A 57,671-nucleotide genomic window follows, 5' to 3' on the forward strand; every position below is an offset into this window, starting at 1 on the left:
AGCCGCCGAAGAAGCCCCGGCCCCCGAACTGGTCTGGGAGCTGCCGCCTGAACTCGAACCGATTTCCGCCGTCGCCAGCGAAACCAGCCAACCGCTGCCTGCTGATGTGTGGCGCCTCGATGCCGTCACGCCTGAACCGTCAAAACCCGCCGAACCCCGTGGTCCGAACCTCATCGAGCGCGGCATCAGTGCTGCGCGTAACTGGCTGTTCGGCGGCAACACCGTGCTGCGCGTTGGTGTGGTCTTGTTGTTCTTCGGTCTGGCGTTTCTGCTGCGCTACGCCACCGAAGGCATGGTCGTGCCGATTGAAGTGCGTTACGCCGGAGTTGCGGCGGCGGCTCTGGGTTTGCTCGCGCTCGGCTGGTGGCTGCGGCGGCGCAACAGCAGTTACGCGTTGATGCTGCAAGGCACCGGGATTGCGGTGCTGTACCTCACGGTGTTTGCGGCAATGCGTCTGCATCCGTTGCTCGATCCGTCTGCCGCGCTGGGCTTGTTGGTCGCGGTGACGGTGTTCTCGGCGATTCTGGCGATCACTCAAGACTCGCTGGCGTTGGCCGCCGTCGCCGCATTGGGCGGATTCGCCGCGCCGATCCTGACCTCGACCGGCGCTGGCAACCACGTCGCACTGTTCAGTTATTTCGCGCTGCTCAACGCCGGTATTCTTGCCATCGCCTGGTTCAAGGCCTGGCGTTTGCTCAACCTGATCGGCTTCGTCGGCACCTTCGGCATCGGTTTCGCCTGGGGCCTGCGTTCGTATACGCCAGAGTTGTTGTGGAGCACTGAACCGTTCCTGATTCTGTTCTTCCTGATGTACCTCGCCATCGGTCTGTTGTTCGCTCGGCGCAAATTGCTCGATATGCCAGATGCGCCGGCGGAGGACGATCGCGAGGCTTTGCTGCACTGGTCGGCGCGCAAAGGCGATTATGTCGATGGGACGATGCTATTCGGCCCGCCGATCATTGGCTTTGGTTTGCAGTTTGCGCTGGTACAGCATCTGGAGTTTGCCGCGGCGTTCAGTGCGCTGGCGTTGGGCATGATCTATATGGCGCTGGCCAAGGTATTGATGGGCGGTCGTGCGGTACTGTTGGGTGAAACCTGTCTGGCGCTTGGGGTGATTTTTGCCAGCCTGGCGATCCCGCTGGGGCTGGATGCGCGCTGGACCTCGGCGGCATGGGCGGTGGAAGGCGCGGGGATTTTCTGGCTCGGTCTGCGTCAGTATCGACCGTTCGCCCGGGCCTTTGCCTTGCTCCTGCAACTGGGTTCCGCGTTAGCCTTCCTCAGTCAGTTGCGGGTGGGCGAAACCAGTCTGCTCGACGGTGCGCCGCTGGGCGCTTTGATGCTCGGGATTGCCTTGCTGTTCAGCTTCTATCAATTGCGCAAGGCCTCGCCGCAACAGGCATCACTTTGGGAGCGTCAAGGCTTGCCGGTGTTGGCGTGCCTGGGCCTGACATTCCTCTATCTGCTGGCGCCGCTGTTCTTCTTCGTTCAGGCCACGGCCATCAGTTGGGCGCTGGCCGGTCTGGTGACGTTGTTTGTCGGTCTGCGGATTCAATCGCGCACCTTCCTGTTCACCGCGTTTGCCGTGCAGTTGCTCGGCGGTGCGTTGTTCCTGTTGCGTCTGCAAGGCGCGGGCGAGGATTCGGCAGCGGTGTTCAGCGCCGGCTGGAGTGGCTTGCTCAGTGCTTCGCTGATCGGCCTGGCGTTGATCGCCGGCATGCTGTTGGCGGCCCGTGATGAAATGGTGCGCGGTGATGTACGTCTGCTGCGCGGATTGTCGGTGGTGCTGTTGGCCGGTCTGGTGCTGATCAATCTGGCGGTGCTGTTTGTCCTGCCATGGCAGACCGCGAGCGCGGTGTGGGCGGCCAGTGGTTTGCTGATTATCTGGCTGAGCCTGTACCTCAAGCAGCGAGTGAGTTTTGTTTTCGGTTTGTTGTTGCAAGTGATCGGTGGCGCGGCGTTTTTGCTGGCCGGTCCGGAGTTGCTCGGGCCACTGTCCAGCGAAGGTTTGAAACCGCTGGCCCATGGCGGATTCTGGACGCCGCTGGTACTGGGGCTGGCGGCGATGATCGGTGCCTGGCGCCTGCAACTGGGCAATCACGCCTCGGCATTCGATGCGTTGAGTTTGCAGCGCTTGTCCGAAGTATTGCTGGTGTGGGGCGCGGGTTGGTGGGCGCTGGCGTGGGTTAGCGAGGTGCTGCGTTTTGCTGCCCCGAATCTGCAAGGCGCGTTGCTGCTGTTGGTTGCAGCCGTCAGCGTGTCGTTGTGGACGCTGTTGTCGCTGCGGTTGAAATGGCCGGCGCTGGGCTTGCTCTGCACCTTGCTGATTCCGGCGGCGGGTCTGGTGTTGCTCGCTGCCTGGTATCCGCGTTATCACCCAGCGGCCGATTTCGGTTGGCTGGCGTGGACGGCAGTATTCGCCGTGCATTTCTTCAGCCTGCGTCGCTTGGCACCGATGCTGCCGGCGCGCGCCTTGAGCACGGCGCATGTACTGGGCTGTTGGTTGCTGATTGGCGTGCTGGCGCTGGAATTGCGTTACGGGCTACTGCTGTTGTCCGAGCAATACAACGCCTGGCGTTGGCTGGGTTGGGCGATTCTGCCAAGCGTTTACCTGCTGCTGGCAGCAGCACCGCGCAGCTGGCCGTGGCCGGTCGCAGCGTTTGCCCGCGAGTATCGCTTGTACGCCGCCGCGCCGCTGGCGGTGCTGATGCTCGCGTGGTTTTGGTTGGCGAATGGCGTCAGCGATGGCAACGCCGAACCGTTGCCGTATGTGCCGTTGCTGAACCCGCTGGAGCTGGGTCTGTTGTTTGCTTTGTTCGGCGTCTATGTCTGGTCGCGCAGCGCGGTTTCGCAGCTGTCGATTCGCCAGGACTACGCCGATTACGCGACGCAACTGGTCGCCGGGGTTTCGCTGTTCGCCTTCTGCACCGCGTTGGTCACCCGCGCGGCGCACCATTGGGCCGGGATCCCGTTCGAGCTGGATACGCTACTCGCCTCAATGCTGGTGCAGGCCGGATTGTCCATCGTCTGGACGTTGATGGCGCTGGGCCTGATGATCGGCGGCCATCTGCGCCATCGTCGCGAAGTGTGGCTGATCGGCGCGGCGCTGATTGCGCTGGTGGTGGCCAAATTGATTTTTGTCGAATTGAGCAACCGAGGCGGCCTCGCCCGGATCGTCTCGTTTATCGGCGTTGGCGTGTTGCTGTTGGTGGTCGGCTACTTCGCGCCACTGCCGCCTAAACGCGTCGAAGCTGAACCGGCGGCGGACAAACCGGCCCCGGACACCGAAGGAGTTTCATCTTGAGTCGCATGCGAAATCTGGGTTGGTTGGCGCTGGGCGTGGTGATGGCCGCTGGCGCTCAGGAAAAGCCGGCGGACTTCGCCACGCAGGTGCCGCTGTCGGTGAGCGGCAACGGCCCGTGGTATCGCCTCGAATTACCGTTGAGCGTGCAATTGCAGGCGCGCCAGACCGACCTCAGTGATCTGCGTGTGTTCAACGCCGCGGGCGAACCTCAGGCTTACGCCTTGGCGCGCGAGTCGGCGCAGACCCGCGACGACGGTCAGTTGCATGAGGTGAAATGGTTTCCGCTGTACAACGCCGCCGACGCCAGCGAACGCGCGCCGAATGTGCGCGTGCAATCGACCACCAGCGGCACGCTGGTCGAAGTGCAGCCGTCCAGTCAGTTGGAGGCGGGTGAAGAAGTGCTGCGCGGCTGGCTGCTGGATGCCAGCGCGATCAAGGCGCCCTTGCAGCAATTGATCCTCGACTGGACCAGCGAGCGCGACGGCTTCCAGCGCTTCAGCATCGAAGCCAGCGACGACCTGCAACATTGGCAAGCGTGGGGCGAAGGGCAGGTGGCACGGCTGACCTTTTCCGATGAGCGCATCGAGCAGCACGAGGTGACGCTGCCGGGGCAGTCGGCGCGCTATGTGCGGCTGTTGTGGGAGTCGCCGAATTCGGCGCCGATCCTGACTGCGGCCCAATTGAAAAGCAGTGATCCGCGCAACGTTCCGCTGCCGTTGGTCTGGTCGCAGGCATTGGCCGGCAGCAGCACCAAGGCCGGGGAATACACCTGGCAGCTGCCGATGGGGTTGAATGTCGAGCGCGTGCAGGTCGAGCTGAAACAGCCGAACAGCCTGGCGCCAGTGACGCTGGCAGGGCGCCGTGAAAGCAGTTTGCCGTGGCAGACGCTGAGCAGCGGTTTGCTCTATCGCCTGACCCAGAATAATCAGGACGTGCAGCAGAACGAATTGCAGCTGTACGGACAGACCGTGCAGCAACTGAAGCTGACGGTGGATGAGCGCGGCGGTGGACTGGGCGAGCAGGCGCCAAGCGTGAAGTACGCGGTGCGGGCGACGCAGGTGATTTTCCTCGCACGCGGGGAGGGGCCTTACAGCCTTGCGCTGGGCAATCCGAGTGTGAAGACGGCGAATCTGCCGTTGGCGACGCTGATTCCGGATTTCAAACCGGAGAAACTGGCGGCGTTGGGTAAGGCTGCGGTTCATGGAGAGGTGGTGGCTACGCAGACTTCCACGGCGACCACGGCGGCGGTGGCTGAGACCAATTGGAAGAAGATTGGCTTGTGGGCGGTGTTGTTGTTGAGTGTGGTGTTCCTCGGGGCGATGGCGGCGAATCTGTTGCGCAAGCCGCCGACCAACACCTGAGAATGGCTGGCGCTGCGCGCCATTCGCGAGCAGGCTCGCTCCCACAGTGGATCTTCAATGGACGCCAATTCAACGGTCACCCCGATTCCCTGTGCGAGCCTGCTCGCGAAAGTGGCGTGTCAGCCAATACATATTCCGAACTGATCAATTAACCCCCAGCCACACCCGTCCGATTTCCAACTACGCTAAACCCGCTACCTGAACTCTCCACCGACAATCACGTCTCATGCAGGCAATTACACCCCAACGCACGTTACCGGGCGTCTTCGCTCGCTACGTTTTCAGACTCCCTGTAAACTGCGCGGGTTTTTAGCCCCCCATTCCACCGGAGCCGTCCATGTCCCGCGTTACCCTGAGTCGCTATTTGATTGAGCAGACCCGCAGCAATAACACTCCTGCCGATCTGCGTTTCCTGATCGAAGTGGTCGCGCGTGCTTGCAAAGAAATCAGCCACGCCGTGTCCAAAGGCGCCCTGGGTGGTGTTCTGGGCAGCATGGGCACCGAAAACGTCCAAGGCGAAGTGCAGAAGAAGCTCGACGTGATCTCCAACGAAATCCTGCTCGAAGCCAACGAATGGGGCGGTCACCTGGCCGGCATGGCGTCCGAAGAAATGGACAATGCCTACCAGATCCCGGGCAAATACCCGAAAGGCGCCTACCTGCTGGTATTCGACCCACTGGACGGTTCGTCGAACATCGACATCAACGCCCCGGTCGGTACCATCTTCTCGGTACTGCGTTGCCCGAACGAATACCTGAGCCAGAATGAGCCGCTGAACGAGAAAGCGTTCCTGCAGCCAGGCACCCAACAGGTTGCCGCCGGTTACGCGATCTACGGCCCGCAGACCATGCTGGTACTGACCCTGGGCGACGGCGTCAAAGGCTTCACCCTCGACCGCGAAATGGGCAGCTTCGTGCTGACCCACGAAGACATCACCATTCCTGAATCGACCCAGGAATTCGCCATCAACATGTCCAACCAGCGTCACTGGGAAGCCCCGGTACAACGCTACGTGGGCGAGTTGCTGGCCGGTGAAGAAGGTCCGCTGAAAAAGAACTACAACATGCGCTGGGTCGCGGCGATGGTTGCCGACGTACACCGCATCCTGACCCGTGGCGGTCTGTTCATGTACCCGCGCGACAGCCGTGAGCCTTCCAAGCCAGGCAAACTGCGTCTGATGTACGAAGCCAACCCGATGTCGTTCCTGGTGGAACAAGCGGGCGGCGCGTCCACCGACGGTCACCAGCGCATTCTCGACATTCAGCCGGAAGGCCTGCACCAGCGCGTAGCGGTGTTCCTCGGTTCGAAAGAAGAAGTCGCACGCGCTACGGCCTACCACAAGGAATAAACCATGATCGCGCCCTGGCAGCCGTTGCTCGATTGGTGGTTCGGACATGCCGAATCCCCCGACGAGATAGCGGCTGACAAGGGGAAGTTGTGGTTCGGTAAGCGAGACAGCCAAGACCTCGAAGCGCGTGAGCGTTTCGGGGTCTTTGTCGATCAGGCCCTGGCTGGCGAATTGACCGAGTGGACGCAACGTCCCGAAGGTTGGCTGGCGCTGGTGTTACTGCTTGATCAACTGCCGCGAATGATCTTTCGCGACACCCCAAAAGCGTTTTCCGGTGATCTGCGCGCGCAGAAACTCGTCGCGCAAGGTATTGCGGCGGATTTTGATCGGCAGTTGAAGCCGATCCAGCGTGTGTTCATTTATCTGGTGTTTGAGCACTGCGAGAATCTTGCGGTGCAGAATGAGGCGGTTTCCAGATTTATTGAGTTGGTGGCTGAACAGCCGGAAGCGCAGCGGGCGGTGTTTGCCGATAATCTGGATTATGCCGAACGGCATCAGAAAGTGATCGCGCGGTTTGGCCGGTTTCCGCATCGCAATGCGGTGTTGGGGCGGGAGTCAACGGCTGAAGAGTTGGTCTTTCTTTCTGGGCCGGGTTCACGGTTTTAAGAGCTTTCCCTCACCCTAGCCCTCCCGAAACGTCGGACCGCCCGTAGGGAGAGGGGACTGACCGAGGTGGTTGGGCTTGATACATCGACCTGCAAATTTCGAGTCGAACTCAGGTCTGGAAAATCCCCCGATCGCCTCCCTTTCCCCCTCGCCCCCCTGGGGGCGGTCCGACGTTTCGGGAGGGCTGGGGTGAGGGGGTAAAGCCCTTGATCTTCAGATCCTGAAACTACCCACCAACTGCTTCAACCGCGCCGCCTGCTGCTCCAGATCCGAGCACGCGCGCAACGTCGCCTGCAAGTTCTCCACACCTTCCTGATTCAGCGTGTTGATCTCGTTGATATCGACATTGATCGACTCGACCACCGCCGTCTGCTCTTCAGTCGCCGTTGCTACCGACTGGTTCATCCCGTCGATCTCGCCGATACGCTGAGTCACGCTGCCCAAGCGCTCACCGGCCTGGTTGGCGATGCCGACGCTGCTTTCACTCTCACGCTGGCTCTCGGTCATGATGCTGACTGCCTGCCGCGCGCCGACTTGCAGCTCTTCGATCATCTTCTGCACTTGCTGCGCCGAATCCTGGGTGCGGTGCGCGAGGTTACGCACTTCATCCGCCACCACCGCGAAACCACGCCCGGCTTCACCGGCCCGCGCCGCTTCGATCGCGGCGTTGAGCGCGAGCAGGTTGGTCTGCTGGGAAATACTGGTGATCACTTCGAGAATCTGGCCGATGTTCACCGTGTTGCTGTTCAGGGTTTCGATGTTGCCGCACGAATCGCTGATCTTCGCCGACAGCTGCTGCATGGCCTGGATGGTTTTATCCACAACCTGTTGACCATCGACCGCGAGGCTGCGCGCATCGCTCGAATGCTGTGAGGCGAGCGCAGCGTTCTGGGCGATTTCCTGCGCGGCGGCGCCGAGTTGGTTGATCGCCGCGGCCACGCTGTTGGTGCGCGAGGCTTGCTGGTCGGAGTTGTACATGGACGAGTTCGAGGCCGCGACCACGCGCAGGGCGACTTCGTTGACCTGGCCGGTGGCCGAGGACACTTCGCGGATCGAGGTGTGGATACGCTCGACGAACCGGTTGAACGAGGTGCCCAGTGCGCCGAACTCGTCGTTGCCGTGGATCACCAGACGTTTGGTCAGGTCGCCTTCACCTTCGGCGATGTCGTGCATCGCGCGGCCCATGGTCAGCAACGGCTGCATCAGCACGCGGATGAGCATGCCGAGCAGGGCGATGATGATCACCACGGCAATGATCATGGCGATCAGCGCCGAGGTGCGGAATTCGCTGAGCATCGAGAATGCGGTGTCTTTGTCCAGCACCAGCGCCACGTACCAATCGGCCGACGGCACGCCGTTGACGCGGGTGAAGGAGATCAACTGAGTCTTGCCATCGAACTCGACTTCTTTCAGGCCGGCGCTGACTTTCGGCGCGCCATTCGGGTAGGCCTCGGCGAGAGTCTTGAGCACCAGTTTGCTGTCCGGGTGAATCAGGATCTTGCCCTCGCTGCTGACGATGAACGCGTGGCCATGGCCGCCGAAGTTCAGCGAGTTGATGATCGCGCTGACACTGGTCAGGTCGATGTCGGCACCGGCGACGCCGAGCATCTGCCCTTGGCGCTGTACTGGCGTGGCAACGGTGATCACCAGTTTGCCCGAGGACGCGGCGATGTACGGTTCGGTGACGATGGTCTGCTGCGCGCTGTTCGCCGCTTTGTACCAGCCGCGTGCGCGTGGATCGTAATCCGGCGCGCGATTGCCGGCCGGCACCGAGAACATCACGCCGTCAGCACCGCCGAAGTAGCTGAGCTGGAAATTGCCGGTGTAGGCGGGCAGGTCGATGATGCGTTTCAGGCTGGCGGGAGCGTTACCGTCGACGGCGACTTGCTGCGACAGCGATTGCAGCAGTTGGATGCGGCTTTCCAGCCAGGTCTGGATATTGCTGGTGGTCAGGCTGCCCAGTTCCTGCATCGACGCTTCGGTGCTGCTGCCTAAGGCTTCGCGCTGTCGATAGTCGTTGAAGAAAATGAAACAGGCGAACGCAACGGCCACCACGAGGGCGGCAGCCAACAAGATCTTGTGGCTGAATTTCATGTTTCTGGTCATCGAATGAGCTACCGCGAAGGGGCTGGTCAAGAAAGGGCGGCAATTTGCCACACTTGGGAGCTTTGCGCTGCTTTTATGTCGACTGCGTCGCGCCAAAGATTAGGCGTCTTTGGCGAAATGCGACGAAATGCTCAATAGCGTTACAAAGTGGCTGATTTATCGGCAAATGCCAGACGAGTGGGCTAATAAATAGCCATTCCCCCACGGAACCAGATGAGGGTTTTCTCTTCTAAGCTTCTGGTTGGCACCATGCCATCCCCCCTCGTTCCAGGAGTTACACCATGTCGCTGCGATCTATCGCCCTTCTGACGTTTTGCGTGCTGCTGGCCGCATGCAGCAAGGTCAATCAGGAAAACTATTCGAAGCTCTCGGCCGGTATGGCCAAGGCCGAAGTCGAGACTCTGCTCGGCAAGCCCACCGATTGCTCGGGCGCGCTCGGCATGTCCAGTTGCACCTGGGGCGACAAGAACAGCTTTATCAGCGTGCAGTACGCCGGTGACAAAGTGCTGATGTTTTCCGGCCAAGGCCTGAAGTAAACCGGGGCTTCGCGCCCACGGAGAAGAAAAATGAAGCGGTTATTGCTGATCCTTTTTGCCGGCCTGGTACTGGCCGGCTGCGCCAGTTCCGGCGTCGACCCGTTGGCGCCGAAAACCGTCAACAGCGTCAATCTCAAGCGCTATCAGGGCACCTGGTACGAACTGGCTCGCTTGCCGATGTACTTCCAGCGCCATTGCGCGCAATCCGAAGCCCATTACACCCTCAAGCCTGACGGTAATGTCGCGGTGCTCAATCGCTGCCTGACGCCGGACTGGCAGTGGGAAGAGGCCAAGGGCACGGCTTATCCACAGGTGCCGGGCAAGACTGACAAGCTTTGGGTGGAATTCGACACCTGGTTCTCGCGCCTGATTCCGGGCGTGGCGAAAGGCGAATACTGGGTGTTGTACGTCAGCGATGACTACAAGACCGCCATCGTCGGCGATCCGAGCCGCAAGTACATGTGGTTGTTGTCGCGCACGCCGACCGTCAACGGTGTGGTGCGTGAAGAACTGCTGAGCAAGGCGCGTCAGCAAGGCTATGACACCACGCGACTGATCTGGCGCGCCTCGGATCGGCAGATGGCCAAGACCTCGAATTAAGAGCGAAAAGATCGCAGCCTCCGGCAGCTCCTACATGGGAAAGTGTTCACCCTGTAGGAGTCGCCGAAGGCTGCGATCTTTTGCTTTTCTAGCCGAGGAGGTCGCGCAGAACCTGGGTGAAGGCACGAGCACTATCCTCTTCCCCTGCATGCCGACCATCACGCACCACCCACTGACCATTGACCAGCACATCGCGCACCTGACGATCGCCACCGGCAAACAACCAGCGATTCAAAATCCCGTCGCCACTGGCCGTTGCCAGATACGGATCGCTGCCATCGAGCACAATCCAGTCCGCCCGCTTGCCCACTTCCAACGCACCAATCGGCTGCCCCAATGCCTGCGCGCCACCGTCCAGCGCCGCGTCATACAACGTACGCCCGACCATCGGTTGATCCGCACCATACAAACGGTTACGCCGCTGATCACGCAGGCGCTGGCCGTATTCCAGCCAACGCAATTCCTCCACCACACTGAGCGACACATGGCTGTCGGAACCGATGCCCATACGTCCGCCCTGGGCGAGGAAATCCACCGCCGGGAAAATCCCGTCGCCCAGGTTCGCTTCGGTGGTCAGGCACAGCCCGGCGATGGCGCGACTTTTTGCCATCAGCGTGACTTCTTCCGGGTTGGCATGAGTGGCGTGCACCAGGCACCAGCGCTGATCGACTTGGGTATTTTCGTACAGCCATTGCAGCGGACGACGACCGCTCCAGCTCAGGCAGTCGTCGACTTCTTTCTGCTGTTCGGCGATGTGAATATGCACGGGGCATTGTTTGTCGCTGGCCGCCAAGACTTCGCTGATCTGCTGCGGGGTCACCGCACGCAACGAATGGAAGCACAGACCCAACGACTGCGCTTTTTGCTGCGCCAGTAACGGCTGCAAACGCGATTGCAGGTTCAGGTAATTTTCGGTGCTGTTGATAAAGCGACGCTGGCCGTCATTCGGTGTCTGGCCGCCAAAACCGGAGTGGCTGTAGAGCACTGGCAGCAGGGTCAGACCGATGCCGCTTTCGCTTGCGGCTTGACTGATGCGCAAGGCCAACTCTGCCGGATCGGCATAAGGCTGACCATTGCTGTCATGGTGTACGTAATGAAATTCAGCGACGGAGGTATAACCGGCCTTGAGCATTTCGATGTACAGCTGACGGGCAATCACGCCGAGTTGATCCGGGCTGATTTTTCCGACGAGGCGATACATCAGATCGCGCCAGGTCCAGAAACTGTCGTTGGGGTTGCCGGCCACTTCGGCCAGACCCGCCATCGCTCGCTGGAAGGCGTGGGAGTGCAAATTAGGCATGCCCGGCAACAGCGGGCCGCTCAGCCGTTCGGCGCCATCTGCGGTGGAATCGGCCTGAATTTGGGTCAGCAAGCCCTCGGCGCTGACCTCAAGACGTACATTGTTGGCCCATCCGTTAGGCAGCAGCGCGCGTTCGGCAAAGAAGGCGGACATGGTTCAGCACCCCATCGTGTGTTATTTGTATATACATATACAGACGTTTGCCTGCCCGGTAAACTCCGGCAAGCTAGCAACTTTCATCCAATGAACAGGGATCAACCGTGCCGACTCCGCCTCCAGTCTCCCCGTTGGCCGCGAACATGGGCGACAGTCCGGCGCCCTTGTACGCCCGCGTCAAACAGATGATCACCCAGCAGATCGACAGCGGAAACTGGCCGCCGCACTACCGCGTGCCGTCCGAAAGCGAGCTGGTCAATCAACTCGGTTTCAGCCGCATGACCATTAACCGCGCCCTGCGTGAAATGACCGCCGACGGTCTGCTGGTGCGCATGCAAGGCGTTGGTACGTTTGTCGCCGAACCGAAGAGCCAGTCTGCGCTTTTCGAAGTGCATAACATCGCCGATGAAATCGCTTCCCGTGGTCATCGCCACACCTGCCAGGTCATCACCCTCGAAGAAGAGGCCGCCGGTTCCGAGCGCGCGCTGGCGCTGGATATGCGCGAAGGGCAGAAGGTCTTTCATTCGTTGATCGTGCATTACGAAAACGATATTCCGGTGCAAATCGAAGACCGCTTCGTCAACGCACTGGTCGCGCCGGAATACCTCAAGCAGGACTTCACCCTGCAAACGCCTTACGCCTATCTCAACCAGGTGGCGCCGCTGACTGAAGGCGAGCATGTGGTCGAAGCGATCCTTGCCGAGTCTTCTGAATGCAAGTTGTTGCAGATTGAAAAAGGCGAGCCGTGCTTGTTGATTCGTCGCCGCACGTGGTCGGGGCGTCAGCCGGTGACCGCTGCTCGTCTGATCCATCCCGGTTCTCGTCATCGTCTGGAAGGACGCTTTCACAAATGAATGGTTTGAAGGTTTTACGCGCTGAAGGCTACCCGCGCATGCCGTGGAAAAACGGCGGTGGCAGCACTGAGGAAATCACTCGTGATGCGGGTGCCGGTCTGGACGGTTTCGGCTGGCGTCTGTCGATTGCCGACATCGCCGAGTCGGGCGGTTTTTCGACCTTCGCTGGCTATCAGCGGGTGATCACCGTGTTGCAGGGGGACGGCATGACCCTGTGCGTCGATGGCGACGATACGCGGCCGCTGTTACCGCTCGACCCTTTCGCCTTCAGCGGGGAAAGCCAGGTGTCCTGCACACTGCTCGGTGGCGCGATTCGCGACTTCAATCTGATCTACGCGCCACAGCGTTACAGCGCGCGGTTGCAGTGGCTGGGCGGTGAGCAGCGGTTTTTCAGTTCGGCGGGGACGATATTGGTGTTCAGTGTCAGTGAGCTGTTGGACGTTCAGGTCGGTGACACTGCATCGCAGCTCGGTCGCCATGATTGCCTGCAATTGGACGGTAACGCCGGGTTGGTCGAAGTCTCCGTCAATGCGGGTTGCTGCGTCATTGAACTGACTGCACGCTGATTCCGAAATCTTAAAAGATCGCAGCCTTCGGCAGCTCCTACAGGGTGTACATCAAACCCAATGTAGGAGCTGCCGAAGGCTGCGATCTTTTGCTTTTGGGGTGTTCCCAACCCGCGCACCAACTTGTTACCGAACGCCCCAGCGTGGCGCAAAATCACGCTCTCGTAACAATCCCCCAACTCCCCAGAATACTCCCGCAAAAAATTTCATCCACGCCAGAACCCTCGATTCAGGCGCCCTCCAGCCCTGTCCGCAATTTTTCTTGAACGACCCTCCAACAAGTTGGCCGCTTGATTGCATATGCTTGTATGTACAAGTAAAGACGTATGCGTATGAGTCGCTCGAGACTCTCCGCGGCGTCCACTGATTCGCTTGTCGCGCATCGAAGCGCACAGGCTGCTTGCCCACTGCCAGGGTTGGTTTGAATTGATCGCTGAGGAGTCTTTTTCGTGACTGACAATAAGCCTACAAAGTTTCGCAACGTTGAGATCCGCGCTGCCCGCGGCAACAAGCTGACCGCCAAGAGCTGGCTGACCGAAGCGCCGCTGCGCATGCTGATGAACAACCTCGACCCGGAAGTCGCCGAGAACCCGAAAGAGCTGGTGGTTTACGGTGGTATCGGTCGCGCCGCGCGTAACTGGGAGTGCTACGACAAGATCGTCGAGAGCCTGACCAACCTGAATGACGACGAGACCCTGCTGGTGCAATCCGGCAAGCCGGTCGGCGTGTTCAAGACTCACAGCAATGCCCCGCGTGTACTGATCGCCAACTCCAACCTCGTACCGCACTGGGCGAGCTGGGAACACTTCAACGAACTCGACGCCAAAGGCCTGGCCATGTACGGCCAGATGACCGCCGGCAGCTGGATCTACATCGGCAGCCAAGGCATCGTGCAAGGCACCTACGAAACCTTCGTTGAGGCCGGTCGCCAACACTACAACGACAACCTCACCGGCAAGTGGGTCCTCACCGCTGGCCTCGGTGGCATGGGCGGCGCACAACCTCTGGCGGCAACTTTGGCCGGTGCGTGCTCGCTGAACATCGAATGCCAGCAGGTCAGCATCGATTTCCGTCTGAAAAGCCGTTACGTCGACGAGCAAGCCAAAGACCTCGACGACGCCCTGGCGCGCATCGATAAATACACCAAAGAAGGCAAGGCGATCTCCATCGCCCTGCTGGGTAACGCCGCAGAAATCCTCCCGGAACTGGTCAAGCGTGGCGTGCGCCCGGACATGGTCACCGACCAGACCAGCGCCCACGACCCGCTCAACGGCTACCTGCCGGCGGGCTGGACCTGGGACGAGTACCGCGCTCGCGCCAAGACCGAACCGGCTGCTGTAATCAAAGCCGCTAAACAGTCGATGGCCGTACACGTCAAAGCCATGCTGGAATTCCAGAAGCAAGGCATCCCGACCTTCGACTACGGCAACAACATCCGTCAGATGGCGCAGGAAGAAGGCGTCGAAAACGCGTTCGATTTTCCGGGCTTCGTACCGGCTTACATCCGTCCGCTGTTCTGCCGTGGCATCGGCCCGTTCCGTTGGGCGGCGCTGTCGGGCGATCCGCAAGACATCTACAAAACCGACGCCAAGGTCAAAGAGCTGATCCCGGACGACGCGCACCTGCACAACTGGCTGGACATGGCCCGTGAGCGCATCAGCTTCCAGGGGCTGCCGGCACGTATCTGCTGGGTCGGCCTGGGCCTGCGCGCCAAGCTCGGTCTGGCGTTCAACGAGATGGTCCGCAGCGGCGAGCTGTCGGCGCCAATCGTGATCGGTCGCGACCACCTCGACTCCGGCTCGGTCGCCAGCCCGAACCGCGAAACCGAATCGATGCAGGACGGTTCCGACGCCGTGTCCGACTGGCCGCTGCTCAACGCTCTGTTGAACACCGCGAGCGGCGCGACTTGGGTTTCCCTGCACCACGGCGGCGGCGTCGGCATGGGCTTCTCGCAGCACTCGGGCATGGTGATTGTTTGCGACGGTACGGACGAAGCGGCCGAGCGCATTGCGCGCGTGCTGCACAACGACCCGGCTACCGGTGTCATGCGTCACGCCGATGCCGGTTACCAGATCGCCATCGACTGCGCCAAGGAACAGGGCCTGAACCTGCCGATGATTACCGGCAAATAAATGCAAAACCCCTGTAGGAGATGCCGCAGGCTGCGATCTTTTGATGTTGGTTTTTCAAGATCAAAAGATCGCAGCCTGCGGCAGCTCCTACAGAGAATCTAACAATCCACAGAGGTTGAATCATGGCTGTCAACACCGATCGTGCAGGCAACAAACCGTTGATCGAAAGGCGTTCGATCGACTACATCCCGGAAGCGGAAAGACACGGTCGTCTGTTTAGCCAGTTCACCTTGTGGATGGGGGCCAACCTGCAAATCACCGCGATTGTCACCGGGGCCTTGGCCGTGGTGCTCGGCGGTGATGTGTTCTGGTCGTTGATCGGTCTGTTGATCGGTCAATTGCTGGGCGGCGGGGTGATGGCGCTGCATGCCGCGCAAGGGCCGAAACTTGGCTTGCCGCAGATGATCTCCAGCCGTGTGCAGTTTGGCGTTTACGGCGCGGCGATCCCGATCGTGCTGGTGTGCCTGATGTACCTGGGCTTCACCGCGACGGGCACCGTGCTTTCCGGTCAGGCGCTGGGGCAGTTGTTTAACGTCAGTGACAGCGTCGGCATCCTGATTTTTGCCAGCGTCATCGTGCTGGTCACGGTGCTTGGTTACCGGGTGATCCACTGGATCGGCCGTGTTGCCAGCGTGATTGGCGTGATCGCTTTCGTCTTCCTGTTCTGGCGTTTGATGAGCCAAACCGATGTCGGCGCACTTCTGCAAATCCGTCATTTCAGCTGGAGCAGCTTCCTCCTCGCGGTGTCGCTCGCGGCCTCCTGGCAGATCGCTTTCGGCCCTTACGTGGCTGACTATTCCCGTTACCTGCCGAGCAATACCTCGGCGGTCAAAACCTTCTTCGCCGCCGGTGCGGGGTCAGTGGTCGGCGCGCAAGTGGCGATGATCCTCGGCGTCTTTGCTGCGGCTTCTGCCAACGGCCAATTCGCCGGCCATGAAGTTGCCTACATCGTCGGCCTGGGCGGCACCGGTGCCACCGCTGCTCTGCTGTACTTCAGCATTGCGTTCGGCAAGGTGACCATCTCGACGCTGAACTCCTACGGCAGCTTCATGTGCATCGCGACCATCATCAGTGGTTTCAAAGGCCATCTGACGGTTACCCGGATGCAGCGTCTGGTTTTTGTGCTGGTGATCGTCGGTGCGGCGACCCTGATTGCACTGCTTGGTCAGCACTCGTTCCTCGGTGCGTTCAAGTCTTTCATCCTGTTCCTGCTCGCCTTCTTCACACCCTGGAGCGCGATCAACCTGGTGGATTACTACTGCATCACCCGCGAGCGTTATGACGTGCCGGCACTGGCCGATCCGAACGGACGCTACGGGCGCTGGAACGTGCTCGGCATCAGCGTCTATGTGTTCGGTGTGCTGGTGCAGTTGCCGTTCATCTCCACCAAGTTCTATACCGGTCCGTTGGTGGCTGCCCTCGGTGATGTGGATATCTCCTGGATCATCGGCCTCGTGCTGCCGGCCGCCGTCTACTACGTGTGCGCGAAAAAATGGCACAGCGCGGTACCCGATCAACTGATTCTGCCGGTCGAGCAGAACAGCGTTGTACAACCTAAAACAAGCGGGGCCGGTCGCGCTGCGGCGCAGGCCTGATTTGGACGTGGACAGGGCTGGATGCCTCTTGACTGCCGTAAGCCAATTCATGATTAGGAGCGTCACAACAATGAAATCGAACAAGACCCTGCTGACCACATTGCTGTCCATGGGCCTGTTGGCCAGTGCCGGTGCGACGCAAGCCGCCGGCTGGTGCGAATCGGGCAAACCGGTGAAATTCGCCGGGCTGAACTGGGAAAGCGGCATGCTGCTGACCGACGTGCTGCAAGTGGTGCTGGAGAAAGGTTACGACTGCAAGACCGACAGCCTGCCGGGCAACTCCATCACCATGGAAAACGCCCTGAGCAGCAACGATATTCAAGTGTTCGCCGAAGAATGGGTCGGCCGCAGCGAGGTCTGGAACAAGGCCGAGAAGGCCGGCAAGGTCGTCGGTGTCGGCGCTCCGGTAGTGGGCGCAGTGGAAGGCTGGTACGTGCCGCGCTATGTGATCGAAGGCGACGCCAAGCGCAAGCTTGAGCCGAAAGCTCCAGACCTGAAAAACATCGCTGACCTGGGCAAATACGCCGCCGTGTTCAAGGACGCTGAAGAGCCGTCCAAGGGCCGTTTCTACAACTGCCCGGCCGGCTGGACCTGCGAACTCGACAACAGCGAAATGCTGAAAAGCTACGGCCTCGAAAGCAGCTACACCAACTTCCGTCCGGGCACTGGCCCGGCGCTGGATGCGGCGGTGCTGTCGAGCTACAAGCGTGGCGAGCCGATCCTGTTCTACTACTGGTCGCCAACCCCGCTGATGGGCCAGGTGGATCTGGTCAAACTCGAAGAAAAACCGGGCGTAGACAAGACCGTGAGCATCAAGGTCGGTCTGTCGAAAACCTTCCATGACGAGGCCCCGGAACTGGTCGCCGTGCTGGAAAAGGTCAACCTGCCGATCGATCTGCTGAACCAGAACCTGGGCCGCATGGCCAAGGAACGTATCGAGTCGCCAAAACTGGCGAAAATCTTCCTCAAGGAACATCCTGAGGTCTGGCATGCGTGGGTGAGTGAAGACGCAGCCAGGAAAATCGACGCGGCGCTGTAGGTCGATACCTCCCGGTCAACCGTGAGGCTGGCCGGGGGATATGCCGTAAACGCTTGATTGAGATTTCTGATTGAGAGCCGCTTATGTTTCCCGAAAGCTTTACCTTTTCCATCGCCGACTGGGTCAACGGTTGGGTCGATTCGCTGGTCACCAACTACGGTGATGTGTTCCGCCACATCTCCGACACCCTGCTCTGGGCCATCGTCAACCTCGAAGGCCTGCTGCGTGCGGCGCCGTGGTGGTTGATGCTGGCCATCGTTGGTGTGGTTGCCTGGCATGCCACGCGCAAAGTCGTGACCACGGCAGTCATCGTCGGTCTGCTGTTCCTCGTCGGCGCCGTTGGCTTGTGGGACAAGCTTATGCAGACGCTGGCGCTGATGATGGTCGCGACGATCATTTCGGTGCTGATCGGCATTCCGCTGGGGATTCTCTCGGCGCGCAGCAATCGCCTGCGTTCGGTGCTGATGCCGCTGCTCGACATCATGCAGACCATGCCGAGTTTCGTGTACTTGATCCCGGTGTTGATGCTGTTCGGTCTGGGCAAGGTGCCGGCGATTTTCGCCACGGTGATCTACGCCGCACCGCCGCTGATTCGCCTGACCGATCTGGGTATTCGCCAGGTCGACGGCGAAGTGATGGAAGCGATCAACGCGTTCGGCGCCAACCGCTGGCAGCAACTGTTCGGCGTGCAACTGCCGCTGGCCCTGCCGAGCATCATGGCCGGGATCAACCAGACCACCATGATGGCCCTGTCGATGGTGGTGATCGCCTCGATGATCGGTGCCCGTGGCCTGGGTGAAGATGTGCTGGTGGGGATTCAGACCCTCAACGTCGGGCGCGGCCTCGAAGCCGGTCTGGCGATCGTGATTCTCGCAGTGGTCATCGACCGCATTACTCAGGCGTACGGTCGGCCACGGCATGAGGTGAGCAAATGAACAATGCAACCGTGAGCAAGATCGAAGTCAAAAACGTCTTCAAGATTTTCGGCAACCGCGCCAAGGATGCACTGGCCATGGTCGGTCAGGGCAAGACCAAGGATCAGGTGCTGAGCGAAACCGGTTGCGTGGTCGGCGTCAACGACCTGTCGCTGAGCATCGGCACCGGCGAGATCTTCGTGATCATGGGCCTGTCGGGCTCCGGCAAGTCGACGCTGGTGCGCCACTTCAATCGCCTGATCGACCCGACCAGCGGCGCGATCCTCGTCGACGGCGTGGACATCCTGCAATACGACATGGATGCCCTGCGCGAATTTCGTCGACACAAGATCAGCATGGTGTTCCAGAGCTTCGGCCTGCTGCCGCACAAGACCGTGCTCGATAACGTCGCCTACGGCCTGAAAGTGCGTGGCGAGAGCAAGCAAATGTGCTCGGAACGCGCGCTGCACTGGATCAACACCGTGGGCCTCAAAGGCTACGAAAACAAATACCCGCACCAGCTTTCCGGCGGCATGCGCCAGCGTGTCGGTTTGGCCCGCGCCTTGGCGGCGGACACCGACATCATCCTCATGGACGAAGCGTTCAGTGCGCTGGACCCGCTGATCCGCGCGGAGATGCAGGACCAGTTGCTGGAGCTGCAAAAGACCCTGCACAAGACCATCGTGTTTATCACCCACGACCTTGATGAGGCGGTGCGCATTGGTAACCGCATTGCGATTCTCAAGGATGGGAAGTTGATTCAGGTTGGTACGCCGAGAGAGATCCTGCATTCGCCAGCGGATGAGTATGTCGACCGGTTCGTGCAGCGGCGGGCGGCGGTGGTCTGACGCTCGTTCCCACGCTCTGCGTGGGAATGCATCCCGTGACGCTCCGCGTCACCCTGCACAGAGCAGAAGTCGGGACGCGGAGCGTCCCAGGCGGCATTCCCACGCAGAGCGTGGGAACGATCTTGTTCAAGAGGTTTTTTAGATGTCCCAGGCTGAAAAAATCGTTATCACAGGCAGCCCTCTGCGTTGGCAGGACGTGGTCGCCGTCGCCCGTCACGGCGCTCGACTCGAGCTGTCGAGCGACACCTGGGCGCGCATCGAAAACGCCCAAGGCATCGTCCAGCGTATCGTCGAAAGCGGCGAGCGCGCCTATGGCGTCAACACCGGCCTGGGCGGTTTGTCCAACGTCTCGCTGCAAGACGAACAGCTCAGCCAGTTGTCGCGCAACACCTTGCTCAGCCACGCCTGCGGCGTCGGCCCGGTGCTCGCCGATGAGCAGACCCGCGCGATCATCTGCGCGGCGATTCACAACTACAGTCACGGCAAATCCGGGATCCACCGCCGCGTGGTTGAAGGCCTGCTGGCACTGCTCAATCGCGGCATCACCCCGCAGGTTCCGTCGCAAGGCTCGGTCGGTTACCTGACCCACATGGCGCACATCGGCATCGCGTTGCTCGGCGTCGGTAATGTCCGCTATCGCGGGCAGATCACCTCGGCGCAACAGGCGCTGGCCGAAGAAGGTCTGCAAGCGGTGCAACTCGGCGCGAAGGACGGTTTGTGCCTGGTCAACGGCACGCCGTGCATGACCGGCCTCAGCTGTCTTGCGATTGCCGACGCAACGCGGTTGGTGCAATGGGCCGACGTCATCGGCGCAATGAGTTTCGAAGCCCAGCGCGGCCAGATCGATGCGTTCGACGCAGAGATCATCGCGCTGAAGCCGCACCCGGGCATGCAGCAGGTCGGCATCAATCTGCGTGCGTTGCTCGATGGCAGCGAAGTGATCGCCTCGAGCAAAGGCATTCGCACTCAGGATGCGCTGAGCATTCGTTCGATTCCGCAGGTGCATGGCGCCGCGCGCGATCAACTGGAGCATGCGATCAAACAGGTCGAGGCCGAGCTCAACGGCTGCACCGACAACCCACTGTTGCTCGGCACGCCGGACAACTTCCGGGTGATGTCGCAAGCCAACCCGCACGGCCAGTCGGTGGCAATGGCAGCCGATTTGCTGGCGATTGCCATGGCCGAAATCGGCTCGATTGCCGAGCGTCGCCTCGACCGTTTGGTGAACCCGCACGTCAGCGGTCTGCCGGCGTTTCTGGTGGCCAATCCGGGGGTGAACTCCGGGATGATGATCGTGCAATACGTCGCCGCATCGCTGTGTGCGGAAAACCGCCAATTGGCGCAACCGGCGGTACTCGATAACTACATCACTTCGGGCCTGCAGGAAGATCACTTGAGCATGGGCACCAACGCCGCGCTCAAGCTGCATCGCGCGCTGGAAAACTGCACGCAGATTCTCGCCATCGAGTACCTGCTGGCAGCGCAGGCGTTTGAGTTCCTCAAGGAACAGCGCTTTGGCGTGGGCACCGATATCGCTTGGCGACTGCTGCGCGAAAAAGTCCCGGCCTACGATCAGGATCGCTGGCTGGCGCCGGACATCGCTGCCGCTGCGAGCTTGTTGAAAAACCCGAATCTGCCGCACAACGTGTTACCGAATTTGCACTGACCAATACCCACGCCAGCGTGCCAAGGCGCGACTCCCCAAAAGGCGAGACGCGACGGACAACGGACATCTCCGGAGCGTCTGGCGAGTTAATAACAAACTCTCAAAAGGAGCACAAAATGACTGCGCTGAACCTGATTCCCGGCCAACTGAGCCTGGCCCAACTGCGTGACGTCTACCAGAACCCGGTCAAGCTGACGCTCGACAACAGCGCCTCGGCGCAGATCGAAGCCAGCGTTGCCTGCGTCGAGCAGATCCTCGCCGAGAATCGCACCGCTTACGGCATCAACACCGGTTTCGGCCTGCTGGCCTCGACGCGCATCGCCAGTGAAGACCTGGAAAACCTCCAGCGTTCGCTGGTGCTGTCCCATGCCGCAGGTGTTGGCCAGCCGATCAGCGATGAACTGGTGCGGCTGATCATGGTGCTCAAGGTCAACAGCCTCAGCCGTGGTTTCTCCGGCATTCGCCGCGTGGTGATCGATGCGCTGATCGCGCTGATCAATGCCGAGGTTTATCCGCATATTCCGCTGAAAGGTTCGGTAGGTGCATCGGGTGACCTCGCGCCATTGGCGCACATGTCGCTGGTGCTGCTGGGTGAAGGCAAGGCGCGCTACAAGGGTGAGTGGATGGAAGCCACCGAAGCGCTGAAAGTGGCTGGCCTGACGCCGCTGACGCTGGCGGCGAAAGAAGGTCTGGCGCTGCTCAACGGTACTCAGGTTTCCACCGCGTTCGCCCTGCGTGGTCTGTTTGAAGGTGAAGACTTGTTTGCCGGTGCCTTGGCGTTGGGCGGTCTGACGGTTGAAGCCGTTTTGGGTTCGCGTTCGCCGTTCGATGCACGCATTCACGCGGCTCGCGGCCAGAAAGGGCAGATCGACGCGGCGGCTGCCTATCGTGATCTGCTCGGTGAGCGCAGCGAAGTCTCTGACTCGCACCAGAACTGCGAAAAGGTTCAGGATCCGTATTCGCTGCGTTGCCAGCCGCAAGTCATGGGCGCTTGCCTGACGCAGTTTCGTCAGGCTGCTGAAGTGCTGGCGGTTGAAGCCAACGCCGTTTCCGACAATCCGCTGGTGTTTGCCGCTGAGGGCGATGTGATTTCCGGCGGCAACTTCCACGCCGAACCGGTGGCCATGGCTGCTGACAACATGGCCCTGGCCATCGCCGAAATCGGCTCGCTGAGCGAACGCCGCATTTCGCTGATGATGGACAAGCACATGTCGCAACTGCCGCCGTTCCTCGTCGCCAATGGCGGGGTGAACTCCGGGTTCATGATTGCTCAAGTGACGGCAGCGGCATTGGCCAGCGAGAACAAGGCGTTGTCGCATCCGCATTCGGTGGACAGCCTGCCAACTTCGGCCAACCAGGAAGACCACGTTTCCATGGCGCCTGCTGCGGGCAAGCGTCTTTGGGAAATGGCTGAAAACACCCGTGGGATTCTTGCGGTGGAATGGCTGGCGGCGGTGCAGGGGCTGGATCTGCGTAACGGTCTGAAGACCTCGGCGAAGCTGGAACAGGCGCGGGCGATTTTGCGTAAGGAAGTGCCGTTTTATGAGAAGGACCGGTTTTTTGCGCCGGATATCAATGCGGCGACTGAATTGCTGGCTTCGCGGTGTTTGACTGAGCTGGTTTCGGCGAAATTGCTGCCTAGTTTGTAAGTGTGTTTTCAGGGGGAGTTTTGTTGTTAGTGAAATCGATCCCCCTCACCCCAGCCCTCTCCCCCAGGGGGGAGAGGGGGAAGGGAGCCGATCTTCATGGTTTTCAAAGCCTGAGTTCGGTTCGAGATTTTCAGGTCGCTGTACCTCGACATAACAACCCGGTCAGTCCTTCTTCTCCGGGAGTGAGAGGGGGAAAAGAGCAGATCCTCGTGGTTTTCAGAGCCTGAGTTTGGCTCAAGATTTTCAGGTCGCTGTACCTCGACAGAACAACGGTCAGTCCTTTTTCGTCTATGAGAGAGAGGGAAAAGGAAGTCGATCTCGGTGAGCTTCAAGGCCTGAGTTCGGCTCAAGACTTTCAGGTCGGCGTACCTCGACAGAACAACCCGGTCAGTCCCCTCTCCCTCCGGGAGAGGGCTAGGGTGAGGGGCTTTTCAAGGCTGCCCACCAAACCAACCCCAACGGAGGCCAACAGTGAAAACCCTCTGGCAACACTGCCACGTCGCAACCATGGCGCAGGGCGTCTACTCGATCATCGAGGATGCGGCCATCGTGACGTCCGGTGCGCTCATCGAGTGGATCGGCCCGCGCAATCAATTGCCGTCCGGCGAATACCCGGCGGTCAATGACTTGCAAGGCGCGTGGGTCACCCCCGGCCTGATCGACTGCCACACCCACACGGTGTTCGGCGGCAACCGCAGCGGCGAATTCGAAAAGCGTCTGCAAGGCGTCAGCTATGCGGAAATCGCAGCGTCCGGCGGCGGCATCGCCAGCACCGTGCGCGCGACGCGCGAAGCGACTGAAGACGAACTGTTCGCCAGCGCCGCCAAACGCCTGAAAAGCCTGATGCGCGACGGCGTGACCACGGTCGAAATGAAGTCCGGTTACGGTCTCGATCTGGTCAACGAACGCAAAATCCTCCGCGTCATCCGTCGCCTGGAAAAAGAGCTGCCGATCAGCGTACGCAGCACCTGCTTGGCCGCCCACGCGTTGCCACCGGAATACAAAGATCGCGCCGACGACTACATCGATCTGATCTGCAGCGAAATGCTGCCCGCACTGGCTGCCGAAGGTCTGGTCGATGCCGTGGATGCGTTCTGCGAATACCTGGCGTTCTCCCCTGAGCAAGTCGAACGCGTGTTTATCGCCGCACAAAAACTCGGCCTGCCAGTGAAACTGCATGCCGAACAATTGTCGTCGCTGCATGGCTCCAGCCTCGCCGCGCGCTATAAGGCGTTGTCCGCCGATCATCTGGAATTCATGGACGAGGCCGACGCCATCGCCATGGCAGCATCCCACACCGTCGCGGTGCTGCTGCCGGGCGCGTTCTATTTCCTGCGTGAAACCCAGTTGCCACCGATGGACGCCCTGCGCAAACACAAAGTGAAAATCGCCATCGCCAGCGACCTCAACCCCGGCACCTCGCCGGCGCTGTCATTGCGGCTGATGTTGAACATGGCCTGCACCTGTTTCCGCATGACCCCGGAAGAAGCCCTGGCCGGCGCGACGATTCACGCTGCGCAAGCGCTGGGCATGGTGGATACCCACGGATCGCTGGAAGTCGGCAAGGTCGCGGATTTCGTCGCCTGGCACATCGATCGTCCGGCGGATCTGGCCTATTGGCTCGGTGGTGATCTGGATAAACGCGTCGTGCGTCACGGCGTCGAATCAAATCTGTAGGAGGGCGGTTGTGGATAAGGTTCTGAACTTCAAACAAGGCCGCGTGCCGCTGCTGATCAGCATGCCGCATGCTGGTGTGCGGTTGACGCCTGCGGTCGAGGCCGGGTTGATCGCCGATGCGAAAAGCCTGCCGGATACCGACTGGCATATTCCGCAGCTCTACGACTTCGCCGAAGACCTGGGCGCGAGCACGTTGGCTGCCGAGTACTCGCGGTTCGTCATCGACTTGAACCGTCCGTCCGACGACAAACCGTTGTACGCAGGGGCAACCACCGGACTGTATCCGGCGACGCTGTTCGATGGCATTCCGTTGTTCCGCGAAGGTCTCGAACCGTCGAAAGAAGAGCGTGCGACTTATCTGGAGCAGATCTGGACGCCATACCACCGCACGCTTCAGGAAGAGCTGGCACGGCTGAAGGCCGAATTCGGTTACGCGCTGCTGTTCGATGCGCATTCGATCCGCTCGATCATCCCGCACCTGTTCGACGGCAAACTGCCGGACTTCAACCTTGGCACCTTCAATGGCGCCAGTTGTGATCCGCAATTGGCCACGCAACTGGAAGCGATCTGCGCGCGCCACGCTGATTACAGCCACGTGCTCAACGGCCGCTTCAAGGGCGGCCACATCACCCGCCATTACGGCAACCCGGCCGAGAACATCCACGCGGTGCAACTGGAGTTGTGCCAGAGCACCTACATGGAAGAGTTCGAACCGTTCCGCTACCGCGCGGATCTGGCCGAACCGACGCAAGTCGTGCTCAAGGAACTGCTACAAGGCTATCTGGCCTGGGCAAAGTCTCACTACACCGGCTGATCCAACCCTGTAGGAGCTGCCGAAGGCTGCGATCTTTTGATCCTCTTTTGATTCTGAAAAGCAAAGTCAAAAGATCGCAGCCTTCGGCAGCTCCTACAAAGGAGCAAGTTTGATCGTTCCCACGCAGAGCGTGGGAACGATCAGGCCCCGGAGCATGCTCATTGACGTAAATCGGGTTTATGATGCCCAACGGCAGAATAATAGAAGTCCCCCCAGGGATGACCTCGACCCCTTACGGAGCGCGCAATGCAGACTTTGTTTCCGCAGATCAAACCTCACGCCCGGCACGATCTGGCTGTCGATGACACCCATACGCTGTACGTCGACGAAAGCGGTTCACCGGAGGGTTTGCCGGTGGTGTTCATCCACGGCGGGCCCGGCGCCGGTTGCGACGCACAGAGCCGCCGCTATTTCGATCCGAACCTGTATCGCATTGTCACCTTCGACCAGCGCGGTTGCGGGCGCTCCACGCCGCACGCCAGCCTGGAAAACAACACCACTTGGGATCTGGTAGCCGACCTTGAGCGCATCCGCAAACACCTGGGCATCGACAAATGGGTGTTGTTCGGCGGCTCGTGGGGTTCGACCCTGGCGCTGGCCTATGCGCAAACCCACCCTGAGCGTGTGCACGGTCTGATCCTGCGCGGGATCTTTCTCTGCCGTCCGCAGGAAATCGAGTGGTTCTATCAGGCGGGTGCCAGTCGTCTGTTCCCCGATTACTGGCAGGATTACATTGCGCCAATCCCGCTGGACGAACGCGACGATCTGCTCAGCGCATTCCACAAGCGTCTGACCGGCAACGACCAGATTGCGCAGATGCACGCGGCCAAAGCCTGGTCGACCTGGGAAGGGCGCACCGCGACCCTGCGGCCGAACCCGCTGGTGGTCGATCGCTTCTCCGAGCCGCAGCGCGCACTGTCGATCGCGCGAATCGAATGCCACTACTTCACCAACAACGCTTTCCTTGAGCCGAACCAACTGATTCGCGACATGGGCAAGATCGCCCATTTGCCCGGCGTAATCATTCACGGTCGCTACGACGTGATCTGCCCGCTCGACAACGCCTGGGAATTGCATCAAGCCTGGCCGAACAGCGAACTGCAGGTGATCCGCGATGCCGGCCACGCGGCCTCTGAACCGGGCATCACCGATGCGCTGGTGCGTGCGGCGGGCAACATGGCCCGGCGCCTGCTCGACCTGCCGCCCGAAGAAGCATGAAGGGGCTTTTACAGCGCGTTCGCGGTGCGCGGGTTGAAGTGGCTGGCGAAGTAGTTGGCGCGGTAGATCACGGTTTGCTGGTGCTGGTGGCGGTCGAACCCGACGACACGCGTACCAGCGCCGACAAACTTCTGCATAAGCTGCTTAACTATCGGGTATTCAGTGATGCGGAGGGCAAGATGAACTTGTCCCTCGCCGATGTCGGTGGCGGGTTGCTGCTGGTCTCGCAGTTCACCCTGGCGGCCGACACCAAAAGCGGGTTGCGCCCGAGCTTTTCGACGGCGGCGCCTCCGGCCTTGGGCGAGGAATTGTTCGACTATCTATTAAGCAGTGCGAAACAGGTGCATGGCACTGTGGCATCAGGTAGATTCGGCGCCGATATGCAGGTGCATTTGGTCAACGATGGCCCGGTTACCTTTTTGTTACAGACCTGAAAGCGCTTGAAACACCTTTTTGGGAAATTTCGACTGTTTTTAGGGTGTTTTCGCGATAAATACTTTGTTACCCCTGATGCGTTGTCATGCGGGCTACTAGATAATCGCGCGCACTGGGATCAGCGTTCGCTGATCCATTTTCACTTAGGTAGAGACTTGTCCGGATCCGATTGGGGAATCATTTTGCCCCAGCGGAGTCGGAACAATGCTCGCCAACCTGGTATGAGCGGTCTGTACGGCCATTTTTGCCAGCATTATTTCGAGGGCCAGGGAGTCAGAGACAAGGCGCTGCGACGACTCATAGCTTGCTATGGGGAGGAGCAGCAACGCAGTATCTGATTTCCTGGAACCGAAATAAGCTGACAAAAATGGCCACACAGACGGCTTGCTGGCCGTTGGTTTTTTGATCTGTTTTCGGCGAGGGTTGCTCGTGATTGTTAGTCCCTGTAATGCAGCAAAAATGTCTGCCAAACGCATGCGAAGTGCCCTGGTAGCGGGTTCGGCGCTCCTGTGCCTGCTCAGCGCCGGCCAGCTTTGGGCGTTCAATCTTGACGATGTATCGGCGAAGGCTAAAGAACTGGCCGGGCAGAAGTTCGAAGCCCCGCGCAGCAACCTGCCGAACGAATTCCGCGACATGAAGTTCGCGGACTATCAGAAAATCCGCTTCCTCACCGAAAAGGCTGAGTGGGCTGATCAGAAGACCCCGTTCAAACTATCCTTCTATCACCAGGGTATGCATTTCGATACACCGGTGAAAATCAACGAAATCACAGCGAACACCGTCGAAGAGATCAAATACGATCCGACGCGCTTCGATTTCGGCGACCTGAAATTCGATCCGAAAGCCACCGAACAACTGGGTTATGCCGGTTTCCGTGTGCTGTACCCGATCAACAAGGCCGATAAGCAAGACGAAATCATGACCATGCTCGGCGCGAGTTACTTCCGCGTTGTCGGCAAGGGCCACACCTACGGCCTCTCGGCGCGTGGTCTGGCGATTGATACCGCGCTGCCGTCGGGTGAGGAATTCCCGCGTTTCCGCGAGTTCTGGATTCAACAGCCGAAGCCGGGCGACAAGCACCTGGTGATCTTCGCCTTGCTGGATTCGCCACGCGCTACCGGTGCCTACCGCCTGATCCTGCGTCCGGGCAGCGACACCATTGTCGACGTCAAGGCGCAGATGTTCCTGCGTGACAAGGTCGGCAAACTGGGCATCGCACCGCTGACCAGCATGTTCCTGTTCGGCGCCAACCAGCCGTCGAAAGTTCTCAACTACCGTCGTGAATTGCACGACTCCAGCGGTCTGTCGATCCATGCCGGTAACGGCGAGTGGATCTGGCGCCCACTGAACAACCCGAAACACCTGGCCGTGAGCAACTTCAGCATCGAGAACCCGCGTGGTTTCGGTCTGCTGCAACGTGGCCGTGACTTCAGCCACTACGAAGACCTCGACGACCGCTACGACAAGCGCCCAAGCGCCTGGATCGAGCCGAAGGGCGAGTGGGGCAAGGGCACCGTTGATCTGGTAGAAATTCCGACTGCCGACGAAACCAACGACAACATCGTTGCGTTCTGGAGCCCGGAAAAAATGCCGGAGCCGGGTCAGCCGCTGGAATTCGCTTACCGCATGCACTGGACCATGGACGAAGCGGCGATTCACGCGCCGGACAGCGCCTGGGTTTCGCAGACTCTGCGTTCGACCGGTGACGTCAAGCAATCGAACCTGATCCGTCAGCCGGATGGTAGCGTTGCCTACCTGGTCGACTTCGAAGGTCCATCGCTGGCCGCCCTGGCACCGGATGCCGACGTGCGTAGTCAGGTCAGTGTCGGCGACAACGCCGAACTGGTTGAGAACAGCGTGCGCTACAACCCGGAAACCAAAGGCTGGCGCTTGACCTTGCGCATGAAGATCAAGGACGCGAGCAAGTCGACCGAGATGCGTGCCGCGCTGGTGCAGCCAATCGTCACGGCTGATCTGGCCAAGTCTTCGGTGCCGGCGTCCAACTCGTCCGTTGCCAAGGCCGACAAGGTTGCCGCCAAGCAACAAGAGAAAATCGACAAGGAAGCCAAAGCCGCCGAGGCCAAACAGGCCGACGCCAAGCCAGCTGCAGATGCCAAGGACAAGGCCAACAAAGACGCCAAGCAGCCTGTTGCTGCCGACGCGGCCCCAGCCACACCGGAATCGGCACCGACTGAAGAAGTCCTGACCGAGACCTGGAGCTATCAGTTGCCTGCCGATGAGTAACTCTCAAGTACAGCCAGAGACTCTGTCCGAGTATCTGGCGCATCTGCCGATGACCGACGAGCAGCGCGCGGAACTCGCGGGCTGCCAGTCGTTCAGCGAGCTGCATGAACGCCTGTCGTCTTCAACGTTCGACGCTCCTGCCGAGGCCGCCCAGGCTTCGGTGGGCAAGCGCCTGACCCTGAGCACCGCCGAAGAACTTGAAGACGCGGAGATGCTGGTGCTCGACGCCAGCGGTCGCGTCAGCATGAAGGCCACGCCGCCGATCCGCCGGACCAAGGTCGTGCCGGAGCCATGGCGCACCAATATTCTGGTGCGTGGCTGGCGTCGTATGACCGGTCCCACCAACCCGCCGCAACCGCCGAAAGACGAAAATGTCTTGCCGGCCGCTCGCTGGCGCACCGTCGGTTCGATCCGCCGCTACATTCTGTTGCTGCTGATGCTTGGCCAGACCATCGTCGCCGGCTGGTACATGAAAGGCATCATGCCGTACCAGGGCTGGTCGTTCGTTGATCTGGAAGAAGTCCTGCACCAGCCGCTGCTGCAAACCGCTACGCAAGTGCTGCCGTATGCGCTGCAAACCAGCATCCTGATTCTGTTCGGGATTCTGTTCTGCTGGGTGTCGGCCGGTTTCTGGACGGCGCTGATGGGCTTCCTCGAGTTGCTCACCGGTCACGATAAATATCGCATCTCCGGCAAAAGTGCCGGCAACGAGCCGATTGCCAAAGACGCGCGTACCGCGCTGGTGATGCCGATCTGCAACGAAGACGTGCCGCGCGTGTTCGCCGGTCTGCGGGCGACGTTCGAATCGGTCGCTGCCACCGGTGATCTGGACCGCTTCGACTTTTTTGTCCTCAGCGACAGTAACGACACCGACATCTGCGTGGCCGAACAACAAGCCTGGCTGGATGTCTGCCGCGAAGCCAAGGGCTTCGGCAAGATCTTCTATCGCCGTCGCCGTCGTCGTGTGAAACGCAAGAGCGGCAACCTCGACGACTTCTGCCGTCGTTGGGGCGGTGACTATAAGTACATGGTCGTGCTCGACGCTGACTCGGTGATGAGCGGCGAGTGCCTGACCAGTCTGGTGCGCTTGATGGAAGCCACGCCGGACGCCGGGATCATCCAGACCGCGCCGCGTGCGTCGGGCATGGACACCCTGTATGCGCGCATGCAGCAGTTTGCGACCCGTGTTTACGGCCCGCTGTTTACCGCCGGTCTGCACTTCTGGCAGTTGGGTGAATCCCACTACTGGGGTCACAACGCGATCATCCGCATGAAGCCGTTTATCGACCACTGCGCCTTGGCGCCGTTACCGGGTAAAGGCGCGTTCTCGGGTGCGATTCTGTCCCATGACTTCGTTGAAGCCGCGTTGATGCGCCGTGCCGGTTGGGGCGTGTGGATTGCCTACGACTTGCCGGGCAGCTACGAAGAACTGCCGCCGAACCTGCTCGACGAACTCAAGCGTGACCGTCGCTGGTGCCACGGCAACCTGATGAACTTCCGTCTGTTCCTGGTCAAAGGCATGCACCCGGTGCACCGTGCGGTGTTCCTGACCGGCGTGATGTCGTACCTGTCGGCGCCGTTGTGGTTCTTCTTCCTGGTGTTGTCGACCGCGCTGCTGGCGGTGAACACGCTGATGGAGCCGCAGTACTTCCTTGAACCGCGCCAGCTCTATCCGCTGTGGCCACAATGGCACCCGGACAAGGCGATCGCGCTGTTCTCGACGACCATCGTGCTGCTGTTCCTGCCGAAACTGTTGAGCATCATCCTGATCTGGGCCAAGGGCGCGAAAGAGTTCGGCGGCAAGTTCAAAGTGACCCTGTCGATGCTGCTGGAGATGTTGTTCTCCATGCTGCTGGCGCCGGTGCGAATGATTTTCCACACCCGTTTCGTCCTCGCCGCGTTCCTCGGCTGGGCGGCGACCTGGAACTCGCCGCAGCGTGACGACGACTCGACGCCATGGAGCGAGGCGGTCAAACGCCACGGTCCGCAGACCCTGTTGGGCTTCTGCTGGGCGCTGCTGGTGATCTGGCTGAACCCGAGCTTCCTCTGGTGGCTGGTGCCGATCGTCGGTTCGCTGATGCTGTCGATCCCGGTGTCGGTGATTTCCAGCCGCGTTGGTCTGGGCCTGAAGTCCCGTGACGAGAGCCTGTTCCTCATTCCTGAGGAATACAATCCGCCACAGGCGCTGCTGGCGACCGATCAGTACACCCACGAAAACCGTTACCACGCCCTCAACGACGGCTTTGTCCGCGCGGTGGTCGATCCACAGCAGAACGCTTTGGCGTGCTCGCTGGCGACCTCCCGTCACGGTCAGGCCGAGCCGATCGAGTGGTTGCGTCAGGAACGTGTGCGTCACGCGATCAAGGTTGGCCCGGCCGGGCTGAACAATCATGATCGTCTGCAACTGCTGAGCGACCCTGTTGCTCTGGCACGTCTGCATGAGCAGGTTTGGGCCGAAGGTCATGCTGAGTGGCTGGATGCCTGGCGGGCTTCGGTGAAAGCCGATCCGCATGCGCCGCTGCTGCCGTTGCGACCGGTGAGCCTGCAGGCGCAACCGGCCTGATAAAGAAACCCCGCGATGTTGCGGGGTTTTTTTTGGTCTGCTGAAAAGCCCCTCACCCTAGCCCTCTCCCAGAGGGAGAGGGGACCGATTGGGGGATGCTTCAGAGGTACGCCGACCTGATCCTGCTTTGCCGAATCAATAATCGACTCGATCTTTCAGGTCGGCGTATAGCTTGAGACACCTCGGTCGGCCCCCTCTCCCTCTGGGAGAGGGCTGGGGTGAGGGTCGGCTCTTGATTGTTAAACAAATCGTCCATTAAACCTTGTGCAAAAAAACGAGTGCGTTAGCATCCGTCCCCGAATTGGCGCACCCGGGCTTTTTTGCCCGTCACTGTTGGTTTTCGCGCCGCACACGCAATGGTTTTGGGGGCTTGAAGATGAAGAAGTATCTGTCGATGCTGCTGGTCGGCGTCACGGCACTGGTTGCAGTCAATGCGGCGCAGGCTGGCGCAATCGATGACGCGGTCAAGCGCGGCACGTTGAAAGTCGGTATGGATCCGACCTACATGCCGTTTGAAATGACCAACAAACGCGGCGAAATCATCGGTTTCGAAGTCGACATCCTCAAAGCCATGTCCAAGGCCATGGGCGTCAAGCTGGAGCTGGTTTCCACCGGTTACGACGGCATCATCCCGGCGTTGATGACTGACAAGTTCGACATGATCGGCAGCGGCATGACCCTGACTCAGGAACGCAACCTGCGCCTGAACTTCAGCGAACCGTTCATCGTTGTCGGCCAGACCCTGCTGATCCGCAAGGAACTGGAAGGCACCATCAAGTCCTACAAAGACCTGAACACCGCCGACTACCGCATCACCTCCAAGCTCGGCACCACCGGCGAAATGGTCGCCAAGAAGCTGATCTCCAAAGCCAAATACCACGGCTACGACAACGAGCAGGAAGCCGTGCTCGACGTGGTCAACGGCAAGGCTGACGCCTTCATCTACGACGCGCCGTACAACGTGGTTGCAGTGACCAAGGTCGGCGCCGGCAAACTGGTGTTCCTCGACAAGCCGTTCACCTACGAGCCACTGGCTTTCGGTCTGAAGAAGGGTGACTACGACAGCCTCAACTTCATCAACAACTTCCTGCACCAGATCCACGAAGACGGCACCTATGATCGCATCCATGACAAGTGGTTCAAGAGCACCGAGTGGCTCAAGGACATGGAATAACGCGCATCTGCTGATCGTTCCCACGCTCTGCGTGGGAACGCATCCTGTGACGCTCCGCGTCACGAACAGGCAGGGACGCAGAGCGTCCCGAGCGGCATTCCCACGCAGAGCGTGGGAACGATCATCCGAGAACCCGCAATGAAACAGAAAAAAGCCCAATGGCCCTGGCACGTCCTCACCGTGCTGGTGCTGGTCGGCCTGGCCGGCGCGTTGTATTACGCGACGTCGCTGATGTCCTACGAATGGCGCTGGAACCGCGTGCCGCAGTACTTCGCCTATCAGGCGGAAGAAACCCAGCGTGCCACCGACATCTCCACTGTCACCGAACTTGTGCGCAAGGGCAGCAGCGCGCAAGTCACCCTGCGCAATGACGCCGGTGACGAGCAGCACCTGACCGTCGACGAGAACAGCCTGCAATTCGCTCAGGGCGACGATGTGGCCGAAGGCGACGCCGTGGGTGTTACCCGGCATTGGGCGGCAGGACCGCTGTTGTGGGGCCTGTGGACGACGCTTTGGCTGTCAGTGGTCTCTGGGGTACTCGGTCTGTTGATTGGTCTGGTTACCGGCCTCTGCCGTCTGTCCAGCAACCCGACCCTGCGCGACCTCTCGACCATTTACGTCGAACTGGTGCGCGGTACGCCGCTGCTGGTGCAGATTTTCATTTTCTATTTCTTCATCGGCACGGTGATGAACCTGTCCCGCGAATTCGCCGGGATCGCCGCGCTGTCGCTGTTCACTGGCGCCTACGTGGCCGAGATCATCCGTTCCGGCGTGCAATCGATTGCCCGTGGCCAGAACGAAGCGGCGCGTTCGCTCGGTCTGAGTGCCGGTCAATCGATGCGTCACGTGGTGCTGCCGCAAGCGTTCAAACGCGTGCTGCCGCCGCTGGCCGGGCAGTTCATCAGCTTGGTGAAAGACACCTCGCTGGTGTCGGTGATCGCCATCACCGAGCTGCTGAAAAGCGGCCGTGAAGTCATCACCACGTCGTTCTCGCCGTTCGAGATTCTGTTCTGCGTTGCCGGCCTGTACCTGTTGATCAACCTGCCGCTGTCGAAAATCGCCAGCCGGCTTGAGCGGAGGCTCGCGCAAAGTGATTGAAGTCCGCGATCTGGTAAAAGTCTTCGACACCCGTGGGCAAGTGGTGCGCGCGGTGGATAACGTCAGCACCACGGTGGCCAAGGGCGAAGTGCTGGTGGTGATCGGGCCGTCGGGTTCCGGCAAATCGACCTTCCTGCGCTGCCTCAATGGTCTGGAAGAGTTCGACTCCGGTTCGGTGAGCATCGACGGCCTGCAACTGGCCGACCCGAAAACCGACGTCAACGCCTACCGCCGCGAAGTCGGCATGGTCTTTCAGCATTTCAACCTGTTCCCGCACATGACCGTGCTGGAAAACCTCTGTCTGGCGCAGAAAGTCGTGCGCAAGCGCGGCAAGAAAGAGCGCGAGGCCAAGGCGATGGAGTTGCTGAATAAGGTTGGTATCGCGCAAAAAGCCAACGAGTTTCCGTCACGTCTGTCCGGCGGTCAGCAACAGCGCGTGGCGATCGCCCGGGCGCTGGCGATGGAGCCGAAGGTGATGTTGTTCGATGAGCCAACCTCGGCCCTCGACCCGGAGATGGTCGGTGAGGTGCTGGACGTGATGAAGAACCTGGCCGTGGAAGGCATGACCATGGTCTGCGTGACCCACGAGATGGGCTTTGCCCGGGAAGTGGCGGATCGGGTGTTGTTTTTCGATCACGGCAAATTGCTGGAAGATGCGTCGCCGGCGGCGTTCTTTGATGCGCCGAAGGATCCGCGTGCTCAGGCGTTCTTGCGTCAGGTTCTGTAACTGCGGCGTTCTCTCGGCCGCCATCGCTGGCAAGCCAGCTCCCACAGGGTTTGTAGTCGATCACAAAGTCTGTGTTCAACCCATTCACTGTGGGAGCTGGCTTGCCAGCGATAGCATCACTTCGGTTCACAGCGAACCGAGGTGGATGAATCACCTCAAACCTTGAAGCGCCCCACCAGCATCTGCAGGTGGTTGCCAAGGCGCGCCAGCTCAACGCTGGAAGCCGCGGTCTCTTCACTCGCCGCCGAGGTCTGATCCGACACATCCCGTACATTCAGCACGCTACGGTTGATCTCTTCCGCCACCGCGCTCTGCTGCTCGGCCGCCGCCGCAATCTGCTGGTTCATCGCTTGAATCGCCGACACGGTGCGCGTAATGCTTTCCAGCGAACCGCCCGCGCGACGGGTCAGCTCAACGCTGCTGTCGGTGAGGGTGCGGCTGTTGTCCATGATCGTTGCCACTTGCTGAGTGCCGTTCTGCAGGCCGACGATCAGCTCTTCGATCTCTTCGGTGGACTTCTGCGTGCGCTGGGCGAGGCTGCGCACTTCATCGGCAACCACGGCAAAACCTCGCCCGGCCTCACCGGCACGCGCCGCTTCGATGGCCGCGTTGAGGGCCAGCAGGTTGGTTTGCTGAGCGACCGACTTGATCACGTCGAGGACGCTGCCGATCTTGTCGCTTTCGCGCTTCAATTCGCCCATGGCTTCGGTGGAGTGGCCGACTTCAACGGCTAGGCGTTCGATCTGAGCGATCGCTTCGCCGACGACTTTGTCGCCTTCGCGCGCCTGTTGGTCAGCGGCGACGGCGGCTTCGGAAGCTTCTTCGGCGTTACGCGCGACTTCCTGCACGGTGGCGGCCATTTCGTTCATGGCGGTGGCGACCTGATCGGTCTCGATCTTCTGATTGTTGACCCCGGCGCTGGTCTGCTCGGTCACCGCTGATAGCTCTTCGGCGGCGCTGGCGATCTGGGTGACACCATCGCTGATTCCGCCGACCAGTTCACGCAGGCCTTGGGTCATGCTCTGCATCGAGCGTTGCAGTTGGCCGAGTTCGTCGCGACGCAGGGAAACCAGGTTGTGGGTCAGGTCGCCAGCGGCCACGCGCTCGGCGACTTTCAGGGTCTGGTTCAGCGGGATGATGATCTGGCGAGTGATCGCCCAAGCGGCCAGCAGGCCGAAGGCAACGGCGAGCAGGGTGGCGATGATCAGCATGTTTTTGGCGTGCGCGGCATCGGTATCGCGCACCACGGTCTGCGATTCGGTGAGTTTCTTGCTGACGTCGATGAGGATGTCGCCCTGAGTCGACATGCGCGCGGCGGCCTTGGCGTTGTTGACCTGGGAGTCGCGGAACTGTGCAACTGCCGCGCGATAGGCTTTGATCGAGTCGGTGGCTTGTTTTAGGTTGGCAATGTGCTGTTCCGGCAGTTTTGCCGGCAGGCTGTCGAGGTTTTTCAGGGCGTTGTCGATGGCGTCGAGCGCCGGTTGCTCGGCTTCGGCCTTGCCGCTGTAGGTGTAGCCACGCACCTGATAACGAGCTTGCTGCAAGAGTTTGCTCAGCTCGATCACGCTGTTGAATTGCGCGACGCTATCACCCGCCAGCATGGATTTTTCCACTTCCGCGACTTTCGCCACGGCGTTGTCGGCACTCGCGCCAAGCTTGCTGCGGGCATCTTCGCGCTGCACGGTGGCTTGGGTCATGTCGGCAAAGGCACGTTTGTACTCGGCGACGGCGGCCAGCTGTTGATCGACCATCGCCGCATCGGCCGGCTGTTCAATCAGGCTGCGAGCGGTTTGCAGGCCGCTGTCGAGTTTGTTCAGCAGATCGGTGACCGCGCCCGGACCTTGTTCGCCACGGCGTGCTTCGTAGTCCAGACGCGCCAGGCGCAGGTCCTTGGTCAGCTCATTGAGGCTGGAGATAAAACCGAGTTTGTCACCGCGGCTGATGATGCCGCTCATGCCGGTCCAGCCGGTGAAGGTGATCAACAGTGTCAGCAACAGCACCAGGCCGAAACCGATGCCCAGCTTGCGTTTGACGCTGACGTTTCCAAGACTCTCGGCTAACCAACGGTACATGCGACCACTCCCTTCGGACCACTAATTGGACTTATGGAGAGGGTATCGGCCGAGTGATAGCGATCTGTAACACCATTTATCCGCCGGAACCGCACGGTATCAATGTAGGAGCTGCCGTAGGCTGCGATCTTTTGATCTTGCTTCTAAAAACAACATCAAAAGATCGCAGCCTGCGGCAGCTCCTACAGGGGAGCGGTGTTTGGTTAGAAGAGGCGGGCGAGCAGTGCGGTGACGGCGGTTTCGACGCGCAGGATGCGTTCGCCGAGTTGCACCGGTTGCAGGCCGGACTTGGCCAGCAGATCGATTTCGTAGGGGATCCAGCCGCCTTCAGGGCCGATGGCCAGTGTCACCGGTTCGCTGAGCGCGCGCGGGCACGGCGGGTAGTTGCCGGGATGGCCGACCAGACCGAGGGTGCCTTCGGTAATCGCCGGCAGCCGATCTTCAACAAACGGCTTGAAGCGCTTCTCGATGATGATCTCCGGCAGCACGGTATCGCGGGCTTGTTCGAGGCCGAGGATCAAGTTTTCGCGAATCGCCTCAGGCTCAAGAAACGGTGTCTGCCAGAAGCTTTTTTCGACCCGATAGCTGTTGACCAGAATCACCTTGGACACGCCCATGGTCGCCACGGTCTGAAACACTCGGCGGAGCATTTTCGGCCGCGGCAGCGCCAGCACGAGAGTCAGCGGCAGTTTGGCCGGTGGCGGCTGATCGAGAGTGACGCGCAGCTCAGCTTCGCCTGTTTCCAGTCGCAGCAACTCAGCCGAACCCATCAGCCCGTTGATGCGCCCGACGCGCAGGCTGTCACCGACTTCCGAACGGTGAACTTCCTGCATATGGGTCAGGCGGCGATCACGCAGCACCACGCGGTCGGCCGCAATGAAATCGGCCTCTTCGAGCAACAGCAGGTTCATGCCTGGGTCGCTGGCGGCTGGTCGTTGTGGTCGTCGGCCGGGTTCTCGTCCGGGCGTTCGCGCTTGCTGATCAGGCCACCGAACAGGATGCCGATTTCGAACAGCATCCACATCGGCACGGCCAGCAGGGTCTGCGAGAAGATGTCCGGCGGCGTCAGGATCATGCCGACCACGAAGCAGCCGATGATCACGTATGGGCGGATCTTCTTCAGGTAGGCCACGTCGACCACGCCGATCCACACCAGCAGCACAACAGCTACCGGGATCTCGAACGCCACGCCGAAGGCGAAGAACAGCGTCATGACGAAATCAAGGTAACTGGCGATGTCGGTCATCATTTCCACGCCAGCCGGAGTGGCTGCGGCGAAGAATTTGAAGATCAGCGGGAACACGAAGTAATAGGCGAACGCCATGCCGGTATAGAACAGCAGAATGCTCGACACCAGCAGCGGCACCGCGATGCGTTTCTCATGCTTGTACAGGCCCGGCGCGATAAAGCCCCAGATCTGATGCAGGATCACCGGGATCGCGAGAAACAGCGAGACCATCATCGTCAGCTTCAGCGGCGTCAGGAACGGCGACGACACGTCGGTGGCGATCATCGTCGCGCCGACCGGCAGGTACTGGCGCAGCGGCGTCGAGACGAAGGTGTAGATCTGCTGGGTGAAGGCGAACAGCCCGGCGAAGATGATGAAGATCGCCGCCACACAACGCAGCAGGCGGGTGCGCAACTCGGTGAGGTGCGAAACCAGCGGCATGTGCTGGTCGTTTTCGGGGAGATCGCTCATGGGGCTCGCGGCGGCAGAGTAGGGTCGTGAGGCGCTGGTGTGATCGGCGCGGCGTTTGGCGCAACGTGTTCAACCGAGGTTTCTACGGCTGCCGGTTCTGTCGGCGCTACAACGGCAGCAGTTGCAGGTGCAGGTGTCGGAGCAGGCGCGACGGGTGCAGTCGGCGCATGAATCGTCTGCTGACCTACATGCTCAACCGGCGCTGGCTCTTGCTGAACCGGGCTGAAAATCTTCCGCGCCTCCTGCTCCAGCGACAGAATGTGCTCGTTGTGCAGTTGCCGACGAATCTCGTCGGCACCGATTTCACGTTCAACTTCCTGTTTGATCGCGTTGAAGCTGCGCTTCAGCCGACCGACCCACAGGCCGGCGGTGCGCGCAGCGCCCGGCAGACGCTCGGGGCCCAGCACCAGCAGGGCGACGAGGCCGACGAGCAGCAGTTCAGAGAAGCTGATACCAAACATTAGTCAGTGCTCACACGTCTTTGCGGATCGGCTCTTCGACTTTCTGCGCCTGCACGTCGATGGTGTGCGGCGGGTTGGCCTGAGCGGTGGCTTGCGGCTGCACCGGTGGCACCGGCTGCGCAGGCGTCACGGTTGGATCGGCAGCCGGTTTTTCATCGTCGTTCATGGCTTTGCGGAAGCCCTTGATCGACTCACCGACGTCGGTGCCGAGGTTTTTCAGTTTCTTGGTGCCGAACACCAGCACCACGACAACCAGAATGACGATCCAGTGTTTCCAGTCAAAAATGCCCATGTTGCTGTTCCTCTCTAAAAATTGTTCAGGCGGACGGACGCGAGGCTTTCTCGACGTGTCCGGACAGGCCGAAGCGACGGTCAAGTTCATCCAGCACGGCCTGCGGATGCTGCCCCAGTTGGGCGAGCATGACCATGCTGTGGAACCACAGGTCGGCGGTCTCGTAGATCACGTCGCTGCAGTCGCCACTGATCGCGGCGTCCTTGGCGGCAATAATGGTTTCGACCGACTCTTCGCCGACTTTCTCCAGAATCTTGTTCAAACCCTTGTGATACAGACTAGCCACATAGGAGCTGTCGGCGGCTGCGCCTTTGCGCTCTTCAAGTACCTGAGCGAGGCGGGTCAGGGTGTCACTCATGTTTGTGTCCTGCGGAATAGATTGCGTGCGGGTCTTTCAGCACCGGATCGACGGTTTTCCAGTCGCCGTTTTCGAAGACACGATAAAAGCAGCTTTGACGGCCGGTATGGCAAGCGATGTCGCCGATCTGTTCAACCATCAGGATGATCACGTCGGCGTCACAGTCCAGACGCATCTCATGCAAGGTCTGCACATGGCCGGACTCTTCGCCCTTGCGCCACAGCTTGCCACGGGAACGTGACCAGTAGATTGCACGGTTTTCCGCAGCGGTCAGTTCGAGCGCTTCGCGGTTCATCCAGGCCATCATCAGCACGCGTCCGGTCTTGTGATCCTGGGCAATCGCCGGCACCAGGCCATCAGCGTCCCACTTGATCTCGTCCAGCCAGTTTTTCATCTTCAATTCCCGAAACGCAGCTACAAGCTTTGAGCTTCAAGCTGCAAGTAAAAGCAGATTGCGGTGTTCCAGTATCGTCAGGCTTGCAGCTCGCAGCTTATAACTTGCAGCTGATTCGTGCTATCGGCGAACGACCAGATACAAGCCCACGGCCACCATGATTCCGGCTGGCCAATGCCCCAACTCGTTAAGCGGGCCACCGATGGCGAGGATCACCCCGCCCGCCAGATGCGCGCAACCGAGCAGGCGCAGGAACCAGTCGTCCTTGCGTTTATGCCATGGCGGCGGTGGATCGTAGGCGTGCGGCTGGGACATGCGCTCGAGCAGATCACGGGCCATGTTGGCCAGATGCGGCAGTTGTTCGAACTGGCTCTGCACGTTGCCCAGCAAGGCTTTCGGGCTGACGCGCTCGCGCATCCAGCGTTCGAGGAATGGCTGCGCGGTGTTCCACAGATCCAGATCCGGATACAACTGACGGCCGAGGCCTTCGATGTTCAGCAGGGTCTTTTGCAGCAGGACAAGTTGCGGCTGCACTTCCATGTTGAAGCGTCGCGCGGTCTGGAATAGGCGCATCAGCACCTGGCCAAATGAAATATCTTTTAACGGTTTTTCGAAGATCGGTTCGCACACGGTGCGGATCGCCGCTTCGAATTCGTTGAGCTTGGTTTCTGCCGGCACCCAGCCCGAATCGATGTGCAATTGCGCCACACGACGGTAATCACGCTTGAAGAACGCGAACAGGTTGCGCGCCAGATAATCCTGGTCTTCCGGGGTCAGGCTGCCGACGATGCCGCAGTCGATCGCAATGTATTGCGGGCTCCACGGATTGACGGTGCTGACGAAGATGTTGCCCGGGTGCATGTCGGCGTGAAAGAAGCTGTCGCGGAACACTTGGGTGAAGAAGATTTCCACACCGCGTTCGGCAAGCCTTTTCATGTCGGTGCGCTGATCGGCAAGGGTCGCCAGATCGGTGACCTGAATGCCGTAGATACGCTCCATCACCAGCACTTTCGGCCGGCACCAGTCCCAGTAGACTTGCGGCACGTAGAGCAGCGGCGAACCTTCGAAGTTGCGCTTCAACTGGCTGGCGTTGGCCGCCTCGCGCAGCAGATCGAGTTCGTCGTAGATGGTTTTTTCGTAGTCCTGGACCACGTCGACCGGGTGCAGCAGGCGCGCGTCGGCAGAGAGTTTTTCAGCGGCGCGGGCGAGGATGAACAGCCACGCCAGATCCTGCGCGATGATCGGCTTCAGGCCCGGACGGATCACCTTGACCACCACTTCTTCGCCGGTTTTCAGCTGCGCGGCATGTACCTGCGCCACCGAGGCCGAAGCCAGCGGTTCGACGTCGAAGCGGCTGAACACGTCGCTGATTTTCTTGCCCAGTTGTTCTTCGATCAATTTGATCGACAGCTGCGAATCGAACGGCGGCACGCGGTCCTGCAGCAGCATCAGTTCATCGGCGATGTCTTCTGGCAGCAGGTCACGGCGGGTCGAAAGAATCTGCCCGAACTTGATGAAAATCGGCCCGAGATCCTGCAACGCCAGGCGCAAACGCGCACCCCGGCTCAGATCCAGCGGCTTGCGCGGGAACCAGCGCCACGGCAGCACATAGCGCAGCGCCAGGAGAAACCAGGGCAGCGGCAGATCGAACAGCAGGTCATCGAGGCGGTAGCGGATCACGACAGACTGGATGCGCAACAGACGGCGGACGGCGAGCAGCTTCATGCGTTATCGCTTGGGTCGAGGGATCGGGAAAGGCGCTCGAAACGCGCCTCGAGACGTTCCAGATCAAGTTTGATCCGGTCCAGTTCGCTGAACCGCGCTTCGGCTTCGCGCTGCCCGACAAGGGTGCGCGATTCTTCGGCGAGGTATTCGGCGAGGTTCTGGTTGAGGCTGGCAAATCCTTGTTGATACCAGCGTGCGCGGCTGCGCAGGTGGCCACCGACCAGTTGCGTGGCGACCGGGCCGAGCCAGCGCGAGAGTTCGTACTCCCAGTCCAGCTCAAGGTCTTGCAGCACACCGGCCAGCTCCAGCAGCACGCCGCTGTCGCCATCGAGCTCGACTTCCGGGGCGTGCAACACCGCCGTCTTGTCTTTGCTCACGGCCAGTTTGATCAGGCTCGAGGCCGGCGCACGCAGGGTGCAGTCGACGTCGGTTTCCCAATGCGAGGCCAGCATCAAACCTTCGTCACTCGGCAGGATGAACAGTTGCAGCGCCGGGCTGCGGCAGTCGACGGCAATCACCTTGCCGGTCAAATGCGCCAGCCGCGGCAACGCCGTGCTGTCGAGACGCAGCACCCGGTTGAGGCCGAGTTCAACGCTGGCGAGCAGCCCGGTGAGCAACATCAGGGCTTGATGCCACGGTGCAGGGCGACGATGCCTGCGGTCATGTTGTGATAGGTCACGCGGTCAAAACCGGCGTCGACCATCATCGACTTCAGGGTTTCCTGATTCGGGTGCATGCGGATCGATTCGGCCAGGTAGCGATAGCTTTCCGAGTCGTTGGTGATCAGCTTGCCCATCAGTGGCATGAAGGCGAACGAGTAGGCGTCGTAGGCTTTCGACATCAGCGCGTTGGTCGGCTTGGAGAATTCCAGCACCAGCAAACGACCGCCGGGCTTAAGCACGCGCAGCATCGAACGCAGGGCGTCTTCCTTGTGCGTGACGTTGCGCAGGCCGAAAGCGATGGTCACGCAGTCGAAGTGGTTGTCCGGGAACGGCAGTTTTTCCGCGTCCGCCTGAACAAACTCTACGTTGCCGGCGACACCCAGATCGAGCAGACGATCACGGCCGACCTTGAGCATCGATTCGTTGATGTCGGCCAATACCACCTGACCGGTAGGGCCTACCAGGTGCGAGAACTTTTTGGTCAGGTCGCCGGTACCGCCGGCGATGTCCAGCACGCGGTTACCGCTGCGCACGCCCGACAGTTCGATCGCGAAACGCTTCCACAAACGGTGCATGCCGCCCGACAGAAGGTCGTTCATCAGGTCGTACTTGGCGGCTACCGAGTGGAAAACCTCAGCGACTTTTTCCGCTTTCTGGCTTTCCGGAACGTTTTTGAAACCGAAGTGAGTGGTGGGTTCGGCATCGCTGCCTTTGCGCTGATCAGTCATATCGCTGTCACCAAAAGAGAATGCGCGACATTCTAATCCCCAAGCCATGCTTTGTCTTGGAATGGCTAAAGGTAAGATGGGCGACCTTCGGGACGATTTGCCGCAGCAGCGGTCAAGATTTACTGAGACCTATTCATAAAGCAGGAGTCATTCAATGGCCAAAATCACTGTTGAGCGTGCCCACAACCTGGGCAAGGAAGCCGCCCGCGAGAAGGCCGACAAACTGGCGCAAAAACTCTCCGAGCAATACGGCCTGGAGCCGCAATGGTCCGGCGACACCCTGAACCTCAAGCGCTCGGGCGTGAAAGGCGCGGTGCATGTGGCGGACGATTCGATCAAGGTCGACGTGGAACTGGGCATCATGATGTCGGCCATGAGCGGCATGATCAAAGCCGAGATCGAGAAGGCGTTGGACAAGGCGCTGGTCTGAAGATCAAAAGATCGCAGCCTTCGGCAGCTCCTACTGGGGTACGCATTCCTCTGTAGGAGCTGCCGAAGGCTGCGATCTTTTCATTCAGGCACCACCGATTCATGTCAGTTGTTAGGGTGCCGTTTCTAATTTTTCTGCCTACTTTGTGCCTGAGCCCGACACTTTCGCGGGCAGTTCCTCAAACCTTCTGCGCGTGAGGTGCACCATGGCCAAAGTTATTTTGAAGAAAAAAATCGACGCTTCGACTTCTGCTCTGAGCGACGTCAAATCCTATGCCCGCAAGATCTGGCTGGCAGGCCTGGGTGCCTACGCCAAGGTCGGCCAAGAGGGCAGCGAGTACTTTCAAGAGTTGATCAAGGCTGGTCAAACTGTTGAAAAGAAAGGCAAAAAAGCCGTCACCGAAAAACTCGAAGCGGCCAACGCCGAGATCGATGAAGCCAAGAGCGAAGTGAGTTCTTTCAAAGGTCGCGTCGAAGTTCAGCTCGACAAGGTCGAGAAGGCATTCGACACCCGCGTAGCAAGCGCCTTGAATCGTATCGGCATTCCGTCTAAACATGACGTTGAGACACTCTCTGCTAAGCTCGATGAGCTGACGGCATTGCTCGAACGCGTCGCGCGTAAATCTTAAGGAGAACGGGATGGCTGGTAAAAAGAACACCGATAAAGAAGGCAGCTCGTGGATCGGGAAAGTCGAAGACTACTCCCGCAAAATCTGGCTGGCTGGTTTAGGCGTGTACTCGAAGATCGACACTGACGGCAGCAAGCTCTTCGATACATTGGTCAAAGACGGCGAGAAAGCCGAGAAGCTCACCAAGTCCGCAGTCGGCAAAAAAGTCGATGCCGCCAAGGACTCCGCTTCTTCGGCCAAGTCGCGCATCAGCGGCGTGAAAGATCGCGCACTGGGCAAGTGGGACGAGCTGGAAGGGGCTTTCGACAAGCGCCTGAACAGTGCGATCTCGCGCCTCGGTGTTCCGAGCCGCAATGAGGTCAAAGCGCTGCATAGCAAGGTGGAAACCTTGACCAAGCAGATCGAAAAACTCACTGGTCTGAAAACCCAGCCTGTGGCGGCGAAAACCGCAGCAGCAAAACCGGCCGCCAAAACAGCTGCGGCCAAACCAGCGGCCAAGTCGGCTGCCAAGCCACTGGCCAAAGCGGCAGCCAAGCCTGCTGCAAAAGCCGCGGCTAAACCGGCTGCGAAAACCGCCGCCGCCAAGCCAGCCGCCAAAGCTGCAGCCAAACCGGTTGCCGCCAAAGCCGCTGCGAAACCGGCAGCGAAACCTGCGGCCAAAACGGCAGCGAAACCCGCCGCCAAGCCAGCCGCGAAAACTGCTGCCGCCAAACCGGCTGCCAAGCCTGCGGCGAAACCGGCAGCAGCGAAGAAACCAGCGGTGAAAAAACCGGCGGCGCCGAAAGCCGCTGCGCCGAAACCAGCAGCACCTGCTGCAGCCAAGCCGGCCACCCCGGCAGCTCCGGTAAGCGCGTCGAACTCCGCCGCGGCACCGACTCCGGTGGCTACCCCGACTGTTGCATCGACGCCGTCGACGCCAACCAGTCAGTCCTGATTCTTCAGGGCAAAACAAAACGCCCGGCCTGTGAAGGTCGGGCGTTTTTGTATCTGAATTCCAACAGCCCCTCACCCTAGCCCTCCCGAAACGTCGGACCGCCCGGAGGGAGAGGGGACCGACCGAGGTGTCTTGCGTCGTACGTCGACCTGAACGATCGAGTCGATTATGGATTCAACAAAACCCTTTCAGGTCGGTGTAGCTCATCAGCATCCCCCAATCAGTCCCCTCTCCCTCCGGGCGGTCCGACGTTTCGGGAGGGTTAGGGTGAGGGGCTTTTAATTCAGTCGTGATCTTCAAGGTACTGCAGGGCCATCCGCTCCGTGGCGACCTTAACCGGCGGCAGCAAATGCGGCGCCACCAGCATCATGATCTGATAAACCACCAGCCTCACTTCCCCCTCACGATCCAGAATCCGCTGATAATCCAGCGAAAACAGCAGCGTCATGGTGATCTGTTCAACCAACTGCCCCAACGCCTGCGTATCACTGACCAACTGCCCCGCAGCCTTCAACCGCGCCAACAACGACGCCAGCGTACGCTTCAGCGCATTGAGCAAATGACGAATCCCCTTGGCCAGCTTCGGCAGCCGTCCGGCCAAGTTCGACAGGTCCTGAAACAGAAACCGATACTGCGCCAGCCGCTCGACGATCAAATGCAAAAACAGCCAGTAATCCTCCGGCGCCAATTCCACATCCGAGGGCGGATCGAGCAGTGGCGCCAGTTCATTCTGGAAGCGTTCGAACAACCCGAGAATCAGCGGTTCCTTGCCGTGGAAGTGGTAGTAGAGGTTGCCCGGGCTGATGCCCATTTCGTTGGCCACCTCCATGGTGGAGACGTTCGGCTCGCCCTTTTCGTTGAACAGTTGCAAAGCACATTCGAGAATCCGGTCGCGGGTTTTCATCCAGTCTTCTTAGAAAAGTTCGGTTAAGCGTCAGCGCACACGCACGTAAGTACCGGGCGCGGCCTCCATCGGTGGGTAGTTCGGGTTGCCGAGGGTGAACGAGGTTTCGTGCTGGGCGCCGGAGCGTTGCTGAATCCATTCCAGCCACTGCGGCCACCAACTGCCGTCGACGTGTTTGCCGTCGTAGTACCAGGCACGCGGGTCGCTGCTCATCTTGGCGTTCTCGACGTAGGCGGCTTTCGGGTTGCTCGGCGGGTTAAGGATGCTCTGCACATGGCCGCTGTTGGACAGCACGAAACGTCGCTCCCCGCCGAGCAGCAGGGTCGAGCGATACACCGCGTCCCACGGCGTGATGTGGTCATTCATGCCGGCGACGCTGAAGCTGTCGACAGTCACTTTCTGCAGATCGATTGGCGTGCCGCAGACCTCCAGCCCACCCGGATGGGTCAGCGGGTTGTGCTTGAAGAAGTCCAGCAGGTCGCCGTGAAATGCCGCGGGCAGCCGGGTGTTGTCATTGTTCCAGTAGAGGATGTCGAAGGCCGGTGGCTCTTTGCCCAACAGGTAGTTGTTGACGAAGTAGCTCCAGATCAGATCGTTGGGGCGCATCCAGGCGAAGACCTTGGCCATGTCGCGACCGTCGAGCACGCCTTTCTGATACGAGCGGCGCTTGGCGGCTTCGAGGGTTTGTTCGTCGGCAAACAGCGTGGCCGAGGTTTCGATTTCACTGTCGAGCAGGCTGACCAGATAGGTTGCGCTGGAAACCCGCCGCAGTTGCCGCTTGGCCTGCAAATGCCCTTGCAGGGCGGCGATGGTCAGCCCGCCAGCGCAAGCGCCCATCAGATTGACTTCACGGGCGCCGGTGATCGCCCGGCAGATGTTCATCGCTTCTTCCACCGCTTCGACGTAGGTCGACAGGCCCCATTCGCGATGGCGTACATCCGGGTTGCGCCAGCTGATCATGAAGGTCTGCAAGCCGTTCTTCAGGGCGTACTGGACGAAGCTGTTGTGCGGGCTCAGGTCGAAAATGTAGTACTTGTTGATTTGCGGCGGCACCACCAATAGTGGTTTGGCGTACTGTTTTTCGCTCATCGGTTTGTACTGGATCAGCTCCAGCATCTCGTTGCGAAACACCACCGAACCGGTGGTGGTGGCGACGGTCTTGCCGACCTCGAAAGCCTGTTTGGTCACCTGGCGCGGCAGGCCGTCGTTGTGCAGCAAGTCATCGAATAAATGGCTGAGGCCGCGCACCAGGCTGTGTCCACCGGAGTTGAACAGCTCCTTGACCGCCAGCGGATTGAGCAGGGTGTTGGAGGGCGCCACGGCGTCGTTGAGCAGGGTGAAGGCGAAGTGCGCACGAGCGCGATCGTCCGGGCTCATGTTGCTTTCATCGATCCAGCTTTTAACCTGCTTCTGCCAGGCCAGATAGGCCTGCAGGCTGCGCCGGTAAAACGGATTGAGGCTCCATGCCGGATCGGCGAAACGGCTGTCGTTCGGGTTGGTCGGGTGCAGGGTCTCGCCGAGCAATACGCGGCCCAATTGGCCGCCGAGTTTCAAGGCATGCTTCGCACTGTGGATCGGGTTGCGCAGACCGTGGGCGGCGACACTGCGCAAGGTCGAAATCAAATCCCGCCCACGCAGGCCGGTAATCGCACTTTGTGCATTGATGAACACGGCGGGGCTGGGCACTACGCCCGTCGCTGGTTTGTCGCGCATGACTCAACACTCCTTCGTCTTCAGGCCAAAAACAAACTCACCGAACCAGAACACCATAGACGCTGTTGCGGGTTGCTGCCTGCGCGGCGTCCTGCCGCGCACTCTTTCTTAAAGCACTGCATAAAGCCTGCCGCCGGAGTTAACCGCCGAGCGGTGTCGGATGCGGGTGCATCACTGCACGCTGACGTTCCTCCTGGAGAAATTTCATGATGATCGGCGCCACCGCTTCGGCGCGGGTAATCAGGAACAGATGACCGTCGTCGATGATGTGCAGTTGGGCGTTGGGAATACGCCAGGCGAGCATGCGCATGTTGATCAGCGGGATCAGCGGATCATCATCGCCGGCCAGCACCAGCGTGGGTTGATGGATCTTGTGCAGCCAGTGAATGCTGGTCCAGCCGAGGCCTGCGAACAGTTGCCAGTAGTAACCGAGCTTGCCCGCCGAACGCACTTTCGCGGCGTGGCTGGCCGCCAGCGTCGGGTCACGACGGAACGAGCCGCCGTAGATCAGCGGGGCGATGCGGATCACGTGGGACGGCTGAATGTAGCGCCGTGGACTGGCCATCATCCACAGCACTTTCGGCTTGCCCGGCACCATCACCGCACCGGCCGCGGTCGCCGCCAGCACCAGTTTCTTGCAGCGCTCGGGGTAGTCGTAGGCGAACTGCTGCGCCAGTGCGCCGCCCCACGATACGCCGATGACGTTGACCTGACCGTAGTCGAGGTAATCGAGCATGCGCGAGGTCAGCTTGGCCAGCCCGGGAAAGCGATACGGTCGGTTCGGCGTCGAGGAACCGCCGACACCGGGCACGTCGAAGGCGATCACTTCCAGATCCGGGTCCAACGCCGCGACAAACGGAAACACCAGCTCCAGGTTGGCGCCGATGCCGTTGAAAATCAGCAAGGGCGTCAAGTGAGGCTTGCCGGGGCGTACCGCCGTGCGGAGGGTCTGGCCATCCAGATCGACGGTGCGGAATATGAACGGTTGCGGCATGCTTCAGGCCCTGTGGATTTCAAGTACACCCCGCCCCCTGTGTAGGAGCTGCCGAAGGCTGCGATCTGTTGATCTTGATTTTAAAAACAGAATCAAAAGATCGCAGCCTGCGGCAGCTCCTACATTGGGCCGGGTGTGTCAGTTACCGCTCGTGAACGTAAGTGCCCGGCGATGCTTCACCCGCCGGATACGCTTTGTTGCCCAGTTTCAACGGGGCCTTTTTCAGGTTGCCCGAGCGCTCGGCCTGCCACGCTTGCCAGTACAGCCACCAGGAATCGGTGTGCTTGGTCGAGTTCTCTTGCCACTCATCGGCATTGGCCGCCATCTCTTCGCCGGTCATGTAACGCGATTTCGGGTTGCCCGGCGGGTTCAGAATGCTCTGGATATGCCCGCTGCTCGACAGCACGAATTCGACCTTGCCGCCAAACAACTGCGCCGACTTGTAGCAGGACTTCCACGGCGTGATGTGGTCGTTGGTGCCGGCCAGCGAGAAGATATCGGCCGTGACCTGCTTGAGGTCGATCGGCGTGCCGCACACTTCCAGTGCATTTGGGCGAATCAGTGGGTTGTTTTTGAACATCTCGATCAGGTCGCCGTGGAACGCGGCCGGCAACCGTGTGGTGTCATTGTTCCAGAACAGGATGTCGAACACCGGCGGCTCGTTGCCGAGCAGGTAGTTGTTGACCCAGTAGTTCCAGATCAGGTCGTTCGGGCGCATCCAGGCGAAGACCTTGGCCATGTCTTTGCCTTCGAGCACACCGGCCTGATACGAGTGGCGCTTGGCGGTCTCCAGGGTCTGCTCGTCGACGAACAGGGCGACGTCGCTGTCCAGCGTTGTGTCGAGCACGCTAACCAGCAGGGTGAGGGCGTTGACCTTCTTCTCGCCGATCGCTGCGTAGTGGCCGAGCAGGGCGGTGCAGGTGATGCCGCCGGAGCAGGCGCCGAGCATGTTCACATCTTTGCTGCCGGTGATTGCGGTAACCACGTCGACCGCTTCCTTCAGCGCATCGATGTAGGTCGACAGGCCCCACTCGCGCTGCGCCTTGGTCGGGTTGCGCCAGCTGACGATAAACGTCTGCACGTTATTGCGCAGGCAGAAGCGCGCCAGACTCTTGTCCGGGCTCAAATCGAATACGTAGAACTTGTTGATCTGCGGCGGCACCACCAGCAATGGACGCTCGTGGACTTGCTCGGTGATCGGCTTGTACTGGATCAGCTCCAGCACGTCGTTGCGAAACACCACCGCGCCTTCGGTGACACCGAGGCTTTTGCCGACTTCGAAGGCGCCCATGTTGACCTGGCTCGGCATGCCGCCGTTGTGCACCAGATCCTTGGCCAGATGCGAGAGACCGTCGAGCAAACTCTTGCCGCCGGTTTCGAAAAAGCGTTTCACCGCCGCCGGATTGGCCGCCGTGTTGGTTGGGGCCATGGCTTCGGTCATCAGGTTGATGACGAAGTGGCCGCGCGCGATGTCTTTGGGTGACAGGCTGCTGTCATCGATCCAGGCATGGAGTTCCTTGCGCCACGCCAGGTAAGTTTGCAGATAACGTTTGTAGAGCGGGTTCTGGCTCCACGCAGGATCGGCGAAGCGACGGTCATCGCCAGCCGGTTGCAGTTCGGATTTACCAAACAACACGTTCTTCAGTTCGAGGCCGAAATGGGTGACGTGCTTGACGCTATGGATCGGTTGTCTGATGGCCTGTTTCAGCACCATACGAGCAGAGGCCAGCAGATCCTTTCCGCGTAGCCCAACGACGGGATTAAGCCCCAGGGTGTTTTCCGAGGCTTGGTACTTCAGGTCATCGTTATTCTTGTTACTCATCTACGACGCTCCATTGTCCTGAGACGAGTACCCGGTTTTCTGCTGTGCAGTTCCACAGCCAATGCCAGGTACTACTGCTCGGGTGACCGTTAATTCTGCATAGCTGCTTTACAGTCGTAGAGCACTGCAGGGAACTTGCCAGCTCCATTGGTTACCCGAGTTTAATTTTTTTCGCAAGCAGGCCGATCCTCGGCCACACAGCAGAGCATTCAAACAGATGAATTTAGAAAATGCCCTCTAATGAGCGCAAGGCTCGGGCTAGAGCATCAGCTTGACGATCGACTCGTTCGGGTCACGGGTCTTTCCGGCGGCTTTGAGCTCGGCCAGATAATCGGCCCAGAGTGCGTCATAACGTCGCCCCAGCTCGTAGAGATAATCCCAGGTGAACAGGCCGCTGTCGTGACCGTCGTCGAAGGTCAGTTTCAGTGCGTAGTGACCGGCCGGTTCCAGTTTGCTCAGACCGACGTTGATCTTGCCGAATTGCAGGATCGGTTTGCCGTGGCCCTGGACCTCGGCGGAGGGGGAGTGCACGCGCAGGAATTCGGCGGGCAGGGTGTACTCCTCGCCGGACGCGTATTTGAGCGTCAGGGTTTTCGAGGCTTTGTGCAGTTTGATGTCGGTAGGAATAGTAGTCATTGCAGGTCATCCGACTAGAGGAACACCCTGTAGGAGCTGCCGAAGGCTGCGATCTGTTGATCTTGCTTTTTAACAAACTCAAGTCAAAAGATCGCAGCCTGCGGCAGCTCCTACAGGGACGGTGACCTACAGGATATAACGGGACAGGTCTTCGTTCTTCGCCAATTCGCCGAGGTGGCTGTTGACGTATTCCGCGTCGATCAGGATCGGCTTCTCATCGTGTGCGCTGGCCAGATCGCCGGCGCTGAACGACACCTCTTCAAGCAGACGCTCAAGCAGCGTGTGCAGACGACGAGCACCGATGTTTTCGGTTTTCTCGTTGACCTGCCAGGCGATCTCCGCCAGACGCTTGATGCCTTCCGGCTGGAACTGGATGTTCAGGCCTTCGGTTTTCAGCAGTGCGCAATATTGTTCGGTGAGCGAAGCGTGCGGCTCGCTGAGGATGCGCTCGAAGTCTTCCGGGCTCAGGGCCTTGAGTTCGACGCGAATCGGCAGACGACCTTGCAGCTCAGGCACCAGATCGCTCGGCTTGCTCAAGTGGAAAGCACCGGACGCGATGAACAGGATGTGGTCGGTCTTGACCATGCCCAGTTTGGTGTTGACGGTGCAGCCTTCGATCAGCGGCAGCAGGTCGCGCTGCACGCCTTCACGGGACACATCGGCGCCGCCGACGTTGCCGCGCTTGGCGACTTTGTCGATCTCGTCGATGAACACGATGCCGTGCTGTTCAACCGCTTCCAGCGCTTTGGCTTTCAGCTCTTCTTCATTGACCAGACGCCCGGCTTCTTCGTCGCGCACCAGCTTCAGCGCTTCTTTGACCTTGAGCTTGCGCGCTTTCTTTTTGCCCTTGCCCATGTTGGCGAACAGCGACTGCAGCTGGTTGGTCATTTCTTCCATGCCGGGCGGCGTGGCGATTTCGATGCCCGCCACTTCGGCGACTTCGATTTCGATTTCCTTGTCATCCAGCTGACCTTCGCGCAGGCGCTTGCGGAACAGCTGGCGAGTGTTGGAGTCGCTGCTCGGCGCTTCTTCATTGCTGAAGCCCATGCGGGCCGGCGGCAGCAGTGCGTCGAGGATACGATCCTCGGCGGCGTCTTCGGCGCGATGGCGCACGCGGGTCATTTCCTGCTCACGGAGCATCTTGATCGCCGCGTCGGCCAGATCACGGATGATCGATTCGACGTCACGGCCGACGTAGCCGACTTCGGTGAACTTGGTCGCTTCGACCTTGATGAACGGCGCGTTGGCCAGTTTTGCCAGGCGACGGGCGATCTCGGTTTTACCGACACCGGTCGGGCCGATCATCAGGATGTTTTTCGGGGTCACTTCAACACGCAGCTCTTCAGGCAGCTGCATGCGGCGCCAGCGGTTGCGCAGGGCAATCGCGACGGCGCGCTTGGCATCGTCCTGGCCGATGATGTGGCGGTTGAGTTCGTGGACGATTTCGCGGGGAGTCATGGACATAATAATTGACGGTCCTCAAGCAGAAACAAGCCGTGGCACAGGGCCGCGTCAGGCTTATTCAGCGAGATCCTGCTCCTCAATGGTCTGAGTGTGGTTGGTGAATACACAGATGTCGCCGGCGATGCCGAGGGCGGTTTCGACGATTTCGCGGGCCGACAGGTCGGTCTTTTTCAGCAGCGCGCTGGCTGCGGCTTGCGCATAGGCGCCGCCGGAACCCATGGCGATCAGGCCATCTTCAGGTTCGACCACGTCACCGTTGCCAGTGATGATCAGCGAGGCGTCTTTGTTGGCAACTGCGAGCATGGCTTCGAGGCGGCTCAGGGAGCGGTCGGTGCGCCATTCTTTGGCGAGTTCGACAGCGGCGCGTACCAGGTGGCCCTGATGTTTCTCAAGCTGGCCTTCGAAACGTTCGAAGAGGGTAAAGGCGTCAGCGGTGGCACCGGCAAAACCGGCGATGACCTGGCCGTGGTACAGGCGACGAACTTTTTTCGCGTTGCCTTTCATCACGGTATTGCCGAGAGAAACCTGGCCGTCGCCGCCCATGACGACTTTGCCGTGACGGCGGACTGAAACGATGGTGGTCAAGGGAAGAGTCTCCACACAGCGGGGCGAAAGTGCCTTATGCCCATTCATATGGGGGTGCTGGAGAGGATTTCAACCGGGGAGGGTGCGGAGGGACGAACGGCGACCCCCTGTAGGAGCTGCCGAAGGCTGCGATCTTTTGATCTTGATCTGAAACAAAATCAAAAGATCGCAGCCTTCGGCAGCTCCTACAGGGGATTTGTGGCGCCCGTGTGGGAGGGAATCAGCGGCTTTGGCGTTGTTGTAACAACAGGTTGCTGAAGCCGGCGCCGGCCAGTTGTTTCTGAGCCGTGGTCAGCTGTTCACGGTTACTGAACGGGCCGACCAAAACGCGATACCAGGTTTCATCCTTCACCGTGCCGGACTCAACCGCTACGGCCTGACCGAGCAGAATGATCTGCGCACGCACCTTGTCGGCATCCGTCTCCTTGCGGAACGAACCGGCCTGCAAGAAGAACTTGGTCACCGGCGCGGCTTTGCTCACTGGTGGCGCTGGCGGCGGGGTAATCCCGGCCAGTGCTGCCTGCGCGCGCGCAGTGTCGATCTTCGCCGCTTCCGCCGGGGTTACTGGCGTGGTCGGGATGGCCGGCACTTGTGGCGTCGGCAGGGTCTTCTCCGGCACCGCGTCCGGCGGCACGATCACTTCCGATTCCGGCAGCAGGGTGTAGAAGTCGTACTTCGGCTTGACCGGTTGCGTCGGGCTCGGCGGGGTCTTGTTGGCCTCGGCGATCTTCGACGCTTTCTGCTGTTGCGCCTGTTCGACCTTCTCACGCTTGACTGTGTCGCTGCCCTTGCCCGGCTCCAGCTTCATCAGGAACACGATGAATGCGCCGACCGTGAGGCCGATGGCCATCCACAGCCAGCCCGGAATCGGTTGCTTCGCAGGAGCTTGGTAACGGCTGGCGCCACGCTTGGGTGCAGGTTTTTTCTTGGCGGCCAACTTACATACGCTCCAGAGTTTCCAGACCCAACAGCTCCAGGCCTTGCTTGAGGGTGCGACCGGTCAGCGCGGCCAGGCGCAGACGGCTCTGCATCTGGGCCGGGGTTTCGGCGGCGAGGATCGGGCAGTTCTCGTAGAAGCTGGAGAACAGGCCGGCAACGTCGTACAGGTAAGTGCAGAGAATGTGCGGCGTGCCTTTGTCGGACACGTTGTTCAGCACTTCGCCGAACTGCGCCAGTTTTGCCGCCAGCTCTTGTTCGTGCGCCGCTTCCAGGACGATCTGGCCATCGACTTCGCTGAAGTCCTTGCCCAGTTTGCGGAACACACCGGCGACGCGGGTGTAGGCGTACAGCAGGTACGGCGCGGTATTGCCTTCGAAGTTCAGCATCAGGTCGAAGTTGAAGCTGTAGTCGCTGGTGCGGTGCTTCGACAGGTCGGCGTACTTCACCGCGCCGATGCCGACGACTTTGGCGATGTTGCGCAACTCGTCTTCGGCCAGTTCCGGGTTCTTCTCTTTCACCAGGCTGTAGGCGCGTTCCTGCGCTTCGGTCAGCAGATCGATCAGCTTCACGGTGCCGCCGTCACGGGTCTTGAACGGACGGCCGTCGGCGCCGTTCATGGTGCCGAAGCCCATGTGTTCCATCTCCATCGGATGGGTGACGAAGCCGGCCTTGCGCGCCACGGCGAACACTTGCTGGAAGTGCAGAGCCTGACGCTGATCGACGAAGTACAGCGCGCGATCGGCTTTCAGTTTGCCGCTGCGGTAGCGTACGGCTGCCAGGTCAGTGGTGGCATAGAGGTAGCCGCCGTCAGCCTTGACGATGATCACCGGCAGCGGGTCGCCGTCGGCGTTCTTGAACTCGTCGAGGAACACGCACTGGGCGCCGTTGCTCTCGACCAACATGCCAGCGGCTTTCAAGTCGTTGACCACGTTGATCAGGTCGTCGTTGTAGGCGCTTTCGCCCATCACGTCGGCCATGGTCAGTTTGACGTTGAGCAGTTCGTAGATCTTCTGGCAGTGCGACAGCGAGATGTCCTTGAACTTGGTCCACAGCGCCAGGCACTCGGCATCGCCGGCCTGCAGCTTGACCACCAGACCACGGGCGCGGTCGGCGAATTCTGCGGATTCGTCGAAACGCTGCTTGGCCGCGCGGTAGAAGTTTTCCAGGTCAGACAGCTCGTCGCTGGTGATCGGGTTTTCCTGCAGATAGGCCATCAGCATGCCGAACTGGGTGCCCCAGTCGCCAACGTGGTTCTGACGGATCACTTCATCGCCGAGGAATTCGAGTACGCGGGCCACGCCGTCGCCGATGATGGTCGAGCGCAAGTGGCCGACGTGCATCTCTTTGGCCAGGTTCGGTGCGGACAGGTCGACCACGGTGCGTTGTGCCGGGCCGGCCTTGCGTACGCCAACATGGGCATCAGCCAGTGCAGCGTCGAGGCGCGAAGCCAGCGCCTGGGTGTTCTGGAAGAAATTGATGAAGCCCGGGCCGGCGATTTCGGCCTTGGTGACGTTCTCGTCAGCCGGCAGTGCGGCGATGATTTTTTCCGCCAGATCCCGCGGTTTCATGCCCGCAGGCTTGGCCAGCATCATCGCGATGTTGCTGGCGAAGTCGCCGTGGGTCTTGTCACGGGCGTTCTCCACCTGAATCGCCGGTGACAGGCCTTCAGGCAACACACCTTCGTTGACGAGTTGGGTGAGGGCTTGTTGGATCAGCTGGCGAATGGTGTCTTTCATGGTCTTCTCTTTCGACCGCAAGCGCGGCGGGCGCATCGATGCGCGGGTGGAAAAACTGGGCATTATCCGTTGCGAAGACGGGCTTGCCAACCTTAGCAGGCAGCTTATGGATATGTGGTGACATTCAGATCAAAAGATCGCAGCCTGCGGCAGCTCCTACACGGGGATAGGCATTTTCCTGTAGGAGCTGCCGAAGGCTGCGATCTTTTGATCATCAATACAAATCGACGGGATCGACATCCAGCGACCAGCGCACCGCGCGCCCGCTCGGCATCTGCTCCAGCACCAGTAACCAACTCGCCAGCAACCGATGCAGCGGGGCCCGCGCTGTCGCCTGCAACAACAACTGCGCGCGATAACGCCCGGCACGGCGCTCCATGGGTGCCGGCACTGGCCCGAGCAGTTCAATCCCGCTCAGATTCTGTTCGGCCAGCAAACGCTCGGCTTCGCTACACGCCTCATCGAGAAAGCCTTCCGCTTGCCCCGGTTTGTGCGCTTCGGCACGCAACAACGCCAGATGCGCAAACGGCGGCAACCCGGCGGCGCGGCGCTCGCTCAAGGCCTGTTCGGCGAAGGCGAAATAGCCCTGTTCGGTGAGTTGCACCAGTAAAGGATGGTCGGCGAGGTGAGTCTGGATGATCACCTTGCCCGGCTCTTCCGCTCGCCCGGCACGTCCGGCCACTTGCACGATCAACTGCGCCATGCGCTCGCTGGCGCGGAAGTCGCCGGAGAACAGGCCGCCGTCAGCGTCGAGGATCGAAACCAGCGTCACTCGCGGAAAATGGTGACCCTTGGCCAACATTTGCGTGCCAACCAGAATGCATGGCTGGCCCTTCTGAATCGTCGCGAATAACTGATTCATCGCGTCTTTGCGCGAGGTGCTGTCGCGATCGACGCGCAGCACCGGGTAATCGGGGAACAGAATCGCCAAGCGTTCTTCGGCGCGCTCGGTGCCGGCACCGACGGGCCGCAAATCAACCTTGTTGCACTTCGGGCACTGGCGCGGCGTGCGTTCGACGTAACCGCAATGGTGGCAGCGCAATTCACCGTAACGCTGGTGCACGGTCATGCGCGCATCGCAGCGCGAGCACTCGGACATCCAGCCGCAGTCGTGGCAGAGCAACGTTGGCGCAAAGCCGCGACGGTTGAGGAACACCAGCACCTGTTGCCCATTCGCCAGCGTCTGTCCGATGGCTTGCTGCATCGGCCCGGAAATACCGCTGTCCAGTGGGCGGCTTTTTACATCCAGACGCAGGAACCGCGGCTGCTTGGCACCGCCGGCACGTTCATTCAGGCGTAGGAGACCGTAACGGCCGGTGTAGGCGTTGTGCAGACTTTCCAGCGATGGCGTCGCAGAACCGAGCACGATCGGGATGTTTTCCTGCCTCGCACGCACCAGCGCCAGATCGCGGGCGTGGTAGCGCAAACCTTCCTGCTGTTTATATGAGCCGTCGTGCTCTTCATCGATGATGATCAGCCCGGGATTTTTCATCGGCGTGAACAGCGCCGAGCGGGTGCCAATAATAATGTCGGCCTCGCCATCGCGTGCCGCGAGCCAGGCATCGAGGCGCTCGCGATCATTGACCGCCGAGTGCAGCAGGGCGATGCGCGCATTGAAGCGCTGCTCGAAGCGCGCCAGGGTCTGCGGGCCGAGGTTGATCTCCGGGATCAGCACCAGCGCCTGTTTGCCGGCTTCGAGGGTTTCGCGGATCAGCTGTAAATAGACTTCGGTCTTGCCGCTGCCGGTGACGCCGGCCAGCAGGAATGCGTGATAGCTGTCGAACCCGGCGCGGATCGCCTCGTATGCGGCGCGTTGTTCAGTGTTGAGTGGTAATTCCGGTTGCGCCAGCCAGTGCTCATGGCGCGCGCCGGGTGCGTGGCGGCGGATTTCCACTTGCACCAGATTTTTCGCCAGCAGCAGATCAAGGCTGTCTTTGCTCAGCATCAATTTGCTCAACAACTGATGGG

The 57,671-nt window shown here is 60.3% G+C and carries 50 protein-coding genes and 2 pseudogenes (2 of these 52 cut by a window edge); 28 read left to right on the top strand and 24 right to left on the bottom strand.

The genetic code is table 11. The annotated features are described in order from the left end of the window. The 4 genes from M5G26_RS23355 to M5G26_RS23370 all read left to right on the top strand — a co-directional run. A protein-coding gene (locus M5G26_RS23355) for a DUF2339 domain-containing protein (protein ID WP_273916592.1) crosses the window boundary here: on the top strand, positions 1-3,301 show its 3' portion. 284 nt of this gene lie to the left of the window's left edge; 3,301 of the gene's 3,585 nt are visible here — the last part of the coding sequence; its start codon lies off the left edge, out of view; its stop codon occupies positions 3,299-3,301. Then, positions 3,298-4,662, top strand: a complete 1,365-nt coding sequence (locus M5G26_RS23360) for a DUF3999 domain-containing protein (RefSeq protein ID WP_273916593.1) — start codon at positions 3,298-3,300, stop codon at positions 4,660-4,662. The genes M5G26_RS23355 and M5G26_RS23360 overlap by 4 nt, the downstream gene beginning before the upstream one ends. 337 nt (positions 4,663-4,999) lie before the next feature. Next, positions 5,000-6,010 carry a class 1 fructose-bisphosphatase gene (locus M5G26_RS23365; RefSeq protein ID WP_007909265.1) on the top strand — a complete coding sequence of 337 codons (1,011 nt, stop codon included), beginning with the start codon at positions 5,000-5,002 and terminating at the stop codon, positions 6,008-6,010. A gap of 3 nt (positions 6,011-6,013) precedes the next feature. Further along, positions 6,014-6,616 (top strand): DUF924 family protein, encoded by a 603-nt coding sequence (locus M5G26_RS23370; RefSeq protein WP_273916594.1) that lies wholly within the window; start codon positions 6,014-6,016, stop codon positions 6,614-6,616. Positions 6,617-6,829: 213 nt separating this feature from the next. On the opposite strand, the gene M5G26_RS29605 is transcribed toward M5G26_RS23370, so the two are convergent. Together M5G26_RS29605 and M5G26_RS29610 are read right to left on the bottom strand one after the other, a co-directional pair. Further along, entirely contained in the window at positions 6,830-7,594 is a 765-nt protein-coding gene (locus M5G26_RS29605) for a methyl-accepting chemotaxis protein (protein ID WP_371920137.1), read from the bottom strand. A gap of 93 nt (positions 7,595-7,687) precedes the next feature. Next, positions 7,688-8,722 (bottom strand): annotated as a pseudogene (locus M5G26_RS29610) (HAMP domain-containing protein); the annotation flags it as partial. Between the two features lie 281 nt (positions 8,723-9,003). Between M5G26_RS29610 and M5G26_RS23380 the strand changes: the two are divergent. Beyond that, complete coding sequence (locus M5G26_RS23380) at positions 9,004-9,258, top strand: hypothetical protein (protein WP_003220802.1); 255 nt, start codon at positions 9,004-9,006, stop codon at positions 9,256-9,258. Between the two features lie 30 nt (positions 9,259-9,288). Continuing rightward, complete coding sequence (locus M5G26_RS23385) at positions 9,289-9,858, top strand: lipocalin family protein (protein ID WP_038359998.1); 570 nt, start codon at positions 9,289-9,291, stop codon at positions 9,856-9,858. 88 nt (positions 9,859-9,946) lie between these two features. Here the strand turns inward: M5G26_RS23385 and M5G26_RS23390 are convergent, their stop codons facing one another. After that, positions 9,947-11,311 carry a formimidoylglutamate deiminase gene (locus M5G26_RS23390; RefSeq protein WP_273916596.1) on the bottom strand — a complete coding sequence of 455 codons (1,365 nt, stop codon included), beginning with the start codon at positions 11,309-11,311 and terminating at the stop codon, positions 9,947-9,949. Between the two features lie 146 nt (positions 11,312-11,457). Between M5G26_RS23390 and hutC the strand changes: the two genes are divergently transcribed. The 18 genes from hutC to M5G26_RS23480 all read left to right on the top strand — a co-directional run bounded on the left by hutC (position 11,458) and on the right by M5G26_RS23480 (position 34,527). Continuing rightward, positions 11,458-12,168 (top strand): histidine utilization repressor, encoded by a 711-nt coding sequence (hutC, locus tag M5G26_RS23395; RefSeq protein WP_162130175.1) that lies wholly within the window; start codon positions 11,458-11,460, stop codon positions 12,166-12,168. Then, a complete protein-coding gene (locus M5G26_RS23400) occupies positions 12,165-12,734 on the top strand; it encodes a HutD/Ves family protein (RefSeq protein WP_273916597.1) in 570 nt (189 codons plus the stop codon). The genes hutC and M5G26_RS23400 overlap by 4 nt, the downstream gene beginning before the upstream one ends. Positions 12,735-13,183: 449 nt before the next feature. Beyond that, positions 13,184-14,866: a urocanate hydratase gene (gene hutU, locus M5G26_RS23405; protein ID WP_095047181.1), complete on the top strand. Its 1,683-nt coding sequence runs from the start codon at positions 13,184-13,186 to the stop codon at positions 14,864-14,866. A gap of 122 nt (positions 14,867-14,988) precedes the next feature. Beyond that, complete coding sequence (locus M5G26_RS23410; protein ID WP_273916598.1) at positions 14,989-16,461, top strand: purine-cytosine permease family protein; 1,473 nt, start codon at positions 14,989-14,991, stop codon at positions 16,459-16,461. Positions 16,462-16,531: 70 nt separating this feature from the next. Next, positions 16,532-17,500 (top strand): ABC transporter substrate-binding protein, encoded by a 969-nt coding sequence (locus M5G26_RS23415; protein ID WP_095120748.1) that lies wholly within the window; start codon positions 16,532-16,534, stop codon positions 17,498-17,500. Between the two features lie 83 nt (positions 17,501-17,583). Next, the gene (locus M5G26_RS23420) at positions 17,584-18,435 is read left to right on the top strand and encodes an ABC transporter permease (RefSeq protein WP_007949591.1); all 852 of its coding nucleotides are present in this window, start codon (positions 17,584-17,586) and stop codon (positions 18,433-18,435) included. Further along, positions 18,432-19,262, top strand: a complete 831-nt coding sequence (locus M5G26_RS23425) for a quaternary amine ABC transporter ATP-binding protein (RefSeq protein WP_273916599.1) — start codon at positions 18,432-18,434, stop codon at positions 19,260-19,262. The genes M5G26_RS23420 and M5G26_RS23425 overlap by 4 nt, the downstream gene beginning before the upstream one ends. Before the next feature lie 142 nt (positions 19,263-19,404). Next, on the top strand, positions 19,405-20,928 hold the full coding sequence (locus M5G26_RS23430; protein ID WP_273916600.1) for an HAL/PAL/TAL family ammonia-lyase: 1,524 nt from the start codon (positions 19,405-19,407) through the stop codon (positions 20,926-20,928). A gap of 116 nt (positions 20,929-21,044) precedes the next feature. After that, positions 21,045-22,577, top strand: a complete 1,533-nt coding sequence (gene hutH / locus M5G26_RS23435; RefSeq protein WP_134178407.1) for a histidine ammonia-lyase — start codon at positions 21,045-21,047, stop codon at positions 22,575-22,577. 471 nt (positions 22,578-23,048) lie between these two features. After that, positions 23,049-24,254, top strand: a complete 1,206-nt coding sequence (gene hutI, locus M5G26_RS23440) for an imidazolonepropionase (RefSeq protein WP_273916601.1) — start codon at positions 23,049-23,051, stop codon at positions 24,252-24,254. 10 nt (positions 24,255-24,264) lie between these two features. After that, positions 24,265-25,068: an N-formylglutamate deformylase gene (hutG, locus tag M5G26_RS23445; protein ID WP_273916602.1), complete on the top strand. Its 804-nt coding sequence runs from the start codon at positions 24,265-24,267 to the stop codon at positions 25,066-25,068. 246 nt (positions 25,069-25,314) lie between these two features. Continuing rightward, the gene (gene pip / locus M5G26_RS23450; protein WP_008080611.1) at positions 25,315-26,286 is read left to right on the top strand and encodes a prolyl aminopeptidase; all 972 of its coding nucleotides are present in this window, start codon (positions 25,315-25,317) and stop codon (positions 26,284-26,286) included. Beyond that, entirely contained in the window at positions 26,283-26,720 is a 438-nt protein-coding gene (dtd, locus tag M5G26_RS23455) for a D-aminoacyl-tRNA deacylase (protein ID WP_007909321.1), read from the top strand. Before pip ends, dtd begins: the two co-directional genes overlap by 4 nt. Positions 26,721-27,180: 460 nt before the next feature. Next, positions 27,181-28,965 carry a glucan biosynthesis protein G gene (locus tag M5G26_RS23460; protein ID WP_401046770.1) on the top strand — a complete coding sequence of 595 codons (1,785 nt, stop codon included), beginning with the start codon at positions 27,181-27,183 and terminating at the stop codon, positions 28,963-28,965. Next, positions 28,958-31,528 carry a glucans biosynthesis glucosyltransferase MdoH gene (gene mdoH, locus M5G26_RS23465; protein ID WP_273916603.1) on the top strand — a complete coding sequence of 857 codons (2,571 nt, stop codon included), beginning with the start codon at positions 28,958-28,960 and terminating at the stop codon, positions 31,526-31,528. Before M5G26_RS23460 ends, mdoH begins: the two co-directional genes overlap by 8 nt. Positions 31,529-31,904: 376 nt before the next feature. Further along, positions 31,905-32,702 carry a transporter substrate-binding domain-containing protein gene (locus M5G26_RS23470; RefSeq protein ID WP_034152980.1) on the top strand — a complete coding sequence of 266 codons (798 nt, stop codon included), beginning with the start codon at positions 31,905-31,907 and terminating at the stop codon, positions 32,700-32,702. Between the two features lie 138 nt (positions 32,703-32,840). Beyond that, complete coding sequence (locus M5G26_RS23475; protein WP_150692960.1) at positions 32,841-33,800, top strand: amino acid ABC transporter permease; 960 nt, start codon at positions 32,841-32,843, stop codon at positions 33,798-33,800. Further along, on the top strand, positions 33,793-34,527 hold the full coding sequence (locus M5G26_RS23480; protein ID WP_134178400.1) for an amino acid ABC transporter ATP-binding protein: 735 nt from the start codon (positions 33,793-33,795) through the stop codon (positions 34,525-34,527). Before M5G26_RS23475 ends, M5G26_RS23480 begins: the two co-directional genes overlap by 8 nt. A 155-nt stretch (positions 34,528-34,682) precedes the next feature. Here the strand turns inward: M5G26_RS23480 and M5G26_RS29615 are convergent, their stop codons facing one another. From M5G26_RS29615 to ubiE, 11 genes and pseudogenes are all read right to left on the bottom strand, one after another. After that, complete coding sequence (locus M5G26_RS29615) at positions 34,683-35,555, bottom strand: methyl-accepting chemotaxis protein (RefSeq protein ID WP_435038515.1); 873 nt, start codon at positions 35,553-35,555, stop codon at positions 34,683-34,685. Further along, a pseudogene (locus M5G26_RS29620) lies at positions 35,538-36,599 on the bottom strand (methyl-accepting chemotaxis protein); the annotation flags it as partial. The gene M5G26_RS29615 and the pseudogene M5G26_RS29620, both read right to left, overlap by 18 nt. A 203-nt stretch (positions 36,600-36,802) precedes the next feature. Further along, positions 36,803-37,510 (bottom strand): 16S rRNA (uracil(1498)-N(3))-methyltransferase, encoded by a 708-nt coding sequence (locus M5G26_RS23490; RefSeq protein WP_186613011.1) that lies wholly within the window; start codon positions 37,508-37,510, stop codon positions 36,803-36,805. After that, positions 37,507-38,298, bottom strand: a complete 792-nt coding sequence (gene tatC / locus M5G26_RS23495) for a twin-arginine translocase subunit TatC (RefSeq protein ID WP_007909342.1) — start codon at positions 38,296-38,298, stop codon at positions 37,507-37,509. The genes M5G26_RS23490 and tatC overlap by 4 nt, the downstream gene beginning before the upstream one ends. Then, a complete protein-coding gene (gene tatB, locus M5G26_RS23500) occupies positions 38,295-38,759 on the bottom strand; it encodes a Sec-independent protein translocase protein TatB (protein WP_273916605.1) in 465 nt (154 codons plus the stop codon). Before tatB ends, tatC begins: the two co-directional genes overlap by 4 nt. 10 nt (positions 38,760-38,769) lie before the next feature. Next, positions 38,770-39,051 (bottom strand): twin-arginine translocase TatA/TatE family subunit, encoded by a 282-nt coding sequence (locus M5G26_RS23505; protein WP_003220847.1) that lies wholly within the window; start codon positions 39,049-39,051, stop codon positions 38,770-38,772. A gap of 25 nt (positions 39,052-39,076) precedes the next feature. Then, positions 39,077-39,409: a phosphoribosyl-ATP diphosphatase gene (locus M5G26_RS23510; protein WP_003220849.1), complete on the bottom strand. Its 333-nt coding sequence runs from the start codon at positions 39,407-39,409 to the stop codon at positions 39,077-39,079. After that, the gene (gene hisI / locus M5G26_RS23515; RefSeq protein WP_007909357.1) at positions 39,402-39,803 is read right to left on the bottom strand and encodes a phosphoribosyl-AMP cyclohydrolase; all 402 of its coding nucleotides are present in this window, start codon (positions 39,801-39,803) and stop codon (positions 39,402-39,404) included. Before hisI ends, M5G26_RS23510 begins: the two co-directional genes overlap by 8 nt. Before the next feature lie 120 nt (positions 39,804-39,923). Continuing rightward, positions 39,924-41,528 carry a ubiquinone biosynthesis regulatory protein kinase UbiB gene (ubiB, locus tag M5G26_RS23520; protein WP_273916606.1) on the bottom strand — a complete coding sequence of 535 codons (1,605 nt, stop codon included), beginning with the start codon at positions 41,526-41,528 and terminating at the stop codon, positions 39,924-39,926. Beyond that, entirely contained in the window at positions 41,525-42,148 is a 624-nt protein-coding gene (locus M5G26_RS23525) for a ubiquinone biosynthesis accessory factor UbiJ (protein WP_083367257.1), read from the bottom strand. The genes ubiB and M5G26_RS23525 overlap by 4 nt, the downstream gene beginning before the upstream one ends. Next, entirely contained in the window at positions 42,148-42,918 is a 771-nt protein-coding gene (ubiE, locus tag M5G26_RS23530; protein ID WP_008080626.1) for a bifunctional demethylmenaquinone methyltransferase/2-methoxy-6-polyprenyl-1,4-benzoquinol methylase UbiE, read from the bottom strand. The genes M5G26_RS23525 and ubiE overlap by 1 nt, the downstream gene beginning before the upstream one ends. Before the next feature lie 154 nt (positions 42,919-43,072). Between ubiE and M5G26_RS23535 the strand changes: the two genes are divergently transcribed. The 3 genes from M5G26_RS23535 (at position 43,073) to M5G26_RS23545 (ending at position 44,910) form a co-directional block, all read left to right on the top strand. Beyond that, entirely contained in the window at positions 43,073-43,348 is a 276-nt protein-coding gene (locus M5G26_RS23535) for a polyhydroxyalkanoic acid system family protein (protein ID WP_077570393.1), read from the top strand. Positions 43,349-43,553: 205 nt separating this feature from the next. After that, on the top strand, positions 43,554-43,976 hold the full coding sequence (locus tag M5G26_RS23540; protein ID WP_273916607.1) for a phasin family protein: 423 nt from the start codon (positions 43,554-43,556) through the stop codon (positions 43,974-43,976). A 10-nt stretch (positions 43,977-43,986) separates the two neighbouring features. Then, positions 43,987-44,910, top strand: coding sequence for a phasin family protein (locus tag M5G26_RS23545; RefSeq protein WP_122609122.1), 924 nt, complete (start codon positions 43,987-43,989; stop codon positions 44,908-44,910). 283 nt (positions 44,911-45,193) lie between these two features. Here the strand turns inward: M5G26_RS23545 and M5G26_RS23550 are convergent, their stop codons facing one another. The 9 genes from M5G26_RS23550 to argS all read right to left on the bottom strand — a co-directional run bounded on the left by M5G26_RS23550 (position 45,194) and on the right by argS (position 55,703). Further along, entirely contained in the window at positions 45,194-45,814 is a 621-nt protein-coding gene (locus tag M5G26_RS23550) for a TetR/AcrR family transcriptional regulator (protein ID WP_038360043.1), read from the bottom strand. Between the two features lie 30 nt (positions 45,815-45,844). After that, positions 45,845-47,527 carry a class II poly(R)-hydroxyalkanoic acid synthase gene (gene phaC, locus M5G26_RS23555; protein WP_150692968.1) on the bottom strand — a complete coding sequence of 561 codons (1,683 nt, stop codon included), beginning with the start codon at positions 47,525-47,527 and terminating at the stop codon, positions 45,845-45,847. 139 nt (positions 47,528-47,666) lie between these two features. Continuing rightward, on the bottom strand, positions 47,667-48,521 hold the full coding sequence (gene phaZ / locus M5G26_RS23560; protein WP_034152967.1) for a poly(3-hydroxyalkanoate) depolymerase: 855 nt from the start codon (positions 48,519-48,521) through the stop codon (positions 47,667-47,669). Between the two features lie 142 nt (positions 48,522-48,663). Then, entirely contained in the window at positions 48,664-50,343 is a 1,680-nt protein-coding gene (phaC, locus tag M5G26_RS23565) for a class II poly(R)-hydroxyalkanoic acid synthase (RefSeq protein ID WP_110719502.1), read from the bottom strand. Between the two features lie 258 nt (positions 50,344-50,601). Then, entirely contained in the window at positions 50,602-50,979 is a 378-nt protein-coding gene (locus M5G26_RS23570; protein ID WP_134178392.1) for a gamma-butyrobetaine hydroxylase-like domain-containing protein, read from the bottom strand. A gap of 126 nt (positions 50,980-51,105) precedes the next feature. Further along, positions 51,106-52,443, bottom strand: a complete 1,338-nt coding sequence (gene hslU, locus M5G26_RS23575) for an ATP-dependent protease ATPase subunit HslU (RefSeq protein WP_134178391.1) — start codon at positions 52,441-52,443, stop codon at positions 51,106-51,108. A gap of 54 nt (positions 52,444-52,497) precedes the next feature. Next, the gene (gene hslV / locus M5G26_RS23580; protein WP_003186641.1) at positions 52,498-53,028 is read right to left on the bottom strand and encodes an ATP-dependent protease subunit HslV; all 531 of its coding nucleotides are present in this window, start codon (positions 53,026-53,028) and stop codon (positions 52,498-52,500) included. Positions 53,029-53,248: 220 nt separating this feature from the next. Further along, a complete protein-coding gene (locus M5G26_RS23585) occupies positions 53,249-53,965 on the bottom strand; it encodes an SPOR domain-containing protein (protein WP_007909385.1) in 717 nt (238 codons plus the stop codon). A gap of 1 nt (position 53,966) precedes the next feature. After that, positions 53,967-55,703: an arginine--tRNA ligase gene (argS, locus tag M5G26_RS23590; RefSeq protein WP_038360050.1), complete on the bottom strand. Its 1,737-nt coding sequence runs from the start codon at positions 55,701-55,703 to the stop codon at positions 53,967-53,969. Between argS and M5G26_RS23595 the strand changes: the two genes are divergently transcribed. Beyond that, positions 55,702-55,824: a hypothetical protein gene (locus M5G26_RS23595; protein WP_256579857.1), complete on the top strand. Its 123-nt coding sequence runs from the start codon at positions 55,702-55,704 to the stop codon at positions 55,822-55,824. The genes argS and M5G26_RS23595 overlap by 2 nt on opposite strands. A 93-nt stretch (positions 55,825-55,917) precedes the next feature. Here the strand turns inward: M5G26_RS23595 and M5G26_RS23600 are convergent, their stop codons facing one another. After that, positions 55,918-57,671, bottom strand: partial view of a primosomal protein N' gene (locus tag M5G26_RS23600; protein ID WP_273916608.1) — the 3' portion only. 466 nt of this gene lie beyond the right edge of the window; 1,754 of the gene's 2,220 nt are visible here — the last part of the coding sequence; its start codon lies off the right edge, out of view; the stop codon is at positions 55,918-55,920.

This window comes from Pseudomonas sp. TNT2022 ID642, from assembly GCF_028656995.1.
Classification (GTDB): domain Bacteria; phylum Pseudomonadota; class Gammaproteobacteria; order Pseudomonadales; family Pseudomonadaceae; genus Aquipseudomonas.

Coding starts and splice junctions, on each gene's coding strand:
- phaC (WP_110719502.1), bottom strand. CDS start 50,343: ATGAGTAACAAGAATAACGATGACCTGAAGTACCAAGCCTCGGAAAAC.
- M5G26_RS23525 (WP_083367257.1), bottom strand. CDS start 42,148: ATGTTGCTCACCGGGCTGCTCGCCAGCGTTGAACTCGGCCTCAACCGG.
- M5G26_RS23385 (WP_038359998.1), top strand. CDS start 9,289: ATGAAGCGGTTATTGCTGATCCTTTTTGCCGGCCTGGTACTGGCCGGC.
- M5G26_RS23370 (WP_273916594.1), top strand. CDS start 6,014: ATGATCGCGCCCTGGCAGCCGTTGCTCGATTGGTGGTTCGGACATGCC.
- M5G26_RS23550 (WP_038360043.1), bottom strand. CDS start 45,814: ATGAAAACCCGCGACCGGATTCTCGAATGTGCTTTGCAACTGTTCAAC.
- M5G26_RS23420 (WP_007949591.1), top strand. CDS start 17,584: ATGTTTCCCGAAAGCTTTACCTTTTCCATCGCCGACTGGGTCAACGGT.
- M5G26_RS23490 (WP_186613011.1), bottom strand. CDS start 37,510: ATGAACCTGCTGTTGCTCGAAGAGGCCGATTTCATTGCGGCCGACCGC.
- M5G26_RS23380 (WP_003220802.1), top strand. CDS start 9,004: ATGTCGCTGCGATCTATCGCCCTTCTGACGTTTTGCGTGCTGCTGGCC.
- M5G26_RS23535 (WP_077570393.1), top strand. CDS start 43,073: ATGGCCAAAATCACTGTTGAGCGTGCCCACAACCTGGGCAAGGAAGCC.
- M5G26_RS23430 (WP_273916600.1), top strand. CDS start 19,405: ATGTCCCAGGCTGAAAAAATCGTTATCACAGGCAGCCCTCTGCGTTGG.
- M5G26_RS23410 (WP_273916598.1), top strand. CDS start 14,989: ATGGCTGTCAACACCGATCGTGCAGGCAACAAACCGTTGATCGAAAGG.
- phaZ (WP_034152967.1), bottom strand. CDS start 48,521: ATGCCGCAACCGTTCATATTCCGCACCGTCGATCTGGATGGCCAGACC.
- hutH (WP_134178407.1), top strand. CDS start 21,045: ATGACTGCGCTGAACCTGATTCCCGGCCAACTGAGCCTGGCCCAACTG.
- argS (WP_038360050.1), bottom strand. CDS start 55,703: ATGAAAGACACCATTCGCCAGCTGATCCAACAAGCCCTCACCCAACTC.
- M5G26_RS23425 (WP_273916599.1), top strand. CDS start 18,432: ATGAACAATGCAACCGTGAGCAAGATCGAAGTCAAAAACGTCTTCAAG.
- M5G26_RS23475 (WP_150692960.1), top strand. CDS start 32,841: ATGAAACAGAAAAAAGCCCAATGGCCCTGGCACGTCCTCACCGTGCTG.
- M5G26_RS23415 (WP_095120748.1), top strand. CDS start 16,532: ATGAAATCGAACAAGACCCTGCTGACCACATTGCTGTCCATGGGCCTG.
- ubiB (WP_273916606.1), bottom strand. CDS start 41,528: ATGAAGCTGCTCGCCGTCCGCCGTCTGTTGCGCATCCAGTCTGTCGTG.
- M5G26_RS23545 (WP_122609122.1), top strand. CDS start 43,987: ATGGCTGGTAAAAAGAACACCGATAAAGAAGGCAGCTCGTGGATCGGG.
- pip (WP_008080611.1), top strand. CDS start 25,315: ATGCAGACTTTGTTTCCGCAGATCAAACCTCACGCCCGGCACGATCTG.
- M5G26_RS23400 (WP_273916597.1), top strand. CDS start 12,165: ATGAATGGTTTGAAGGTTTTACGCGCTGAAGGCTACCCGCGCATGCCG.
- hslU (WP_134178391.1), bottom strand. CDS start 52,443: ATGTCCATGACTCCCCGCGAAATCGTCCACGAACTCAACCGCCACATC.
- M5G26_RS23470 (WP_034152980.1), top strand. CDS start 31,905: ATGAAGAAGTATCTGTCGATGCTGCTGGTCGGCGTCACGGCACTGGTT.
- M5G26_RS29605 (WP_371920137.1), bottom strand. CDS start 7,594: ATGTACAACTCCGACCAGCAAGCCTCGCGCACCAACAGCGTGGCCGCG.
- ubiE (WP_008080626.1), bottom strand. CDS start 42,918: ATGACTGATCAGCGCAAAGGCAGCGATGCCGAACCCACCACTCACTTC.
- hutC (WP_162130175.1), top strand. CDS start 11,458: ATGGGCGACAGTCCGGCGCCCTTGTACGCCCGCGTCAAACAGATGATC.
- M5G26_RS23505 (WP_003220847.1), bottom strand. CDS start 39,051: ATGGGCATTTTTGACTGGAAACACTGGATCGTCATTCTGGTTGTCGTG.
- phaC (WP_150692968.1), bottom strand. CDS start 47,527: ATGCGCGACAAACCAGCGACGGGCGTAGTGCCCAGCCCCGCCGTGTTC.
- M5G26_RS23595 (WP_256579857.1), top strand. CDS start 55,702: ATGGTCTTCTCTTTCGACCGCAAGCGCGGCGGGCGCATCGATGCGCGG.
- tatC (WP_007909342.1), bottom strand. CDS start 38,298: ATGAGCGATCTCCCCGAAAACGACCAGCACATGCCGCTGGTTTCGCAC.
- M5G26_RS23510 (WP_003220849.1), bottom strand. CDS start 39,409: ATGAGTGACACCCTGACCCGCCTCGCTCAGGTACTTGAAGAGCGCAAA.
- M5G26_RS23390 (WP_273916596.1), bottom strand. CDS start 11,311: ATGTCCGCCTTCTTTGCCGAACGCGCGCTGCTGCCTAACGGATGGGCC.
- hisI (WP_007909357.1), bottom strand. CDS start 39,803: ATGAAAAACTGGCTGGACGAGATCAAGTGGGACGCTGATGGCCTGGTG.
- tatB (WP_273916605.1), bottom strand. CDS start 38,759: ATGTTTGGTATCAGCTTCTCTGAACTGCTGCTCGTCGGCCTCGTCGCC.
- M5G26_RS23570 (WP_134178392.1), bottom strand. CDS start 50,979: ATGACTACTATTCCTACCGACATCAAACTGCACAAAGCCTCGAAAACC.
- M5G26_RS23365 (WP_007909265.1), top strand. CDS start 5,000: ATGTCCCGCGTTACCCTGAGTCGCTATTTGATTGAGCAGACCCGCAGC.
- dtd (WP_007909321.1), top strand. CDS start 26,283: ATGAAGGGGCTTTTACAGCGCGTTCGCGGTGCGCGGGTTGAAGTGGCT.
- mdoH (WP_273916603.1), top strand. CDS start 28,958: ATGAGTAACTCTCAAGTACAGCCAGAGACTCTGTCCGAGTATCTGGCG.
- M5G26_RS29615 (WP_435038515.1), bottom strand. CDS start 35,555: ATGCAGAGCATGACCCAAGGCCTGCGTGAACTGGTCGGCGGAATCAGC.
- M5G26_RS23540 (WP_273916607.1), top strand. CDS start 43,554: ATGGCCAAAGTTATTTTGAAGAAAAAAATCGACGCTTCGACTTCTGCT.
- M5G26_RS23460 (WP_401046770.1), top strand. CDS start 27,181: ATGTCTGCCAAACGCATGCGAAGTGCCCTGGTAGCGGGTTCGGCGCTC.